Origin of the sequence: Acetobacter thailandicus, from assembly GCF_011516655.1 — a bacterium.
Taxonomy (GTDB): domain Bacteria; phylum Pseudomonadota; class Alphaproteobacteria; order Acetobacterales; family Acetobacteraceae; genus Acetobacter; species Acetobacter thailandicus.
The window spans coordinates 113,666-164,480 of record NZ_WOSV01000006.1; the positions used below are offsets into that span (position 1 = coordinate 113,666).

41 protein-coding genes (1 of these 41 only partly in view) are annotated in these 50,815 nt (G+C 52.4%); 32 read left to right on the forward strand and 9 right to left on the reverse strand.

From position 1 onward, the window contains the following. From GOB58_RS09345 to GOB58_RS09430, 18 genes are all read left to right on the forward strand, one after another. Positions 1-16, forward strand: the 3' end of a protein-coding gene (locus GOB58_RS09345; protein ID WP_173560007.1) for a phage baseplate plug family protein. It extends 335 nt beyond the left edge of the window; the window shows 16 of its 351 coding nt (coding positions 336-351); its start codon lies beyond the left edge, outside the window; it ends in the stop codon at positions 14-16. Then, on the forward strand, positions 13-972 hold the full coding sequence (locus GOB58_RS09350) for a hypothetical protein (RefSeq protein WP_242005292.1): 960 nt from the start codon (positions 13-15) through the stop codon (positions 970-972). The genes GOB58_RS09345 and GOB58_RS09350 overlap by 4 nt, the downstream gene beginning before the upstream one ends. 48 nt (positions 973-1,020) lie before the next feature. Then, positions 1,021-1,680, forward strand: coding sequence for a phage baseplate assembly protein (locus GOB58_RS09355; RefSeq protein ID WP_173560008.1), 660 nt, complete (start codon positions 1,021-1,023; stop codon positions 1,678-1,680). Positions 1,681-1,740: 60 nt separating this feature from the next. Continuing rightward, positions 1,741-2,112, forward strand: a complete 372-nt coding sequence (locus GOB58_RS09360; RefSeq protein ID WP_086554766.1) for a hypothetical protein — start codon at positions 1,741-1,743, stop codon at positions 2,110-2,112. Between the two features lie 34 nt (positions 2,113-2,146). Next, positions 2,147-3,340, forward strand: a complete 1,194-nt coding sequence (locus tag GOB58_RS09365) for a baseplate J/gp47 family protein (protein ID WP_322973220.1) — start codon at positions 2,147-2,149, stop codon at positions 3,338-3,340. Beyond that, on the forward strand, positions 3,340-3,924 hold the full coding sequence (locus GOB58_RS09370; RefSeq protein WP_086554768.1) for a DUF2612 domain-containing protein: 585 nt from the start codon (positions 3,340-3,342) through the stop codon (positions 3,922-3,924). The genes GOB58_RS09365 and GOB58_RS09370 overlap by 1 nt, the downstream gene beginning before the upstream one ends. Continuing rightward, on the forward strand, positions 3,921-4,865 hold the full coding sequence (locus GOB58_RS09375) for a hypothetical protein (protein WP_173560010.1): 945 nt from the start codon (positions 3,921-3,923) through the stop codon (positions 4,863-4,865). The genes GOB58_RS09370 and GOB58_RS09375 overlap by 4 nt, the downstream gene beginning before the upstream one ends. Further along, positions 4,862-5,389: a phage fiber-tail adaptor protein gene (locus GOB58_RS09380; protein WP_173560011.1), complete on the forward strand. Its 528-nt coding sequence runs from the start codon at positions 4,862-4,864 to the stop codon at positions 5,387-5,389. Before GOB58_RS09375 ends, GOB58_RS09380 begins: the two co-directional genes overlap by 4 nt. A gap of 16 nt (positions 5,390-5,405) precedes the next feature. Beyond that, positions 5,406-5,942 (forward strand): hypothetical protein, encoded by a 537-nt coding sequence (locus GOB58_RS09385; RefSeq protein ID WP_086635031.1) that lies wholly within the window; start codon positions 5,406-5,408, stop codon positions 5,940-5,942. A gap of 5 nt (positions 5,943-5,947) precedes the next feature. Then, positions 5,948-8,224, forward strand: coding sequence for a hypothetical protein (locus tag GOB58_RS09390; protein ID WP_173560012.1), 2,277 nt, complete (start codon positions 5,948-5,950; stop codon positions 8,222-8,224). A 513-nt stretch (positions 8,225-8,737) separates the two neighbouring features. Beyond that, positions 8,738-9,976, forward strand: coding sequence for a cation:proton antiporter (locus GOB58_RS09395; protein WP_086554773.1), 1,239 nt, complete (start codon positions 8,738-8,740; stop codon positions 9,974-9,976). A gap of 26 nt (positions 9,977-10,002) precedes the next feature. Then, positions 10,003-12,360 (forward strand): TonB-dependent receptor, encoded by a 2,358-nt coding sequence (locus GOB58_RS09400; RefSeq protein WP_173560036.1) that lies wholly within the window; start codon positions 10,003-10,005, stop codon positions 12,358-12,360. Positions 12,361-12,365: 5 nt separating this feature from the next. Beyond that, positions 12,366-13,502 (forward strand): phosphotransferase enzyme family protein, encoded by a 1,137-nt coding sequence (locus tag GOB58_RS09405; protein ID WP_265792450.1) that lies wholly within the window; start codon positions 12,366-12,368, stop codon positions 13,500-13,502. Next, positions 13,499-14,053, forward strand: coding sequence for a nicotinamide riboside transporter PnuC (gene pnuC / locus GOB58_RS09410; protein WP_173560013.1), 555 nt, complete (start codon positions 13,499-13,501; stop codon positions 14,051-14,053). Before GOB58_RS09405 ends, pnuC begins: the two co-directional genes overlap by 4 nt. A gap of 612 nt (positions 14,054-14,665) precedes the next feature. Beyond that, positions 14,666-16,966 carry a TonB-dependent siderophore receptor gene (locus tag GOB58_RS09415; protein WP_173560014.1) on the forward strand — a complete coding sequence of 767 codons (2,301 nt, stop codon included), beginning with the start codon at positions 14,666-14,668 and terminating at the stop codon, positions 16,964-16,966. A 4-nt stretch (positions 16,967-16,970) separates the two neighbouring features. After that, positions 16,971-17,240, forward strand: coding sequence for a hypothetical protein (locus tag GOB58_RS09420; RefSeq protein WP_143216363.1), 270 nt, complete (start codon positions 16,971-16,973; stop codon positions 17,238-17,240). Further along, a complete protein-coding gene (locus GOB58_RS09425) occupies positions 17,240-17,533 on the forward strand; it encodes a hypothetical protein (protein ID WP_086554777.1) in 294 nt (97 codons plus the stop codon). The genes GOB58_RS09420 and GOB58_RS09425 overlap by 1 nt, the downstream gene beginning before the upstream one ends. Continuing rightward, positions 17,530-19,056: a PepSY-associated TM helix domain-containing protein gene (locus GOB58_RS09430; RefSeq protein ID WP_173560015.1), complete on the forward strand. Its 1,527-nt coding sequence runs from the start codon at positions 17,530-17,532 to the stop codon at positions 19,054-19,056. Before GOB58_RS09425 ends, GOB58_RS09430 begins: the two co-directional genes overlap by 4 nt. Positions 19,057-19,088: 32 nt before the next feature. On the opposite strand, the gene GOB58_RS09435 is transcribed toward GOB58_RS09430, so the two are convergent. Beyond that, on the reverse strand, positions 19,089-19,454 hold the full coding sequence (locus GOB58_RS09435; protein WP_173560016.1) for a hypothetical protein: 366 nt from the start codon (positions 19,452-19,454) through the stop codon (positions 19,089-19,091). Then, complete coding sequence (locus GOB58_RS09440) at positions 19,454-20,029, reverse strand: hypothetical protein (protein WP_173560017.1); 576 nt, start codon at positions 20,027-20,029, stop codon at positions 19,454-19,456. Before GOB58_RS09440 ends, GOB58_RS09435 begins: the two co-directional genes overlap by 1 nt. A 159-nt stretch (positions 20,030-20,188) precedes the next feature. Here GOB58_RS09440 and GOB58_RS09445 point away from each other — a divergent pair, with 159 nt between their 5' ends. The 3 genes from GOB58_RS09445 to GOB58_RS09455 all read left to right on the forward strand — a co-directional run bounded on the left by GOB58_RS09445 (position 20,189) and on the right by GOB58_RS09455 (position 22,698). Then, positions 20,189-20,830, forward strand: a complete 642-nt coding sequence (locus tag GOB58_RS09445; RefSeq protein ID WP_194299686.1) for a LysE family transporter — start codon at positions 20,189-20,191, stop codon at positions 20,828-20,830. 126 nt (positions 20,831-20,956) lie between these two features. Further along, entirely contained in the window at positions 20,957-21,580 is a 624-nt protein-coding gene (locus GOB58_RS09450) for a TetR/AcrR family transcriptional regulator (protein WP_242005294.1), read from the forward strand. A gap of 62 nt (positions 21,581-21,642) precedes the next feature. Further along, on the forward strand, positions 21,643-22,698 hold the full coding sequence (locus tag GOB58_RS09455; RefSeq protein WP_173560018.1) for an alkene reductase: 1,056 nt from the start codon (positions 21,643-21,645) through the stop codon (positions 22,696-22,698). Between the two features lie 50 nt (positions 22,699-22,748). On the opposite strand, the gene hmpA is transcribed toward GOB58_RS09455, so the two are convergent. After that, on the reverse strand, positions 22,749-23,969 hold the full coding sequence (hmpA, locus tag GOB58_RS09460; RefSeq protein ID WP_173560019.1) for an NO-inducible flavohemoprotein: 1,221 nt from the start codon (positions 23,967-23,969) through the stop codon (positions 22,749-22,751). An 85-nt stretch (positions 23,970-24,054) separates the two neighbouring features. On the opposite strand from hmpA, the gene GOB58_RS09465 reads away from it, so the two are divergent. The 7 genes from GOB58_RS09465 (at position 24,055) to GOB58_RS09495 (ending at position 37,760) form a co-directional block, all read left to right on the forward strand. After that, positions 24,055-24,531, forward strand: coding sequence for an RrF2 family transcriptional regulator (locus GOB58_RS09465; RefSeq protein WP_086554781.1), 477 nt, complete (start codon positions 24,055-24,057; stop codon positions 24,529-24,531). 249 nt (positions 24,532-24,780) lie between these two features. Next, the gene (locus tag GOB58_RS09470; protein WP_086554782.1) at positions 24,781-26,163 is read left to right on the forward strand and encodes an inorganic phosphate transporter; all 1,383 of its coding nucleotides are present in this window, start codon (positions 24,781-24,783) and stop codon (positions 26,161-26,163) included. 118 nt (positions 26,164-26,281) lie between these two features. Further along, positions 26,282-27,061 (forward strand): SDR family NAD(P)-dependent oxidoreductase, encoded by a 780-nt coding sequence (locus GOB58_RS09475; protein ID WP_173560020.1) that lies wholly within the window; start codon positions 26,282-26,284, stop codon positions 27,059-27,061. Positions 27,062-27,343: 282 nt separating this feature from the next. Beyond that, positions 27,344-27,751 (forward strand): fluoride efflux transporter FluC, encoded by a 408-nt coding sequence (locus tag GOB58_RS09480; RefSeq protein ID WP_086554809.1) that lies wholly within the window; start codon positions 27,344-27,346, stop codon positions 27,749-27,751. A 174-nt stretch (positions 27,752-27,925) separates the two neighbouring features. Further along, positions 27,926-34,291: a type I polyketide synthase gene (locus GOB58_RS09485; RefSeq protein WP_173560021.1), complete on the forward strand. Its 6,366-nt coding sequence runs from the start codon at positions 27,926-27,928 to the stop codon at positions 34,289-34,291. An 86-nt stretch (positions 34,292-34,377) separates the two neighbouring features. After that, positions 34,378-35,838 carry an AMP-binding protein gene (locus tag GOB58_RS09490; protein ID WP_173560022.1) on the forward strand — a complete coding sequence of 487 codons (1,461 nt, stop codon included), beginning with the start codon at positions 34,378-34,380 and terminating at the stop codon, positions 35,836-35,838. Positions 35,839-35,954: 116 nt separating this feature from the next. Continuing rightward, the gene (locus GOB58_RS09495) at positions 35,955-37,760 is read left to right on the forward strand and encodes an AMP-binding protein (RefSeq protein ID WP_173560023.1); all 1,806 of its coding nucleotides are present in this window, start codon (positions 35,955-35,957) and stop codon (positions 37,758-37,760) included. A 105-nt stretch (positions 37,761-37,865) separates the two neighbouring features. On the opposite strand, the gene GOB58_RS09500 is transcribed toward GOB58_RS09495, so the two are convergent. The 4 genes from GOB58_RS09500 to GOB58_RS09515 all read right to left on the reverse strand — a co-directional run bounded on the left by GOB58_RS09500 (position 37,866) and on the right by GOB58_RS09515 (position 40,217). Beyond that, positions 37,866-38,249, reverse strand: coding sequence for a VOC family protein (locus GOB58_RS09500; protein WP_086554787.1), 384 nt, complete (start codon positions 38,247-38,249; stop codon positions 37,866-37,868). Between the two features lie 34 nt (positions 38,250-38,283). Continuing rightward, positions 38,284-38,664, reverse strand: coding sequence for a VOC family protein (locus tag GOB58_RS09505; protein WP_086554788.1), 381 nt, complete (start codon positions 38,662-38,664; stop codon positions 38,284-38,286). Between the two features lie 51 nt (positions 38,665-38,715). Then, a complete protein-coding gene (locus tag GOB58_RS09510; protein ID WP_086554789.1) occupies positions 38,716-39,546 on the reverse strand; it encodes a ferritin-like domain-containing protein in 831 nt (276 codons plus the stop codon). 230 nt (positions 39,547-39,776) lie between these two features. Next, complete coding sequence (locus GOB58_RS09515) at positions 39,777-40,217, reverse strand: acyl-CoA thioesterase (RefSeq protein ID WP_086554790.1); 441 nt, start codon at positions 40,215-40,217, stop codon at positions 39,777-39,779. A gap of 245 nt (positions 40,218-40,462) precedes the next feature. Here GOB58_RS09515 and GOB58_RS09520 point away from each other — a divergent pair, with 245 nt between their 5' ends. Then, a complete protein-coding gene (locus tag GOB58_RS09520; protein ID WP_173560024.1) occupies positions 40,463-41,986 on the forward strand; it encodes a UvrD-helicase domain-containing protein in 1,524 nt (507 codons plus the stop codon). Between the two features lie 129 nt (positions 41,987-42,115). On the opposite strand, the gene GOB58_RS09525 is transcribed toward GOB58_RS09520, so the two are convergent. Further along, complete coding sequence (locus tag GOB58_RS09525) at positions 42,116-43,255, reverse strand: energy transducer TonB (protein WP_173560025.1); 1,140 nt, start codon at positions 43,253-43,255, stop codon at positions 42,116-42,118. Beyond that, positions 43,252-43,578: a hypothetical protein gene (locus tag GOB58_RS09530; RefSeq protein WP_173560026.1), complete on the reverse strand. Its 327-nt coding sequence runs from the start codon at positions 43,576-43,578 to the stop codon at positions 43,252-43,254. The genes GOB58_RS09525 and GOB58_RS09530 overlap by 4 nt, the downstream gene beginning before the upstream one ends. 610 nt (positions 43,579-44,188) lie before the next feature. On the opposite strand from GOB58_RS09530, the gene GOB58_RS09535 reads away from it, so the two are divergent. From GOB58_RS09535 to GOB58_RS09545, 3 genes are read left to right on the forward strand one after another with little or no spacing between them, the layout of a single operon-like run. Further along, a complete protein-coding gene (locus tag GOB58_RS09535; protein ID WP_086635827.1) occupies positions 44,189-47,392 on the forward strand; it encodes an efflux RND transporter permease subunit in 3,204 nt (1,067 codons plus the stop codon). After that, positions 47,392-48,600 carry an efflux RND transporter periplasmic adaptor subunit gene (locus GOB58_RS09540; RefSeq protein ID WP_086554795.1) on the forward strand — a complete coding sequence of 403 codons (1,209 nt, stop codon included), beginning with the start codon at positions 47,392-47,394 and terminating at the stop codon, positions 48,598-48,600. Before GOB58_RS09535 ends, GOB58_RS09540 begins: the two co-directional genes overlap by 1 nt. Then, a complete protein-coding gene (locus tag GOB58_RS09545) occupies positions 48,597-50,165 on the forward strand; it encodes an efflux transporter outer membrane subunit (RefSeq protein ID WP_173560027.1) in 1,569 nt (522 codons plus the stop codon). The genes GOB58_RS09540 and GOB58_RS09545 overlap by 4 nt, the downstream gene beginning before the upstream one ends. Positions 50,166-50,815: the final 650 nt, after the last annotated feature.

Consider the following 50,815-nt stretch of genomic DNA (forward strand, 5'->3'; position numbering starts at 1 on the left):
ACGGTGGCCGTCATGACCGCTCTGGCTATGCTCAGCGCCGGGCAGAAAACAACCTTTGTGTCACGCGGGCTGGTGGTGACCTTTCGCATGGGTGGCAACGGGTTCGGGGCTGCGGGGCAGGATGTGGTCACACTTACCGGGCTGCGTGTCACGGCAGATATTGTGCAGGCCCGCTTTCCCGCCGCAGAAATCGCCACACTGCGACTTGAGGGTGTGAATGCTGACCTGATGAACCGTCTGAGCCTGATGGTCCCTGATATTTTTTATCAGAGCATCAGCGAAGTTCTGATCGAGGTGCAGGAGGGGCAGAGCGTGCCGGTGCTGGTTTTTCGTGGCGGGGTAACCCTCGCTTACGCTGACTACCGCCAGGCGCCTGAGAGCGCTTTTATGGTGCAGGCTCTCTCAACGGCTTTGCCCAATGCTATGCCTGCCACACCAACGGCGTTTAAGGGGGCTGTGCAGGCGGCCACTTTATTGCAGACAATTGCACAAAAAGCCGGGCTGACATTTGTTAATCATGGTGTTGAAGCCACATTTTATAATCCGTACCTTGATGGCAGCCCGGGCCAGCAGATTGCCCGCTGCCTTGAGGCTGTGCCTGTGCGTGCCGGGCTGGGGCGGGGGCAGCTTTCTGTCTGGCCTTCTGAGGTTACAGGTACCGGTACATCTGCGGCCTCTGCCGGGCAGCAGAGTGATGCAGCTGTAGCGGTTTCGGCCGCAACCGGGCTGGTGGGTTATCCCTCCTGGTCAGCGGGGGGGCTGTCAGCCCGTATGCTGTTTAGCGCACAAATCGGTTTTAACACGCTTATTGCGCTGCAAAGCCGGTATCAGCCAGCAGGCCAGGGCAATGTGTCAGAGGCAGAGAATGGCCCCGTTGGTTTGTGGCGCGTGATTAAAGCTCATCATTTTTTGCAAAGCGAAGTGCCCGGTGGTGGCTGGTTTACCGACATTATCGCGCAGGCGGTGCGTTAACGCAGTCATACCCTGCCTTTGCCTCCTTTTTCAGGATGGATGCTTTTTATGAGTTCTTCTTTCTCCTCCTCACTTTATCCGGTTTTTCATCGTGCTGATGCTGCGGCATCTGACTTTAATGCGCTTAATGCTGTTGTGGCACGTCTGCTCTCGACACGGCGCACCGTTATGCTGGTGCAGGTTTGTGCCGTGTCAGGCACAGGGCTGGAGCCGGTTGGTTTTGTTGATGTGCAGCCTATGGTGCACCAGCAAAATGCAGCAGGGCAGGTGACCCCTCATGGTGTGGTGTTTCAGGTGCCCTATTTTCGCCTGCAGGGCGGCATACGCGCGGTGATCACTGACCCGGTGGTGGGGGATATCGGCCTGGCACTGGTGGCAGACCGTGACAGTTTTAATGTTAAAACCGCACGGGCGGCGGCGGCACCGGGCTCTTTCAGGCAGCATAATATAGCCGATGCACTTTACCTGGGGGGTTTTCTCAATGCGGCCCCCCGGGAATATATCTGGATGAACGAAAGCGGTATCAGCATCAAAACAGAAGGCACGTTTTCGGTAAATGCACAGAATGTCGAGATTACCGGCGGGGTGTCTGTCAAAGGTGACCTCAGTGTCTCGGGCGATGTGACCGGCCGGGGTATTTCTTTATCGCAGCATACGCATCCAGGTGTGCAGCCCGGGGCAGGGCAGACCGGCACACCGGTTGGTTAACCGTGTGCAGTATTATCTGCTGTTTTTATAAAATATCAGAGCATGACAGGAACTCATGACATGGATGAGGAAAGCACAACCGGTGCACTGTTGCTTGATGCAGCCACCTGGGACCTTGTGATTGATGCACAGGGCAACATTGCCCAGGCAGCGGCCCCTTATGCCATCGTGCAGAATGTGGCGTGTGCTGTCAGGGTTTTTCTGGGGGAGTGCTGGTACAACACGGCACTGGGCCTGCCCTATCTTGAGCATGTTCTGGGGCGCAGTCAGTCTGTTGCTCTTTTTCGTTCAGATGTCGAGCAGGTGGCCCGCACGGTGCAGGGTGTCTCGCGCGCGGTGTGCGTGCTGACTGACATAAGCCCGCAGCGCCGCCTCTCTGGCATTATTCAGCTCGCTCTTGAAGATGGAACCCGGACCAGTGTCAGCTTCTAGCACCACACAACAGACCAGTTATGGCACGACTTCGGTGCCAGCCCCCCGCCTGAGCAGCTCTGGCTTTGTTATGCCTCAGGAGGCAGAAGTGCTCGCCGGAGTTTTAGCTGATATTAATGCAGCTTTTGGTAACCAGCTCAGCCTGAGCCTTTCAACCCCGCAGGGGCAGCTTGCTGTGTCTATGACCGCCATTCTGGGCGATGCATATGACCAGTTCCTGGCTGTGGCCAATGGCGTTGACCCCGCGCGTGCCACAGGCCGTATGCAGGATGCTATCGGGCGGCTGTATTTTATGACCCGTCAGCCCGCAACAGCCACTGTTGTGGCGTGTGTATGTACGGGCACATCGGGCACGGTTATACCGCAGGGCAGCCTTGTCCAGGATACCTCTGGCAACAGCTATGCCGCGAGTGCGGCTATTACACTTGATGAAACAGGCACTGCCACCGGTAATTTTGTCTGCACTGTAGCGGGCGAAACGGCCTGCCCGGCGCAGAGTATTCGCCTCAGCCAGGCGCTAAACGGCTGGGCAACGGTTACTAACCCTGTGGCAGGGGTTACGGGGCGCAACACAGAGGGGCGTATTGCTTTTGAGCGCCGCCGCCAGGTGTCTGTCTCGCTTAATTCAGTGGGGGTTAATAATGCTATTCAGGCCAGTGTGCAGGCTGTACCTGGCGTGCTTGACGCATATGTAACAGACAACAGCACCGGCAGTGCTGTAACGATAAAAGGGGTCACTCTGGCGGCGCATAGTGTTTATGTGTGTGTCAGTGGCGGCAGTGACGATGCTGTGGCCCGCGCTATTCTGAGCAAAAAGCCACCAGGTTGTGCTTATACCGGTACAACGCAGGTGCAGGTAAGCGATACAGATACAGCTTATAGCAAAGCGCCTGTTTATAACGTCAGTTTTCAGCGCGCAAAGCCGGTCGCTGTGTATGTAAATGTGAAACTTTCCTCCTCCCTTCAGGTGCCCGCTGATGTGCAGACCCAGGTGCGCAAGGCTGTTCTGGCTTCATTTCTGGGGCTTGATGGCGGCGCACGCGCAGGGATAGGCAGCGTCATTTATGCCAGTCGTTTTTACAGTTCTGTTGCGGCTCTGGGCAGCTGGGCACAGATTATCGATATTACAGCCGGCCCGACTGCTGACCCGACAGCTATCAGCATGGCACTCAGCATTGATCAGATCCCGGTGCTGGAAGCAAAAAATATCAGTGTGGAGCTGGCCTGATGCAACATTATGAACAGACCATTTTGTCGCAGTATGCGTGTTCTCCCTCACTGACCACGCTGATTGACGCTTGGAACCAGATGACAGACCCGCAGGCACTGGTGAACAGATGGTTTGATAATATCTGGAACATCGAAACCGCCCAGGGTTATGGCCTTGATGTCTGGGGGCGTATTGTGGGTGTCAGCCGGGTGCTGCGGGTGGCAACCGGCACGTTTTTAGGCTTTCTTGAAGCAAATGACCTGACGGAAGAACCTTTTAACACCGCCCCCTGGTATCAGGACTATGCTGCCACTGATAACCACCGTCTTTCTGACAGCGGATATCGCCAGCTTATTTATGCCAAAGCACTTGCGAATATCACCGATTGTTCGGTTTTCTCGCTCAATAAAATCCTCATGATGCTGTTTGCCGGCCAGGGTGATGCCTGGGTGGAGGAAAGCGGCATTATGGCCATGCGGTATGTTTTTAATTTTACCCCCACACCTCTGCAGATTTCTGTCATTCAGAATGCAGGTGTTCTGCCCCGCCCGGCTGGTGTGACGGTTTCTTATGCGATCAGAGAAGCAGGAGACGGAGCATGAAAAGTTTAGATGACAGGGCGCTCTTCAGTGAGCTGATTGCTGCCGGCGCGCAGGATGGTAACGTGGCTGATATTCCCGCCAGCCAGGCTGTGGCGGGGGATGGCACAGCATCAGTTGCGCTGGGGTTTCCGCCTGAAACATTTGTTGCCCGCTCTGCCGGTGGTGTGCCGCCGCGCGGGCAGGATATGAACGGGTTTTTAAAATATATCTCTCAGGCCATACAGTTTTTACAGGCAACATCAGTCAGTGCGTTTGATAGTGGATTTGCTGCTAAAATCGGTGGTTACCCCATGGGGGCGGTGGTGGCGGGTATTACACCAGGTGGTGTGTGGCGGTCGGTGGCAGATAATAATGTCAGCATACCAGGAACGATGGGTGCCGCCTGGGTGAATTTCTTTGGTGACTATGTTCAGAAAGCAGGGGACACCATAAGTGGTGCGCTGACAGTTACAGGCACCCTGCGCTCGGACAGTAATGTGATCGTGGCAAACAGCCAGAACAAAAGTGTGGTCAATATACGGGTAACCAATGAAGGCTATCTGTCTTTTGACCTGAACTCAGCTGATCAGACAAACCTTGCCTCTCTGCGGGTCTATCCCAGTGGTGAAATAACCAGCAGAAAAGGCATACTTGCCCTGACCTCACAACTGCCTGACGAGGGGTCAACCGGCTCAGGCCGGTGGTATCAGATCGGGAATACCCTGGTGCAGAACTTCAGGGTGCCGGCTGTATATCGTGCAACGGGTGGCACGTATGTGGCCTTTCCCAAAGCGTTTTCAGACACGGATGATATTACTATACAGCTTACGACAGCGGCGGATAATAATATGGATGTCTGGGCGTTTAACCCCACGAGCGCAGGGTTTTATATTAACATCCCTTCTAATTCGGCTTCATCAGGGCTGCCTGTGAGTGTCACAGCAACGGGGGTAGCCCGGTGACAGCACCTCTTCTCTCTCCGGGCTGGCGGCCTTCGCCTGCACGTATGATCAAGCTTGCCGCTGTGCCGGATTTGCGCCTGCGCGGGCTGGTGGCCTGTCAGGCGCAGTTATCATGGGCGCCAAAATCAGGTGCTGATAACCTTGATTTCTCGCTTGATGCATCGGGCTGGCTTAAAGGCACAGAGGACTATCTGGCCTGTGTTTCAGCCTGCGTGCCCACAGCCACCGGGCTGGAAACTGACCTCAGAGTGTTATGGGCAACGGTGATGAGCGGTCTGGCCTGTTTTTTTCTGGGGGGCGGCATACCCGGAACAGTGCAGACTGTTCAGCTCACGCTGGTCACACAGCAGGGGCGCAGGCTGACGCTGCCTGTGTCTGTTGCCATACGCACTGACAGTGCGGCGGCACCGCCTGTCTGTGTGCCTCATCTTGCTGATGGCACACCACTGCCACCCAATACGCTTTCGCTTCAGAACGATGTCGCGCTGACAACCAATGATGGAAAGCCCTACCTTATAGCCTGAAGGACACATAGTGCTCATGTCCGGGTCATCCTGCACGGTCGCCATCAAAAGTGGTGTGCCGCTTTCGTCGTTATCGGTTTATCCTCAGCCTGCCCCGACCGATCTCGTTTTTGGTATTTTTAACGGGCAGGGGCAGTTTGTTCCGCAAAGTCAGATATGGTCGGGGGCTGTTGCCACAACCGGTGGCAGGTTAAGCGGGGCTCTTCTCTCTGACCTCGTGCCCGCGCAGCCTGATGAGCTGGTTAATAAAGCCTATGTTGACCGGGTTACAAAGCAGGTGAATGCTGATGTTTCAGACCTGGTGTCACAGGCACAGGCGGCGGCAGATAAAGCAACTGAAGCCGCCGATGCTGCTGTTGAAAAACAAAAAGGCGCAGCAGGCGGGCTTGCTGCCTTATCAGGTGCGGGCAACCTGCTTTTGGGGGGTGTTGAGTGTTTTGGTGTCGCCCATGGCAACCTGCTGCTGCTGACTGACCTGCCAGGTGAAGACCCGGGAGTGCAAAATGCATTGTGGAACAATGGTGGCTATCTCTGTATTTCCCGGGGGGCATAACGCAGATGAGACAATTTAAATGGCCTGAAAGCCTTTATATCTGCCTGGCTGCTGCGGCTCTGGGCGGGGCAGCCAGTGCAGCACAGGCTCAGCCAGTTGCAACGGGGGCTTACACACCCACGCTGCCACCCGGAGGGCTTGACAGCCGCACCACACTGCCTGGCCTGTGGCAGAATGCGACTATTGCGCAGGTTGCGGGTATGGCAGCTGGCAGCGTGCAGAAAACTGAGAAAAACCAGGCTGATGGCGTTGCCGGGCTTGATGCCTCAGGTGCTGTCACGGTGCCTGTTACGGGCAATATTTCGCAGGCTTTTGTAAAGACAGCGCTGGAGGGTGCGTTAAGTCGTGCTTTGTCAGCTTATCTGACAGAAAACCCGGGTGCGAAAGATTTTGGTATCGCTCTTGATGGCACAACAGATGATGTGCCTGCGCTTAAAGCCGCGGCAGCGGCTGTCTCAGCAGGGAGTATCATACGTGTGCCGGCGGGTAAGCTGCATATGGGCCAGGCGTTCACTGACGATCATTCTGTATTATGGCAGCTGAACGGCACAATGATGGATGATGGCGCGCCGGTGACGCAGATTGGTAATGACGTGATTGAGAGCACCCTGGAAGGTGGTAAATATTTTGCCCGCGGGCAGAGCCATGCTGATATGTCGCCTGTTATTCGCAAAGATATGGATATTACGCATACAGGCGGTACCCGGGGCTTTGTTATGAGCCTTGATAAAGATAACTGCACCCTTAAAAGCACAGGTGCTGACCTTGATGATTACATCTGGTGTCACTCTGTCGTGCTGACAAGTTCAGCCGCCGGGCTGGGGGAGCACGTGGCATCGGCTGCCTTTGCCCATCGCCCGTCAGATGCGTTGTCAGACAAGAAAGGCCGCCGTGCGCAGATATGGGCCGGATATGATGAAACCCGTGACGATACGGGTCAGTCGTCAGATGTTGCAGGCAGCCTTGTCGGCCGCGAGATAGATGTGTTTGCTAATGGTGACGATCCAAATGGCTGGCGCATTGGTTTGCAGCTTCAGGTTGCGGGGTCAGACCCCGCGGGCACACCGGGTAAAATTGGCAAAGGTATTGCCCTGGGCAATAATGACGGCACCAGCACATATGGTATTATGTTTGATGCTGCCGGGCGCTTTGACACAGCCGGGATTGACCTTTCGGCAAGTACACCGGTTAATGATGCCCCTGTGCTCAATATCGGGGCGAACCGTAATCTGTCATTTGCGGCCGACCATAAGCCGCACCTCCGTTTTGACTCTGCTTCTTACAGTCTGCAATATTTTTATGACACCAGTCGCCTGTTATCTGTTGGTCTGAGTGGTGATATCACAACAGCCATCAGTAATGGGGCAGATGGTATTGCATTCAGCCTTACAGGCGATGCGCTGATTGGCCTTAGTCTGGTTAATCTTAACGTGCCGGAGGCCCTGCGTTTTGGCAGTGGGCAGCAACTTTCGTGGGAGCCCACGGCAACTGTCAGCACCCGCTATCAGGATGGAAAACTGACAGATAAGATGAGTGAAACTGTCAGTCGCACACTTGATGATTCCGGTAATGAGCGCATAACCGGCAGTAACCTGAACAGTGGTATGATCACAACCCTGACAAACGCAGATGCCAGTGCTGTTACCCTTAACGGGCAGGCACTGATTGGTGTAAACCTGACAGGGCTGAACACGACAGAGGCCCTGCGTCTTGGCAGTGGGCAGCAACTCTCGTGGGAGCCCACGGCAACTGTCAGCACCCGCTATCAGGATGGAAAACTGACAGATAAGATGAGTGAAACTGTCAGTCGTACACTTGATGATTCCGGTAACGAGAGCATAACCGGCAGTAACCTGAACAGCGGTATGACCACAACCCTGACAAACGCAGATGCCAGTGCCGTTACCCTTAACGGGCAGGCGCTGATTGGTGTAAACCTGACAGGTCTGAACACGACAGAGGCCCTGCGTCTTGGCAGTGGGCAGCAACTCTCGTGGGAGCCGACATCGGTTATTCAGACAGGGTATAACGTGTCATCAGGTCTGACAGACAGTAAAGCAGGGGCATCGCTGCGTATGCTTGACACACAGGGTAATGAAACTTTGCATGGTACTGTCACGCCTGAGGGAGGGCTGCATCTGCCTGCTCTGAGCCGCGAGCAGATCAGAAGCTGGAAAGAGCCTGCCATTGGCCTTGTTGTGCTGGATGCAGATGATGATGCCCCGGTTGTGTATACCTCAGGCGGGTGGAAACTGATGGTGCTGCAGGCTCTGCCGGAATAATCAGACCGACAAAATATTTGAGCAGCACTCACACAGGCGGGTGCTGTTCTTTTTTTGTTTTTATACGGAACAGATGAGCTGATTATTCGTAGCAGCATATACCGTTTTTTTAAGCGGTGTTTTTTGCTGTCGTTTTACTTGTATCTCATTACGTCCCGATAGCGCTGAGATGATTAATCAGAGTAAAATATAATTTTCATGAATATTTTGAATTATAAAAAATATAAACAACTATATTTACTGTATAAAGTTCATTTGTTATGCATAAAAAGTATTTTATATATTTATATAAGACAATGATAAAATGCATGTCATTTCTTTGAAAAAACAAAGCGCGACATGAAAGAGACAGTATTATATTCTTTTTTCTCTGAAGGCAGGGTTCTTCTTGCTCCCCTTGTATTAACCGGGGCATGCTCTCAAAAAAACAATTTCAATCCAGCTGGTTGTGTCGTGCCTGATCTGTGTCGGGTTTTTTATGTCACACCCTCTGGACCATCAGAGAGGCACAGCATGACATCCCTCGGCCTGTTTGCGCTGGTTATTACCATTTCTGCCATTTTTGGCATTGTTAATTCCAAAACATTACGCCTGCCTTTTACTATTGGCATACTTTCTATTTCCATAATTTTTTCTGCTGCTCTCGTCCTGGCAGATAAGTTCGTGCCCTGGCCGGTGCTGCAATGGGTGAAAGAAACTCTTGAACGTATTGATATGGGGCGTGTGCTGCTTGACGGCGCCCTGTCGTTCCTGCTTTTTGCCGGTGCGCAGTCCGTTGACCTGCGGGCAATGTCTGAGCGTAAATTTTCGGTGCTGGCGCTTGCTCTGTTTGGCACAGTGTTTGCAGTTATACTGTTCGCCCTGGGTATTGGCATTGCGTTTGCTCTGGCCGGTCTGGTCGTTGCGCCTGTCTGGTGTGTGGTGCTGGGGGCTATTCTTGCACCGACTGACCCGGTCTCTGTTGTGGGTATGCTGCGCAGGCTCGGACTACCCCCGCAGCTTCAGGCTCTGTTTGCCGGTGAAAGCCTCTTTAATGACGGTGTTGCTGTTGCTGTTTTTACCGTCGCTCTCGACATGGCAGTGCAGTCACACATGCCTACAATGTTTGACCTTGGACATATTTTTCTGCTCGAGGTCGGCGGCGGTATTCTGACAGGTCTGGCCGGTGGCTGGGTTGCCCAGAAAGCGATTGGTATCGTTGATGACGCCCACCTCGAACTGCTCATTACGCTGGCGCTGTGCACCGGGGTTTACAGCCTGTGTGGTGCATGGGGTATGTCAGGCCCGATTGCTGCCGTAACAGCCGGACTGTTCATTGCCGCCCCGCGCACGCAGAGTAAGATTACAGAAACCGGGCGTAAAACGCTGCACATCTTCTGGGAGCTGGCAGACGAAATCCTTAATGCTCTGCTGTTTGTGCTGATGGGTTTTGCCATTCTTGAGGTCACATTTTCGACATCGCTGCTTGTGGCGTCTCTTATTGCACTGCCGCTTTCGCTGCTGGTTCGTGCAGCCAGTGTGTTTCTCGCCACCCTGCCGGTTTACCTGCGCGGGCAGGGGCGGGCGAGTGTGCTCACTGTGCTGACATGGGGCGGTTTGCGTGGTGGTATTTCGGTGTCTCTGGCCCTTGGTCTGCCCCCCGGGCCAGAGCATGATATTCTTCTCGGAGTCTGCTATAGTGTGGTTGTGTTTACCATTCTTGTGCAGGGGCTTACGATGGAAGCAGTGGTTAAAAGATTTTCGTTTTCATGAAGCAGGGCCGGTATTCCTGGCCTGTTATGGGGGTACTGACGGCGTCAGTGCTGGTGCCTGTGTTTTCTGCCCTGGCTGGTGAGGCCCGGGCGGAGAATAATCTGCCCGCACGTAAAACAGCCCCGTCTGCGGTCAGGGCGGCAGCGGGGGCTGAGGTTGTCGAGGTCCTTTCCTCTGACGCGGGAGAAGGCGGTGGAGGCCTCATCTGCCCGCAAAGTGCGCCACAGGCTGCCAGTGTTGTCAGTCAGAGTTATATTGCGCATCAGGCACCTTCGGCCTCAGCTTTTGACCTGGTGGCTCTGCTGCCGGGGGCTAATGTGGCCTCCTCTGACCCGCTGGGCTTTTCCCCTCAGACGAATATTTCCGTGCGCGGCCTGAACGGAGATGCCATCGGCTATGTGCTTGAGGGCATGCCGCTTAACGATATTGCCTATTACACCGGCTACCCCAGTCAGTTTGCTGACAGCGAGAATTATAAAACCATTACTCTGGCGCAGGGGGCAGCCGGGCTTGAAAGCCCTGTGCTTAACGCGGCAGGCGGGCTTATGACGCTGCGCTTTCGCGACCCGGCACAGAAGGCGGGTGGCCAGGCTGACTTTTCATATGGCTCCTATAATACCAGCCGCGAATTTATTCGTGCCGATACGGGTGAGATCGGAAAAAGCGGGGTGAGAGGCTTTGTCTCTTACTCGCATGGGGAGACAGATAACTGGCGTGGCCCCGGGCGTGATGAGCGCCAGCATGTTGACTTTAAACTGCTTAAAACCTGGGGGGCTGCTAACCGTGCTGCACTGCTTGGCTCATGGAACCAGGCGACAGACAGTTACTACCCTCAGCCCACACTGTCACAATGGCACCAGGATGGCATTCATGGTGGCAATAATCTGGCCCGGCATTATGACGCCTCGAACGAGGCCGCAGGCACAGATTACTGGCGTTTATACCGTCAGCCCGAGCGCACGCTTTACCTGGGGGCACCAGTCAGTGTGCAGCTTGCACAGGGGCTGACATTACACACCACACCCTATGCACAGGGGGCTTATGGCAATGCTCCGGGTGGCTCGACCCTGCCTGTTACGGGCGCATGGCAGGGCAACCAGCAGGTGCCCGGCAGCCTGAACCTGCCTGATGCAACGGATGGGGTCGCGACTGTGCGTGGTGACTACACACAGCGCAGCTATCGTTCTGGTTTTACGGCCTCTCTTGAGTGGCATACCCGCCATAATACGCTGGTCGCCGGTTACTGGTATGACTATTCTGACGATGCACAGAGCCAGACCTACGTGCCTGTTGCGGCTGATGGCTCAGCCCCTGATATATGGGGCGGCAGCCGGCGTGCCTCTGTTAAACTGGCTGATGGCAGCCTGCTTTATGGTGCGCATAACCATACCATCACACAGGTCAATGCCCTGTTTGTGGGTGATACGCTTTCTTTCCTGCATGACCGGCTGCAGTTCTCTGCCGGTTTTAAAGAGGTGATGTTTGCCCGCACCGGCACGAACAGCCTGCCCGGCGGGCCTTATCGCGTGGGTATGAACACCGCCGTGCCCTTGCCCCGGCTGGCAATAAAATATCAGATCACCCCGCAGCATCAGGTATTTTTCAACACCACGACTAATTTTCGCACCCCGGCTGAAAGTGCCCTTTACACGGCTTATGACCCCGGCTCGGGCGATGTGCTGACCCGTGGCACAAACAACGTGAAGAATGAGTATTCTATCGCTGAGGAGCTGGGTTACCGATATACCGGCACCTGGGTGACAGGCAGCATGACTTTGTTCAATTACAATTTTACCAACCGGCAGGTTGAAACTGTTGTGCCGGTTAATGGGTCTTTTATTTCCTCAACCATCAATGCCGGCGGGCAGACCTCGCGCGGGGTTGATATCGAGGCAGGGCTGCGCCCCTGGCATCATTTCAGCCCTTATGTCTCGGCTGAATATCTGCACGCCACTATTGATAACGACATCGCCTCAAACGGAGATCTGCTCCCCACACGTGGCAAAACAGCGGTGCGCAGCCCAAAAGTGCAGGCTGCTGTGGGCCTGACATATGATGACGGGCATGTGTTTGGTGTGTTCAGTGCAAAATATATGGGGCGGCAATACGCAACTTTTATGAATGATGAGCGTATGCCCTCTTATGTCACGGCCAGTATGGCGCTGGGGTATCGTTTTTCTAAGATCTTTTTTCTTAATGCCCCTGAACTGCGCATGAATTTTATAAATATCACTAATCAGCATTATCTCTCAGGCCTTGCCAGCCCCACCCTTAACGCCCGCACGACAACAGGCCGGCGGGGCAGCAGCATTGCGGGCGAGGACCCCACTTATTACATCGGTGGCGGGTTTGCGGCCCTGTTTACCGCTTCAGGCCGGTTCTGAACGTGGTGAGTGCGGCAGAGCCCGGGCAGTTTGGCGTGCTTGGTGTACAGACCGGGCGTGACTGGCCCTGCCTGACTGCGGAGGAAATCCGGGCTGTACTGGCACATTACCCCGGTGTGGTACCAGGCGGCACGTGTGCCTGGCACAGCATGCGTCCGTTTTCAGCTGCAGCACTGGTGACAGGGGCAGGGGAGGCCTGCCTGATTAAACGTCACCACAGCAGCCTTCGTAATGTCGCGGCCCTGTCAGAGGAGCACGCTTTTATGCAGCATCTGGCACGTGAGGGCGTGCCGGTGTGTCTGCCCTGCGTCACGGCAGAGGGCACCACTGCGCTGGCCCATAATGACTGGACGTATGAGGTTTTCCCCCGTGCCCCGGGTGAAGATATGTATCGTGATGTCATGTCATGGCAGCCTTATCTCTGCCCTGAGCATGCTTATGCGGCAGGTCAGGCACTGGCCAGACTGCACCATGCAGCCGCGTCTTATAGCGCACCCGACCGGGCAGCCGGACGAGCGCTTATTTCCTCCATGGCCGTTATCGGCCAGGCTGACCTTATGGCGGCATTACAGGCATGGGTGCCTGCACAGCCCGGCCTTGCACAGGCATTACGCTCACGCTCCTGGCAGGAAGATGTGCAGCGTGTCCTCTCTCCCTGGCATGACAGGCTTGTGCCTTTGCTGCCAGAAATCGTGCCCTGTGGCGGGCATGGTGACTGGCATGGTTCTAACCTGTTATGGACCCCGCAGGGCGATATAGCCTGCGTGCTTGATTTTGGTATGGCCGGGCGCACCTGTGCGATGTTCGATCTGGCCACAGCTCTTGAGCGCAGCATGGTTGACTGGCTTGCACCTGCGCAGGAGCGGCATGTTGCCGGGCAGGATATGGCTGCTTTTTTGCGTGGTTATGCCACCATCAGCCCGCCTGATGACACAGCGCGGGCGCTGCTCAGGGCTTTTTTGCCTCTGGTGCATGTGGAATTTGCCCTCTCCGAAGTCGCTTATTTTGAAACCCTGCTGCATGATCCGTCTTCTGCTTCTGTGGCATATGATGATTATCTGCTGGGGCATGCTCAGTGGTTTAACAGTGCAGAGGGGCAGGCTATGCTCGATGTTTGCTCCCGCCGGGGCACCGGGGCATGAGCCCGACTGAGCTGGTGGCAGTTTTTGTCAGTGCGCTGAGTGTGTGGCTCACCGGTTGCCGCGTGGTGTGGTGCTGGCCAGTGACACTGGTTGCCTGCCTGCTTTATGGCATCGTGTTTCACGAGGCGCGTTTATATGCCGATATGGCGTTGCAGGCGGTGTTTGCTGCTCTTGCCTGTTATGGCTGGTGGCGGTGGCAAAGCGCAGAGCATCATGATGGCTCGGTGCAGGTCAGGCCGCTTGAGGCACGCAGTCTCTGGTTTGGTGTGGTGCTGAGCACAGCATGCGGAGCGGGCGCCGGCTATGCGCTATCGCGCCTGACGGATGATGCCGCCCCGTTTTCTGACGCGATGCTGAGTGCCTACAGTATTCTGGGGCAGGTGTGGATGGCCCGCCAGCATATAGCCTGCTGGTGGGTATGGATTGTGGTTGATCTGTTTTACACCGGATTGTTTGCTGTGCGGGGTCTTTACCCTAGTGCTGTGCTTTATGCTGTTTTTGTCGGGCTGGCTGTTACCGGCCTGCGGCTGTGGCGCAAAGAAGCGATATAACACCACAAAGACAGAATAAAGCCCGTGCGGTATTATCCTTTCTGCCGCTGACCTGAAAAAGAAGTCATTTACTGACGGGTGAATACCATAAAAGCCAGGGGGTTTTTCTGGTACAGACGGGCTTTTACTGGTGCGAATGCAGCAGAGGTCATGCAGGCAGGGGCAGATGTGGATGATTCGACAGAATCCACACCGCCTTAAAGGCCCTGTAGTCAAGTGCTTTTAAGGATTGACATAAAGAAAAAGATATTTGCGGCAGAAAACAGCCATTTTTTATAAGTAACGCCCCTGTGAGTTCTGTCATTTTATCCACAGAAAGCGGGGAAAGGCCTCTGGATAACTTTGTGCATAACCTGTTTTCAGGCGCGGCTGGCGGCCTGTTTTGTCATAATTCGTGCTTTGTTCCCCTCTCCTGGTGCAGGGCTGCTCTGAGCACATTTATTTTATGTAAGGCGTAAAGGTTATTCTGCTTCAGCCCTGGTCAGAGCCTGAAAGCCATGTGTCTGATTTTTTCGGGCCTGAGGTCTTTTTATAAATTGCAATTGACAATCATTATCATTCTCAGTTAGAGCCGGCATCCCAATCTATCTGAATAAATATGGCGAGCACAGAATGTCGTTTTCACATGCGGTCGCTGGTCTGCTCCCTGTCGTAGCACTTTTTGGCGGGGATATGGCAGATGCTCTGGCGGACACACCCGAAACAGCGTCTTCACGCTCACACTATGCCCGGTCACATGCCGGGGGCAGCAGTGGTGCAACACCTCCGAAACAGCCTGTCGTCATTGGCAAAAAAGAAGAGCTGGTAGTGACGGCCACAGGCCTGTCACGCGCTTCATCTGCTACCAAAACCCGCACTCCTATTATTGAATCGCCTCAGACAATTTCTATCGTGAACCGTGAGGAAATTGAACTGCGTGCTTCTCCCACTATTGCTGATGCCCTCTCTTACACAGCAGGGGTGCAGGCCGAGCCCTCTGGTATCGACAGCCGTGTTGATGAGGTTTCGGTGCGTGGCTTTGGGGCAGGGGGTTTTTCTTCCAATAATAACTTTGTTGACGGGTTGCGTCTGCCCTCAGGCGGGCAGTGGACCCGCACCTCTTTTGATCCCTTTGCCCTGCAGCAGATCGAGGTACTTAAAGGCCCGTCAGGCGCACTCTACGGGCAGACTGCGCCAGGCGGGGTGGTAAACCTGGTGACCAAACGCCCCACCGCTAAAAGCGAGGGTGAGTTCTTTTTGCAGGGTACAGGTTTTACTGACCTTTCAAACTGGCAGGGCCAGGCCTCGGGCGACCTGTCCGGCCGTCTTAATAAAAGTGGTTCACTGCTCGGGCGGGCGGTGGCTATGGCCAAATATGGTGATACGCAGGTTAACGGGGTGCAGCTGGGGCGGTATTATTTCTCACCCAGTATGACCTGGCGATATGCACCAAAGTCGAGCTGGACAGTTCTCGCGCAATATCAGCGTGACCAGGGGGGCTCGACCTATCAGTTTCTGCCTGCAACCGGCACGCTTTATGCGTCAAAGGGGCGGCATATCAAAAATAATGCGAACCTGGGTGAGCCACACTGGAACACATTTGACCGTAACCAGGCACTTGTTGGCTCGTTTCTTGAGCATCATTTCAATCGTTTTTTCACCCTGCGTAACAACACGCGTTATACTTATATTGATACGCTCTACCGGGCGACGGTGCTGTCGGGTGATACCCTGTCAAAATGCCCGGCAACAATAGCAGGCTGTATACCGGGTGAGACCATTGCCCGCCGTGCGGTAGAGGGGCGGGGCCGTTCGCAGGGTGTTACAACCGACCTTCAGCTCGAAGGGCACATGACCACCGGTCCGGTGCGTCATTTACTGCTGGCCGGCACTGATTATTTTTATACAAACTGGAATCACTCGCGTGACCTCGTGCAGTCCTCGCTGGTGTTGCCTGTGCTCAATATTTTTGACCCGTCTTCGCGTGGTTCATCAGGGTTTGCCGGGGCGCTGTCCCCGCAGGTTTATACGTCAACAGTCAGCCAGCAGAACGGTATTTACTTTCAGGACCAGCTTAAAGCAGGTCGCCTGCGTGTGACCGTTGGCGGCCGCCAGGACTGGGCACGTGATAACACCCTGAATGTGCTGAAGCAGACCCGCTATATAACAAATTCCTCTGCTTTTACCTGGCGTGCCGGGGGTGTGTATCTGTTTGATAATGGTCTGGTGCCGTATTTCAGTTATGCGCAGTCTTTCCAGCCGCAGGTGTCTGACCCGTCCACCTCTCTGACCGGCGAGCCGTTTAAACCCACAACCGGCGACCAGTATGAGGCCGGGCTGCGCTACCAGTATGGCAAAAGTATTTATATTACTTTTGGCGGTTATCAGATCACGCAGAAAAATACGACCACTCCCAACGCTGCCGGGGTCATGTGTGGCACCAGCACATGTCTTGTGCAAACAGGCAAGGCCCGGGTGCGCGGCCTTGAGCTTGAAGGGCGGGCAAACCTGCCGTGGGATATGGCGGTTATTTTCACCGGCACCCGCAGTGATGCACGGATAAGGAAGTCGAACACAGCAAGCGAGATCGGTAATTATATGCCTCAGGGGCCAAAATGGATGGCCTCGTTATTTGTTGACCAGCGCGTGCGCCACGGCCTGCTTAAAGGAACAGGCCTGGGCGGAGGGGTGCGCTACACCGGCCACAGCTATGGTGATACAGCGAATAAGCTTTCTATCCCGGGTTATACGCTGTTTGATATGTTCCTGCGTTATGATTTTGGTGAAGCACACCCGCGCTATCAGGGGCTGACCTTTTCGCTCAATATGCGCAACATTGCGAACAAACGCTTTGTCGCGACCTGCACCGCCGTTGCGGCATGTTATTACGGGCAGGGCCGCAGCCTGACAGCCCGTCTTGAATATCGCTGGTGAGAGCATGCTTTTTTTAATCATGGCAAGCCTGCTGGCCTTTGCCGGCAGTGTGCTCGTTTATCTGGCCTCGTCACAGCAGCGTTTGCTGTGCCGCCCGTTGCCAGGCCGTGCGGCACGATGGGCTGGTGCCGCCCTTGAGGGGGCGGCACTGCTGCTGCTGCTACAGTGCCGCAGCCCGGCAACAGCAGTTTTTATGCTGGTTACATTTCTTATGGCAGCGTGGTCTTTTACACCGCTGTTTATTGCTCTGATTTTCAGCCGCAGGACACCATAATGACGACGACACTCAGCAGCCGTGGCTGGCTGCCTAAAGTTTCTGCTGCAAGCCTGGCCGGTGCGGTGCTGACCATGGGGCTTACAGGTGTTGTGGGTTGTCTGTCTGGCAGTGACAGCATGCCCCGCAGCATGTCGGCACAGTTTTTAATGTGGCTGGCAGTGCTGGTCTGGGTTGCTCTGCTTGGCAGTTGTTTTTTGTTTCGTTCAGGGCGGCAGGCCTGGCTGGTGCTGACGGGCGCTAATATCCTTGTGTGGGGCGTGTATGTTCTGGCACGGGCGGCAGTGTTATGAAGATACGTCAGGACATTGTCAGCACGTACCGCGATGTACATAGCTGGGTTGGTATTATCAGTGCTTTGTTTTTGTTCGTGGCTTTTTATGCCGGGGCGATAAGCATGTTTGAGGAAAGCCTGCAAAACTGGCTTTCTCCGCCCGTTACTTTGCCTGCTCCCCCCTCTCTTGAGCAAACGCCTGACCTGCTGAACAGGGTATTTGAAGCCCACCCTGAAGCCCGCGAGAATTATACCATCGTGCTGAATGACGAGGCCGCTGCCCGGCAGGGGCGTGTGCGCTGGTCACCCCCGGGGCGGCCTCATGCCCGGGTGCCGGTTACGGTCGCGGCACTTGATGAACAGGGTGAACTGGTGAGCGGGCAGCTGCCACTTTCTGAGGCCGCGCGTTTTGTTGACGAGCTGCACCAGCAGGTGGGGCTGCCTTTGCCGCATGAACCCGCCAGGCTGGTGATGGGGCTGGTGGCTTTGTTGTACTCTGTTGCGCTGATTTCGGGTGTTATTGCCTTTCTGCCCGGGTTGACCCGTATGCTGTTTGCGGTGCGCGCCGATGGCGGAGCACGTAAAAAATGGCTTGATTTTCACAATCTTCTGGGTGTGTTTTCGCTGCCGTTTCATATTGTCATGGCACTGACGTCAGTGGCGTTTGCGTTTCATGATCAGATTTTTACTATGGAACATTTTCTGCTTTCAAAAAGAGGGGCCGCCATTGTGCACCCGCAGGGGCGGGCGCACGGTCAGCCTCATATGCAGCAGGTTCTGCTGCCGCCCGTCGCTGTGCGTGATGCGGTGCAAAAGCAGGTTCCTGGTTTTGTGCCTGAAACACTGACCTACACTCTGATGCATGGCCAGGTCGCGTTGCGTGTGGCAGGTCATGATGACCGCTATAGCCTGCGTGGCCCGACAGCAGGGTTTGCAACCCTTAACCCCATAACCGGGCATATCGTCTCAGCCGATTATCTGCCGGGCCATCAGTCCACAGGTTTTGCTGTGCTTACCACGTTCTTTGCGCTGCATTTCGGCAGCTTTGGTGGCACGCTGGTGCGCTGGGGGTATGTTGTGCTTGGTCTGGGCGGGGCTTTTTTATTTTATACCGGCAACCGGTTGTGGATAGCCTCGCGCCGCCGCCGCGAACGCAGCACTGGCCTGATGCAGGAAACACGCGGCACATGGTTTTTGCAGGCACTGACAGCAGGCTGCCCCCTGGGGTGCATTGCGGGTATTTCGGCTGTGTTCTGTGCGGCTCCCTTTTTGTCGTATGGGGGAGGCTATGTCACGGTTTCTGCAATATATTATAGTATATTTGCAGTTTTTATGATTTCAGGCTTTATTATGCCACCCTCATTTGCGCTGAGACTTCAGCTGAGTGTTGCAGGGTTTATAACGCTGTATATCCCGTTTGCCGCAGCACTCGCCACCCGGCCGGTGCTGATGTCACCCACGGGAGGGAGCCTGAGCCTGTGTGCTGTGCTGGTGGGTGCAGCGTTAGTTTATGCCGGCCTGCGACGGGGGAGGGAGTCGTAAGGGGCGTCAGAAAGTATTTCGTCCTGGTTGTTTTATAACAAATCACTGAGTGCATTATTAGAGTAAGCGCAGCTATTTTGTGCAATATCAAAAAGAGATTCGATAAGATTCATTGATGGAGCCTGAGCAATCTGAGATAAATCAGAGAAATTATTCTGATATACTGAGAGATTATATGCTCTTTTCCATGAAAAATTATCTTCGTCGTAATAATATTTATATTTTGACTGTGATACGACGTATATTTTTTCTTTCTGTTCAGCCTGGAGGGCGTTCTCTATTACCTCATCAGGGGATGCGTTATTAATATCACTGTTTCTCCATTTTAACTCTCCGTTAACTGTCATTTGTATGAGTTTTGAAATTGCGGTTTGCCAGTCTCTGGTGCTGTACAGCATTACAATGCTCCAAGGTGCTGATTATATTCTCTTATTTCGTCCAGCATTGTGGATATACCTCCAAAAAAGTCCCAGTAATTGTTCAGGTCGTTCATTATAGTTGAATTATTGGCTTTGTTTAACTGTTCATTAATCGTATTAAATAGTGTATTGAGATCCTCTGCTTTTTTTGTGAGTGCTTTATTGTCGAAGCGCTTTATTGATATGAGAATTGTAGGAATTTTTGTGATTATAAGAGGTCTTTCACATTCAGAGATTTTGAGGTGATGCATAAGATTCATTTTGTTAATCACATCGTCTAATTCTCTGCATATCTCGGGAGCGCGTATTTTATAATATGCTCTTTTGGAAATTATTCTTAGTTCATAAACAGCGTAAGAAGAAAAAATAAGACCACAATAGCTAAGAAATGTGCCGGCTAAAGACCAGAAAAAAGGTGCGTTAAGGCCCTGATCTCCGGCTATAAAGTGGGGGCTGGAGAACATAAGAATAATCACAGCTACTGATGGTATTGATATTATTAATAATACTGATGATGTAAATATATTTTCTTTTATTTTTTCCTTAAATACCATTATATCCTCTTTTATTAATTCAATAATAAAAGAGGATATAATTACGAATAAAGTGGCTTTGTAAACCCTTATATACGATAAATTCTTGTGTTATAAGGTGACGGACAGATATTGCATTTGTTTATATTGTAACCTGATCTGTGCAGGAATAAAGCCCCTATGAATCTGATCAGTGAACTTTCAGTTGTGGCTACGGTATCAGCCTTCTGGCTGGTGGCGATGATTGTGCCCGGGCTTGATTTTCTGCTTGTGACACGGCTGGCTGTGATGCGCGGTAAAGCTGCGGCTCTCAGGGCAACTTTTGGCGTGGCTGTGGGGGTTGGCATATGGGGGCTTGCAGGGTTTTTTGGTGTCAGAACACTGTTTATTGCTGCGCCCTGGCTTTACATGCTGCTTAAAATTGTCGGTGGACTTTATCTTTTCCTGACCGGTTTCAGACTTTTCATGAGCAGCTGGCAAAAGAAAACAGCGCAGAGCGGGCACACAGAGCTGGTTTCTGGCACAACACGTGCGTTCAGGGCCGGGTTACTGACAAACCTTGCAAACCCGAAAGCCCCGGTTTTTGTGTCGGGTCTTTTTGCTGCGGCATTACCACAGCATGCTTCAGTTCAGCTGGGGCTGACATGTGTGGCTGCCATGTTTGTTATTGCTATGGCATGGTTTGCGCTGGTTGCAACACTTCTCAGTCTTGAAAGTGTTTCTCGTATTTTCATGAGTTTTCAGAAATGGATCGACCGTTGCGCTGGTCTGGCTTTTATGGCGCTGGGGCTGCGCTTTGTTACTGAGCGCTCGCCTGGCTGACATGTGCAGGGGCGGGGTGAGATAACGCCTCCACATTCCGCGCTGACAGAGTATGATGGTGTTTCATATCAGGAGACCTCTTGCTTTCTTTCTGGAAAGAAAGTTATAAGCGGGGGATGAATCGTCATGTCGGAAACAGGAATGAAAATCGGACGCCCGAAAGAAATCTCAGACGAATACATCCTTGCTGTGGCCCGCCGCTGCTTTCTCGAGCGCGGAGGCGGTATCGCAGCAGCGGACATCGCACGCGAGATCGGTGTCAGCCATACAACGCTCTTTAACCGTTTTGGTTCAAAGCAGGGGCTTATGCTGGCAGCGCTGGGGGCGCCGAAAGATATTCACTGGATCGGCACACTCGAGGCCGGGCCGGATAACCGGCCTGTTAAGGAGCAGCTTGTTGAAATTTCCTGTACAATAGCCGTGTTTTTTGAAAATCTTAATGCGGGTTTTTCAGTTCTTCAGGCCAGTGGCATTGATACTGATGCGCTGTGCACGGGTGATAACCCCGAGACCTCAGCACCCGCACGGGCTTTTCGTGCGCTGACTGAGTGGATCGGCCGTGCACAGCAGCAGGAAAAACTGGCTTACTGTGATGCACAGGTACTGGCCTCAACATTGCTCGGTGTGCTGCATAACCGTGCTTTTTCAAACCGCGTGTGCGGAGAAGGCGGCTCTGACAGGGCAACAGACAAAAGTCATGTTGCTGACGTGATCACCCTGTTATGGGACGGAATAAAACCGTCATCATAGCGGGCCTTTCTCTAGGGCATGCTCGCACATCATGTGTCATGCCCTTTAAGGAGCTGATGAGTATGCCGGATATTTGGCAGCCTGTTACCCTTGGCAAAATGACTCTGCCAAACCGCTTTGTTATGGCACCTATGACCCGCAGCCGTGCACAGTATGATGGCACACCTGGCCCCCTGGCCGCGGAGTATTATGCACAGCGTGCCAGTGTCGGGCTGATTGTGGCCGAGGGCACACAACCTTCAGCTGACGGGCAGGGTTATATGATGACCCCCGGCATCTACACTCAGGCACATATTGACGGCTGGCAGAAAGTGACCTCAGCCGTTCATGCCGCAAACGGGCATATCTATATTCAGCTTATGCATGCCGGGCGTATGTCACACCCTGATAACACCCCTCATCATCGTCAGGCCGTGGCGCCCTCTGCCATTGCACCGGGCACAGGTATGTTTACGGCAAAAGGCATGCAGGATATTCCGCCCCCGCGTGCGCTGAGCACGGCGGAGGTCCGTCAGACAGTGCAGGACTTCCGTCATGCTGCAAAAAGCGCGGCTGAAGCCGGTGCAGATGGTGTCGAAATTCATGGTGCCAATGCGTATCTTATTCAGCAGTTTTTCGCACCTGGCGCAAACACCCGCACGGATGAGTATGGCGGTTCGATCGAAAACCGCGCACGTTTTGCCCTTGAAGTTGCACAGGCTATTGCTGAAGAAATTGGTGCTGAGCGCACAGCCATTCGCTTCTCACCTGGCACAACCCTGTGGGGCATTGACGAGGGGGCAGACTACCCAGAACTTTATCGCTACCTGATGACCGAGCTGAATAAGCTCGGCCTGTCTTATGTGCACATTATGCATCAGGGAAATGACGCACTGCTGGCCGATATACGCCGCATCTGGTCGGGTAAACTGATTATTAACCGTCCGGGCCGCCCCCGTGAGGAGATCGGGCATGACGTGGCCAGTGGTCTGGCTGACCTTGAGGTCTATGGTCAGATGATTCTGGCTAACCCTGATTTTCTGGCCCGGCTGAAGGCTGATGCCCCGCTGAATGATGCTGACCGTATGACCTTCTTTGGTGGTGATGAAAAGGGATATACCGACTACCCCACATTGTGAGCCTGTTTACACTCTGCCCCGCACTGTGATGGTGCGGGGCAGGGCAGAAATTATGCGGCGTGCAGGGCATCCTCCGGGGTGGTGGCTGAGCCAAACACTTCGTGCTTGATGCGGCTTTCCGGCACGCCTTCGGCTTTCAGCCCGGCAATGACTGACTGCATAAAGGCGTCAGGCCCGCACAGATAATACAGGGCATCAGCCGGTGTATGGGCTTTCAGCCATGCGGCAGAAATATGCCCCTCATGTGTCTGCACATTCTGCCCGGCTGCGGCGGTGTCGTTTTTGCGGGTATAGAAAATGTCAGCCTGCACTGTTCCGTCTTTTGCCAGCTCACGCACGCGCGGCCCAAAGGCTTCGCTCTGCGGGGTGTGGGTGCCGTGCACATAATGCAGCGGTGCTTTCCGTCCGGCCTTATGTGCGGCCTCGGCCATCGCAATAAAGGGGGTCAGCCCCACGCCGGCACTCAGCAGCACAACCGGGTGGTTTGCGGTTTCTTCTGGCAGGGTGAAGGTGCCAGCAGGTGCTGACACGAGCAGTTCGGTGCCTTCTTTTGCGTGGTCATGCAGCCAGCCTGACACCAGCCCGCCCGCTGCACGTTTAACACTGATGCGGTAGCCCCTGGAGTCGGGGGCTGATGAAATGCTGTAATTACGTCGCTGTGAGCCTGCGCCCGGCACGGTGATGTTGAAGGTAAGATACTGCCCGGGTTTATGCAGCACAACGGGTTTGCCGTCTGTGGGCTCAAGCCGGAAGGAGGTGACATCGCCACTTTCTGCCACGCGCTGACGAATGGTGAAAGCACGCCAGCCGCGCCAGCCACCGGGGGCCTCTTCTGTTTCTTTATAAAGCTGGCTTTCGCGGTTCATCAGCACGTCGGCGAGAAACTGATAGGCATTGCCCCAGGCCTGCATGATTTCAGGTGTGGCGGCGTCACCCAGTACATGGGCAATAGCCCCCAGCAGGGCCTGACCGACATGCGGGTAGTGCTCGGGCAGAATGTTCAGCCCTACATGTTTTTCAGCAATGCGTTCGATCATGCCGGTCAGTGTGCCCAGGTCATTAATATGACGGGCATAGGCCAGCACGGCCATGGCCAGGGCAGTGGGCTGCTCGCCGCTTTTCTGGTGTGAGCGGTTAAACAGTTCGGCAATGGCCGGGTCAGCCAGCAGGCGTGAATACATTTCGCGGGTGATATCGAGACCGTGTGCTTCCAGCGCGGGAATGCAGGCAGTAACGATAGCGCGGGTCTGGTCGTCGAGTAATGCGGTCACGGACTCTCTCCTTTAAAGATGTAAACTTTATACATCTTTAAATAGCATCTGGTAAACAAGATGTCAATTTGTTAATGTTTAGTTTATGCGCCTTACTCTTCATACCGACTACGCTTTGCGTACTCTTCTCTATCTCGGGGTTCACACTGATCGCCGTGTGTCCATTCACGAGATCGCCCGAGTCTATAAGATTTCGGAAAACCACCTCGTGAAGGTGATCCATCATCTTGGCAAAGGCGGGTTTCTCAGCACGTTTCGTGGTCGTCACGGCGGGCTTGAGCTGGCCAGACCTGCCGATAAGATTCGGATCGGTGATGTTGTGCGCTACACGGAGGAGGAGATGGTTTTGCTGGCCTGCATGGCCCCGCCTGAGGCAGAGCAGGAAGAAATTGTTACAGAGTGTATTTTATCAGGAGGGTGTGTTTTACGTTCAGGGCTGGCAAAAGCGATGGATGCATTTATGGCCGTGCTCGATGACTACACCCTGGATGATATGCTGACCCCCTATGAGCGCCTGGTGCTGAGCAATAAGGCAGGGCTGGCTTCAGGGGCGGAGGATTAGTGTTTTTTGTACTAAAAAATCATGACATTACAGTTAATAATTAACTTAATGGCCAGTAAATGAATTTTATATAATGGCAGAGCTATGGCATGCAAATCTTTGTAGTACCGCTGCTTAGCGTTCAGTTTGTGTCATAAATCTGAACATAAAATGCCCTGAGTGAGAAAATTTACAAAATAACGGATTAAAAGCTGGCGCGTCTTCCTGTATGCGACAGGTAGCGAAACAAAAGGTCAGCTTCTTTATCTCATGCTGCATTTTATGCCTGACACTCCTCTGTCCCTTGTTATACTTATTATATGCAGCGTTCTTGTCTGCGTATTTGAGTTTGTAAACGGGTTCCATGACACAGCAAATGCTGTGGCAACCGTGATCTACACCCGCTCCCTGAAGCCTGTTCAGGCTGTTGTGCTCTCGGGAGTGATGAATTTTGCCGGTGTTCTGGCTGGTGGTCTGAGCGTGGCTTACGCTCTGGTTGAGCTTTTGCCGCCTGATGTGCTGACCCCGCCAAATGGTGCGCCGGCAGTGCCTATGCTGTTTTCTCTCTTCGGGGCAGCCCTGTCCTGGAACCTGCTGACATGGCGTGCCGGCATTCCTAACTCCAGTTCTCACTGCATTATCGGCTCTATCATTGGGGTCGCCGTGGGTGATGCCCTTGTTCACGGCCGTCATTATCGTGAGGGTATCGACTGGCCTCAGGTTTTAAAGGTGCTTGAGGCTCTGGCAGTCTCGCCGATTCTGGGTCTGGTCGGGGCGGGGCTCTTTTACTGCGTGCTGAAGATGTTTGTGAAAGACAAAGCTCTTTTTGAGCCGCCTCAGGGGCACCAGCCCCCGCGTGGCTGGGTGCGTTGGCTGCTGATCGGCTCGTGCACCGGGGTCAGTTTTTCGCACGGCAGTAATGACGGTCAGAAAAGTATTGGCCTGATTATGCTGACAGTTGCCGGGCTCTGGCCGGCGTTATACGCGCTCAACCCGCAGCATCAGCACACGCTGCCGGTAACTGTGAGCGAAGCACACGAGATCCGTTCTGTGCTGGATATGTATGACCATGATGTGCTGCGCTCTGATGCGATGATAGCAGCACAGCACCTGCAGACAGAGAACTCCCTGCTCGATAAACCAATTCTTAACGGCCCGCTGCCGCCGCTCGTGACTGTGCGTTCTGATGTGTTTCAGATTGTGGCAGCGCTTAAAAAAATCTCCCTTGATAAAGCTGTGCCGTCTCAGGTGCGCCATCAGGCTGCTCATTTGCGTATGAAACTGCGCCCGGTTGTTGAGTTCGCCCCCTGGTGGGTCAGGCTGCTGAGCGCTCTTTGCCTCAGCCTTGGTACCATGGTGGGCTATAAGCGTATTGTCAGCACCCTGGGGGAGAAAATAGGCCGCACGCATCTGACCCCTGCCCAGGGAGCCTCTTCAGAGCTGGTCGGGGCGGGTCTTATTCTTACAGCGGGCTATACCGGTCTGCCTGTCAGTACCACGCATATTGTGACGGCCGGTATCGCAGGCAGTATGCTGGGGGCTGGCTCTGGCCTGCAATGGGGCACCATGCGCCGTATTATGCTGGCCTGGGTTGCGACCCTGCCGGTCACTATCGTTCTGTCAGCGGGGTTATTTTACCTGCTCAGCCATTAAGGCACGGTTGTTTGTGTTGCCTGCGGGCAGCATGAATGACAGACTCATACTGTCATTTACTGGCGTTTAAGGGTGCTTCGTTTCCGGGCATCTCCATGATTTGTGTGAGGATCTTTTTATGACATCTTCCCGGGCTACTGTTCTGGTAACAGGTGCAACAGCAGGTTTTGGTCATGCTATTGCACTGCGACTGGTTAAAGACGGCTACCGTGTAATTGCCACAGGCCGCCGTAAAGACCGTCTTGATGCTCTGGCGCAGGAGGCCGGGCCGGCACTTTTGCCTTTTGTGCTTGATGTGACAGATGCTGAAGCGGTTGAGAAACTGCCTGCCTCTTTGCCTGCCGGCTGGCAGGAGGTCGATGTGCTGGTGAATAATGCGGGTCTGGCCCTGGGGCTTGAAAAAGCCTGGAAGGCAACCGCCCTCGACTGGGAGCGGATGATCGCCACGAATGTCACGGGGCTGACCGCTATGACCCGTGTGCTTCTGCCCGGCATGGTTGCGCGCAACAGGGGGCACATTATTGCTCTTGGCAGCACAGCAGGTATTTATCCTTACCCTGGTGCTAATGTTTACGGGGCCAGTAAAGCATTTGTGTCGCAGTTTATGCGCAATCTGCGCAGTGACCTGCTGGGTGTGCGTGTCAGAGTGACCAATATCGCCCCCGGGCTGTGTGGCGGCAGTGAGTTCAGCGAAGTGCGCCTTGGTGATAAATCAAAGGCTGCAGCTGTGTATGACGGCACAGAGCCGCTTTTGCCTGAGGATATTGCAGAGACGATCTCCTGGGTTCTGGGTTTGCCGGCGCATGTGAATATTAACCAGATTGAGATGATGCCTGTTTGTCAGGCTTCGGCGGGTCTTGCTGTCGACCGGAGCATGGGCCAGGCGTCAGATGTATAACTTTTTGAAACTATTTTTCTTTTTTAGTTAATTTTTTGTATACTAATGACGAATTTTATAATATTTAACTATCTTGCAACGATGTGGGAGGCATTTTACATTCCCCTCATAATCTGAGGGGCTCCTGCTCATTAAAAGAGCAGGGTGGTGGCATGAGGCTGCCGGGTGGCTGAGTGCGCTGCCCTCCCTTTCGTTTCAGTACAAAGCAGTAATGTTCTGTCAGGACTATTCACCTGGACGGAGAGTGGTGTGTCATTATCTTTTTATACCTGTCTTCTTGTCATGTTTGGTGGAGCACTCGGGTCGCTTCTGCGTCATGTTGTCAGCGTTCTGACAGCACCTTACAGCCGCATAATGCCCTGGGGCACTATTTTTGCTGTTAATACCGTTGGTTCGTTTGTTATTGCCTTTTTTGCGACACTGACTATGGCAGACGGGCGCTACCCTATGTCTGATAATATGCGCCTGCTGGTGATGACGGGTATATGTGGCGGTTATACGACCTTTTCCACATTCAGCTGGCAAACATTTGAGTTTCTGCGCACGGGGGCGGTCGGCCGTGCCTTACTGACAGTCATATTGTCAGTTGTTATGTGCATTGGTGCGGCTTCTGCCGGTTATATTACGGCTGTCTGTTTTAATTTTCAGACCATGCAGGCAGTTGAAGTTGAGAAACATAAAGATATATAATTTCTTAATAAAGTATTGATTAAGTAGTTTATTTTTCAGTTTTTTTGTTCTTGAAATAAAAGAAATGGCACATATTAGTATGTGCCATTTTAATTTTTATTAAAAAAATGTTATTTAAATAATACCATCCTCCCGTCAGAGGAGGAATCTCTGTAAAACAGGAGGTTAGGTTTCGTGAATACTGATCAGGATATTGCTGTCATCGGGATAGGATGTCGGCTGCCCGCATCTGTAGAGACGCCGGAGCAGTTCTGGACATTTCTTTGCCAGCAGGGTGATGCATCTTCCGGTGTTCCGGCTGATCGCTGGAGCGTAAAGCGGTTTTATGCGCCTGATTATGACACGCCAGGTAAAACCTATATGCAGCGCGGGTCGTTCCTTGATCAGAAACTCGCGGATATGGAACCGCTGTTTTTTGGTATTTCCCCGCGTGAAGCCGTTATTATTGACACACAGCAGCGCGTTTTACTTGAAGTCGCGTGGGAGGCGTTAGAAAACGCCGGCATTCTGCCAGGTTCGCTCGCCGGGTCGCAGACCGGTGTTTATATGGGGTCATTCTCGCTCGACAGGCTTGTGGTCAGCGGCTCATCTGACAGCCGCCCGCTTATCCGCGATCATTACGCCGCAACAGCGGCCTCTGCCACCATGCTTGCCGCACGCCTTTCTTACAATTTTGATCTTCATGGGCCATCAATGTCGATCGACACGGCGTGTTCCTCGTCTCTTGTGGCGGTTCATCAGGCCTGCGTCAGTCTGCGTCATGGCGAAACCTCTCTGGCGCTGGCTGGCGGGGTGAACATTATGGGCGCGCCTTCAGCATCGATCACGATGTCAAAAGGCCATTTTATCTCGAAGGATGGCCGCTGCAAAAGTTTCTCTGATGATGCTGACGGATATGGCCGCGGAGAGGGGTGTGGCATAGTTGTGCTTAAACGCTTGGCAGATGCTGTGCGTGATGGCGATATTCTCCATGGTGTAATCGCTGCTTCGGGTGTGAACCAGGACGGGCATACTTTCTCACTCACAATGCCCGATGAAGAAGCGCAGGCAGACCTGATTGAGCGCGTGGCTGAACGTGCAGACATCGACCTTGCCGCGGTAGGCTATGCGGAGGCCCACGGTACAGGCACCCCGGTCGGTGACCCGATTGAGGCCCGTGCTCTGGGGCGTGCTGTAGGGCAGGCCCGTAAAGCGACAGGCAGGCCGCTGCTTGTGGGGTCTATGAAGGCGAATTTTGGGCATCTTGAAGGGGCCGCAGGCGTTGCGGGGCTGATTAAAGCCGTGCTGTGCCTGAAAAATGCACAGGTGCCCCCGCAGGCGAATCTGACAGTTCTGAATAAAAATATTCCGTTTGATGAGCTGAATCTGCGTGTTCCTGTTAAGGATATGGTCACGCTTGATACGGCAAAAGATATCTATTCTGTTGTTAATTCCTTTGGTTATGGCGGCACAAATGCTGTTGCTGTTTTGCGGGCCTGCCCTGAAAAAACAAAAACCGTTACGGCACAGCATGACGAGGCAGAGCGCCCTGAGGGGCATTACCTGCTGCCTGTTACGGCATTTACCGAAAGCTCACTGAAAAAAATTGCAGCCAGTTATGCGACTCTGCTGTCTGACAGCTCTGTCGATCTGGCGGATATGTGCTTCTCTGCGGCAACAACGCGAACACCCCTTGAGTATTATGCAACGGTGCTCGCTAAAACCCGTGATGAAGCTGCTGCTGCTCTGAACGCGCTCGCCGCCGGTGCTGAGAGTGCCGCTGTTGTCAGGGGCAGAAAACAGGCCGAAAACCCCATGGGTGGCCCGGTTTTTGTGTTCTCTGGTATGGGTTCACAGGTTGAGGGCATGATGGCTCTGCTGTCGCATGACCTGCCGGCACCGGCCCGTGCAATGGCTGAGAAGTGCGATGCCCTGTTTGCTAAGTTGCTTGGCTTCTCTCTGACAGAGTTCCTCTCCTTACCTGAGAATGCTGCCGAAGTGCATAAAACGCAGCTCGCCCAGCCTGCTATTTTCCTTGTGCAGATGACATTGTTCGAAGCTCTGCGTTTTTATGGTGTGACCCCGGCTGCGGTTACAGGTCATAGCGTGGGTGAGGTTGCGGCAGCCTGTGCGGCAGGCGTGCTGACCCTCGAAGATGCGGTGACGATTGCTTATTATCGCAGCCAGCATCAGAGCACACTGGCTGGCACGGGTACGATGCTGGCCGTGGGGCTGAATCAGGAGGAGGCAGAGGAGCGCTTTGTTTCTCGTTTTGGTCAGGGTGTCTGCACAGCTGTAGTAAACAGCAGCCGCCTGACCGTGCTGTCAGGGCCGCAAGAAACTCTTAGTATTATTGCTGATATCTGTAAGAAGAATAAAATCTTCAGTAAATTCCTGCCGGTTGAGCTGCCATATCATAACCCTGCAATGGAGAAGATTGAGGCCGGGTTTAAGAAAGATATTGCCGCTATCCCCTTCAGCCGGCCGGTATATCCGCTCTATTCTACGGTTACGGCCAGCCGGTGTGATGATGCTTTTTGTCATGATGCAGCCTACTGGTATGACAATACCCGTCTGCCTGTGCGTTTTAGTGACACGGTCGAAGCTCTGGCTGAAGATGGAGCCCGTGTTTTTATCGAAATTGCCGCGCAGCCGGTTCTTAGCAGTTCGCTGCGTGATGTGGCCAGAACTGTTACCGGCAATGCGACCATTCTGAGCTGCGTTGATACAAAAAAATATGACGAGCCCTTTATCGCCCGCACCCTGGCGCATCTGTTCATGGCGGGGGTCTCTCCCGACTGGGCGCGTGTAAGCGGTGGTGAGCGTATTGTGCTGCCACATTACGCCTGGACGCGTGAAAGCTTCTGGGTGGAGACACGTCTCTCCCGTCAGGACAGGCTGGACGAGACTGTCTACCCGGTTTTAGGCATGCAGGCCCCTGCGTCTCTGCCGACCTGGCTTGCCAGTGTAAACACAAACTATATGCCCTGGCTGCCTGACCATCAGATTGATGATCTGTGCCTCTTCCCGGCAGCAGGATATATTGAAGGTGCTGTTGCACTTCATGCTGTGCGCGAGAAGACTGACGAGGTTATTCTCGAAGATATTGCGATTAATAAAGCCCTGCTGCTCGATGACAGGCTGGCAGATGTGCAGATGAGCTGGGTTTTTAACCCGGCAGATCACAGTCTGACCGTGGCTTCGCGTGATATAAATGATGATGACAGTGCCTGGGTGCCGCACGCGACGATGAAAATTCTGAGCAGCGCGCCCTGGCCTGTTGCTGCCCCTGAGGTGACATTGCCTTATGCAGAGGGCAGCGTGCTGCATGCGGTCATGCCTCAGAAATTTTATGAAGAAATTAAAGAGTATGGTTTTGCTTATGGTCCGTCTTTTCAGACGATCATAAGTCTTGATATCGGGGATAAAATCTCACGCTCTGCGCTGAAGCTGGCTGACGAGCATGCGGGAGCAGCTGATGAATATTTTCTGCACCCCACTTTGTGGGACGGCGCATTTCAGACGCTGATTGCCGCAGGTTATGGCACGGCAAAAGGTACGCTGTTTGTGCCAACAGGCATTCGTCAGGTCAGGCTGTATCACAAGGGCCTGTCAGCGGTGCGTGTGCATTGTGTGCTGACAAAGAAAACGGCCTCTGACATTCAGGGTAATATTCTGATTGTCACAGAAAGCGGTGAGCTGGTTGCCGAGATTAAAGATTTCACAGCCAGAGCGATCAGAACAGCAGCCCGAAGCAATGATGACCTGCGGCGTAAAATTTATCGTAATGCGTGGGTAAAAACAGAGGATAAAAACATCCTTCTTGAAGAGAAGAAGGTGATTATCTGTGGTGCCCCCTCAGAACTTGCAAAGCGTGTGGCCGCAGAGCTTGCGCTTTATGCGGTTGAGGCTGAGCAGATCAGTGAGCCGGCACCGGGCAGTATTGACCCTGAGCTTTATAACAGCATCATTTATGTTGCTGACAAAAATGAAGAAGATCTTGGTATTGCCGAGCTGTGGAAGGTTAAAACCTTCTTTGATGCCGTTATTGAAAAAACAGAGCGTGAGCGCAGCTGTGTTGTGCATGTTCTCACCTCAGGGGCTGTAACGCCTTACCCGCTTGAAAAAGGGAAAACACTGGCCCCTGACCAGGCTGCTGTCAGAGGTTTTGTGCGTGGGATACAGGCTGAAAAAAGTAATCTGTCGATTAAGCTGGTAGATATTGGCACTACCCCGGATGAGGATGTTATGCGCGCGCTGTGTGCAGAAATTCTCAATGGTGAAGACCCTGAGGAGATGGAGGACGACGTTCTTCTCACCCCGCAGGCGCGTTTTGCAGGCCGCCTGCAGCGCAGTGAGGAGCCTCCTGCGCCGCAGCTTCTCCCCTTTTCGGCTGATGAGAGGGATGAAAATGGTGCTCTTGTTGCCGTGCGCCTGGAAACAGTTAAGGGGGCTGCCTTTGATGCACTGCATTATGAGCGGTTTGTCTGCCCGAAACTGAAAAAAGACGAGGTTCTGTTTCGTATTCTGGCAACAGCTCTTAATTTTAAAGATATTCTTAAAGCAACAGGTCTTTTGCCTGACAGCATTATGGATGGCACCTTCCATGGTCATGAAATGGGCTCTGAAGCGACGGCTGAAGTTGTTGCTGTGGGTGAGGGTGTTACCGGTTATGAAACTGGTAAACGCTATGTTATTTCATGGCCCGGCGGTTTTGCGACCCATCTGGTAGCCCTTGCCAGTGAGATGATCAGCTACCCGCTCGATGCGCTCGATGTTGATTATCTGCAGGCATCAACCCTGCCGATTGCCTCAGCCACAGCCTATTGCTCGCTGGTTAAACTGGCCCGCCTGCAAAAAGGTGAGACTGTGCTTATTCATGCCGGTACAGGTGGCGTGGGTATGACAGCCATTTATATTGCGCAGCATATTGGTGCCCGTATTTTTGCAACGGCTGGCAGTGAAGCCAAACGCGCTTACCTTAAAGAGCTTGGGTGTGAGCAGGTCTGGAGTTCAAGAACGCTGGAGTTTGCGGAGGGCATTCGTGACGTGACGCAGGGGCGTGGCGTTGATGTTGTACTCAATTCTCTGCCAGGTGATGCGCTGTCGCATAGTGTGGCTGTTGTTGCCCCTTATGGCCGCTTTGTTGAAATTGGCAAAAAAGACATTATCGAAAATAATGGTCTTCCGCTTATGCCATTTAATCAGAACATGGCGTTCTTCTCCTTCGACCTTGACCGGATGATGCTGGAGCAGAAGGAGGATGTGCGTGAGCTGATGAAAGAAATGGCGCAGCTGCACAGGCAGGGCGTTATTAAACTGCCGGCTGTTACGGGCTATCCGGCGGCTAAGGTGGCTGATGCGTTCCGTTTCCTTGCATCATCCTCTCACATTGGTAAAGTTGTTGTTGATTACACAAAACTTGAGGATGTTACAGCTTATCCTCTGCCACGCAGGCAGCCGTTTGTCAGGTCTGATGTGACCTATCTGGTCACGGGCGGCGCTGGTGGCTTTGGTTTTGCGACTGTTAAGTGGCTGCTCGACCAGGGGGCTAAACATTTTGTGCTTGTCGGCCGCCGCCCTGAAACGGATGAGGATGTGACAGAGAAGCTGGCTTTCCTCAGAGAGTGTGATGCCAGTGTGCTGTATTTCTCAGCTGATTGTGCCAGTGAAAAAGACCTTGATATGGTTTTTGCTCAGGCACAGAAAAAACTACCTCCCATTAAAGGGGTTTTCCATTGTGCGGCTGTGCTTGATGATGCGCTTGTCGTTAATATGACGCAGGAAAAAATTGCAAAGGTTATGACCACAAAAGCGAAAACTGCGGTTTTTCTTGATAAAAAAACGCAGAATATGACGCTTGATTATTTTGTAATGTATGCATCAGCCACGACCATGCTGGGTAATATCGGGCAGAGTAATTATATGGCGGCCAACACTGTGCTGAATGCATTGTCGTGGAACCGTTTTAACCGTGGCCTGCCTTCTCTGACTGTTGACTGGGGTGGCATTGCTGATGTGGGTATGCTGAGCCGCAATGATGTTGCGGCCAGAACGCTCGAAATGGTGGGGCTGCGCAGCATTACAGCGCGCCAGGCGCTTGATGCCCTGCCGGTGATGCTGTCGTTTGACCTGCCCGACCTGGGTTATATGGATATTGACTGGGAAAAATGGAGTAAGTCTGCGCGCACCAGCACACGTTTGCTGCGTTTTTCACAGGTTATTCTGAACAGTCTTGGTAATGCCGTTACCAGTGAGCGGCTCGCAAGGCTTGTCAGGCTGCCTGATAAAGAACGTCTGCCCTATGTCATTGAGCAGATGAAAGCACTTATTTCAGAGACAACGCATGTCAAACCTGAAGATATTGCTTCGACTGCGCGCCTGTCTGAGCTGGGTATTGATTCTCTTGCCGCAGTTGAGTTGCAGACCTCAGTGAAAAATGAGCTTGGTGTTGAAATTTCTGTTCTGCACCTGGCAAAAGATAACACTATTGAGAATATGTCGAAATTTATTCTCGATCGTATCAATGTAAAAAATATAACGTCTTCTGAGAGTGAATAAACTTAAGTCAAAAAAGACTTAAAATGTTATTATTTTCTTTTTTATTTTTTTATTTATTTATTTATTTATTATAAAAGGTAATTTCAATGCTTGTGGATATTATACACGATAAACTTAAAAATACCTCTGGTGAGATTATCTTCAGAGATATCTCGCGTGAGTGGAGTTATGGCGAATTTCATCAGAATATCGTCCATGTTGCTCATGCTCTGGGAAAAATTAAAGAGGCAGGCTGTGCACTGGTTGGTGTGAAATGTGCCAGCCAGTACAATCATCTCGTTATTATTTTTGCACTTGATATGCTTGGTGTGGCGTCGGTCTCTTTGCCAGAGGGATTTGGTTCGATGTTCAGAAGTTATGTTGAGCTGACAAAACCTGATCTGATTTTAACAGATGATTCGTATGAAGGTGATATTCCCTCTGTTAAGTTCTCTGGCCTGAGTTTTCCGTCAACACTGCATATGGAGACAATTGCCAGCGACGAACGCTCTCCTGACGAAATCTGTCGTGTGTCAGTTGCTGCGGGAACTGATGTCACCGCGCGCAAAATTTATATCGATGCCACGAACTTTCATCAGAATATTCATCGTCTGATACAGAGCGTTAACGAAATGAGAAGTGCAGATAAATACGATGTTTTTTGCTTTCTCGGTATTGATCTGCTCAGTGGTTTTCAGATCCGTCTTGCCGCTATCTTATCCGGCGGGTGCCTGAACTTCTTTAACCGTTCAAATATACATTATCTTTTCAGGCGGGAACGGCCTTCGGTTTTTATTCTCTCTCCGCTGCATCTCGAAATTCTGGTCTCAGCGCTGCCGCCACTCAGCAGGCCTGATGACACGGTGGAAATTATCGTTATTGGTGGCGCGCTGCCACCGGAACTTGAGAAGAAAACCAGAGCAGGCCTGAGTACCAGAATTCATGTTATTTACGGGACGGAAGAAACCGGGGCTGTTGCTGTCAGGAGTGTGCGCGACGGACTGGCGCCTGAAAGTGCTGGTTTTATTGTACCGTGGATGACCGTTGAGGCTGTCGATCAGGATAATAAAAAAATTAAAGAGGGGAATGTCGCCGGTCTTTTACGGATACAGGGCGATACACTGAATAAAGGCTATCTTGAAGAATATTTCAGTGACCGTTTTGTTGGTGGCTGGTTTTATCCCGGTGATATAGGGCGTATTTATAATCAAAAAGAACTGTTTATTGTGAGCCGTGCTGATAACCTTATTTCTTTTGGGGGGGATAAGTTCTCAGTTGCACGCCTTGATGAGGTTTGTAAGGCTTACCCGGGTATTCAGGACGGATGTATTTTTGCTGTGCCCGATGCCAGTGGTGTGCATATGCCCTATGTTGCTATTATATGCCATGAGCAGATTGATATTTCTGAACTCTCCAGAAAAATGCATGATATTTATGAAAATATGCCAACGCTTACGGTTATCTGGGTTGATCAGATTCCCCTTGATGACGCCGGTAATCCTGACAGAGTACTGCTGACCGAAATGGTGCTGAACGAGAGGAAGCAACGGTCAGCGCGTATGCATTAAATGTTGAATATGCAGAATATAAAGTGATGTTATACATTTTGAAATCTATGGTTACTTGTATGATGTCATGAAAGTATTAAAGTGTACTTTTATGAAGTAGCTGCAAGGCAGTGATTATGGTTAAAAAATTTATTTGTTCAGAAAATAATGGAAAATATTATATTGACTGGGGCGAAAATACACTCGTTGATGCATTAGCTTATCATCGTCACAGAACACCCGATCATGAAGTGTATAAATTTCTTGGGGATGGTGAAAATGAGACTGACAGCACGACATTTTCACAATTACAGGACTTTTCATTCCGGCTTGGTGCCTGGCTGAAAAGAGTGCTCAGAAGTGGTTCGCGGGTTATTTTACTGTATGACAGCAGCCTCGATTATATTCGTGGCATTATGGGGTGTATGACAGCGGGTATGGTGCCGGTGTCGGGGGTTTATCCCAGGTCCTATAATGTGCTTGAGCGTTTTGCACATGTGCAGAAAGATTCTCAGGCTGTGGCCGTTATCGGGCCTAAAGTTATTCTGAGCGAATTTCAGAAGCATTTTACAGGTAAGATGCTTGGTGCAGGTTTTTTATGGATCCCTACAGACGTTATACCTGCCACTTATACACTGGTAACACCTGACCGGAAAAAAGATGATATTGCCCTGATACAATATACTTCAGGGTCAACCAGTAAGCCTAAAGGTGTGGTGCTTACGCATCGTAATCTGTCTCATAATATTGCGTTACAGGTTATGGCATTCAGCTTTACGCGGGCCGACCTTTGCGGGGTAAACTGGCTGCCTCTGACGCATGATATGGGGCTTATTGGTGGTGCCCTGATTATTCTGGCGGTCGGAGCTCAGTGTGTTTTACTCCCGCCGGAGAAAGTGCTCGAAAAACCTGTAAGGTGGCTCAGTGCAATCAGTAAGTATCAGGCCAGCATTTCAGGCGGGCCGAACTTTATTTATGACGCCTGTATAAGCCGTATCTCAGCAGAGGAGGCCGCTGGTCTGTCTTTATCCCGCTGGCAGCTGGCCTCTAATGGTGCTGAATATATCTCGCGCAGCACGATGGATAAATTTGCACAGCATTTTACTGCTGCCGGTTTTAAAAAGACTGCATTTTCGTCCTGCTATGGTCTGGCTGAAGCCACGCTGATGGCGACTGCGGGTGAGCGCGGGCAGGGTATTACATTCGGGTCTTTTTCGCGCAGCAATCTGTCGCTCGGTGTGGTTGCTCCCCCTCAAAATACGCTCGATGAACGGCTTATTGCGTCATGTGGCCGGGTGGCTGAGGCTGGCAGCGTGGCTATTACCCGCCCCGAAAGCGGTGAGATGCTTCCGCCAGGCCAGGTGGGAGAAATCTGCCTGCATAGTCAGAGTGTCTCCCCTGGTTATGTTTCACAGTTTCCGGCTGGTGTCATAAATACCGGCAAAGGTGACAGGGGGCATTACCTGCAAACCGGAGACAGAGGATTTTTGTTCGAAGACCAGCTTTATGTTGTCGGACGGTTTGATAACCGTATTGAGATCAGTCAGCAGGTTTTTGATGTGGAGGATATTATTTCAGCCCTTGGGCTGGCAGACCCTGACGTAACGCTTTCCAATACTATTGTATTTGATCAGATTGTGCATGGCGGTGACCAGGAGCTGTTTGTTATTGTCGAAAATACAGCTGATGATAATGACGCATTGCGCGCCAGAGCTGATGCCCTGGCACAAATCATTTTCAGAACCTGGCGTATCAATTTATGCGCGGTTGCATTTGTCAGGAAAGGAAACCTGATGAAAACATCAAGCGGTAAAATCAGAATGCGTCTCTCGCAGGAGATGTTTCTCGAAAAGAAATTTACGATCCTTTTCGAAAAGAAATTCGATAAAGCCTCGTTCAGGACAGTTTCTATCTTAAAAGAAGAAACAGCTTCTCATCATTAGTTATAAAAATATCTGGCTGAGACGGCCCGGACTGATAACCGGGCCAGGTTTTAAACATGAACGAAAGATGCTGCCATGTTCAGGCCCGGCAGCATCTTTTTTACTTCAGGGCATTTTATAAAAAGCGCACAGCTTATTGCCGTCAGGGTCACGCAGATAAGCGAGATACATGTCACCCATGGGGGAGTGACGCACACCCGGCGGGTCTTCAGCAGTCACCCCTCCGTGCTCAGTGCCGGCTTTGTGCCAGGCATCGACCTGTTCAGGGCTGGTCATGGCCAGGCCCAGGGTTTCACCATTGGCGCAGGTGGCAGGCTGGCCGTTAATCGGGGTGATCAGAATAATGCGCTGACCATTATGGATATACATCAGCCGGTCTGGCTTTTTTGACGTATCCATCACTTCAGCACCCTGAACGGCCATAATCGCATCATAGAAAATTTTTGTGCGGGCCAGGTCGTTACTGCCCAGAGCAATGTGACTGAACATATTCTTTTCCTTGTTGGCTATACGAGCCTGCTGCTCAGGGCACGTTATAAATGGCGCAGAGTTTGTTGCCATCCGGGTCGCGCAGGTAAGCGAGATACATGTCACCCATGGGGGTGTGTCGTATGCCAGGCGGGTTCTCAGCCGTAACACCACCATTTATCACCCCGGCCCTGTGCCAGGCGTCAACCTGGTCAGCACTGGTCATACGCAGGCCAATTGTGCCGCCGTTAGCATAAGTGGCAGGCTGCCCGTTAATGGGGGTGGTAATGATCAGCATCTGGCCATCAAGAGCGTAGACAAGAATACCCGGTTTAGGAGCAGGCAAAGCCTGCGCGCCCTGTGCGGCCATGATCGCATCATAAAAAACTTTAGACCGGGGAATATCATTACTTCCCAGGGTAACATGACTAAACATGAGACCATCCTTTGATCAGCGATTGAAAGACCCGAACGCAGGGCATGCGGGTCAGTTTCTTTGCAGTCCGGCCATACGGGCAAATTTTGCCTGACGGCTGAAAAACAGTTTTTCGGTAATCCAGAACGCAACGCTCTGAATTTTGCTGTGCGGTGTCAGGCCAATGGTTTTAAACACCATGTTGGTGACACGCTTAAGGTGCTGCGGTTTATATGACTTCATGCTGCGTGCCATATAATTGGCAATGCAGCGTTTATGATCATAGGGCATATTTTCAGGCTCGTTCGTGGTGTGATAGGCCGATGCCAGCTCATCATCTTCACTTTCGGTAATCCGCCCCAGGGCAATGCGTGCGCGCTGCCATGTGCTGATGTTCTCCCGCCTGAGATAGCGGTGCATATGGTCATAAAACAGCTTGAAATGTCTGAACTCGTCTGCGGCAATCTGGCGGCACAGGGCTTTCAGGGCGGGTTCATCAGTGGCATCAGCCAGGGCTGAGTAAAAAGATGAGGTGCCGGTTTCCACCATGCAGCGGGCAATCAGCTCCCCGGTGCGTGAGCCACGGATAGAGGTATCGACCTCAAGGTTGATGTGATAAAAGTCGCGGTAACGCTGAAAGGCAGCCTGATAGTCCCATTCTGGGTCGGCCAGCATAGCCCAGCGGCCCAGCGCATCACCATGCTGAATTTCTTCAACAGCCCATTCATCAGCCGCCTGTTTAAAGTCCGGGTCATCAGAGAAGACGTTGTTGAGATAAATGGCATAATCGACACTGTTACGCTCTACAACCGAGGCAGCTTTTACCGCCTTGAGCAACTCAGGGTCAACTTTTGCGGGGTCAAACTGATCCCAGGGTAGCTGATCAATCTGCCAGTGTTTCATCTCTGTTGTGCCTCTTTGCGCTGACTATATCTGTCGGGGCTGCATGCGGTTTGTGCCGGCATACGCCCTTACCGGTCAGAATAGCCTGCCGGTTCCTGTCGTTAGCTCATAGCCTGTTTTTGATATGAAGTGCCAGAGCAGGATAATGCGTATTTTGAAGTCAGCCATGCACGCACCACAGATGCTCCGGCCGGTCATCTGTGGTTTTGTTGCTGTATCTTGTTTTTTTATCAGTCTTTTTTGCGTATGCCGACAGGGCCGGCAGATGGGTCAATTTTGTCCATATCAGGCAGCGGGCGCGGGCGGCGGTTTTCATCCAGGGCAACAAAGGTAAAGTCGCCTTCTGTGACCTTGCTTGTTTTGTGGGTGTGGCGTGCGCGGCGCCATGTCTGCACATGAATGGTCAGTGAGGTATGCCCCTCACGGGTGATCTCAGTATAAATGCTCACTTCATCCCCGACCGCTACAGGTTCGAGAAAGGTCAGTTTATCAATGGCAACCGTTGTGGCACGACCATTGGAGCGAAAGGCTGCCACTGTGCCGGCGGCAAGATCCATCTGAGAGACAATCCACCCGCCAAAAATATCACCGGCAGGGTTAGTATTGCTGGGCATGGCAACCACGCGGATGGTGGGGATGCCAGCAGGAAGGGCGGGGGATGTTTCAGGCATAAGGACGAATGCTCCTGAGTGTGTGACGGCCATAACAGGGCAGCAGGGACAATGCTCTGACCAGACAGCCACCTGAAATGACGCAGGGCAGGTGCACGACCTGCGGGATATACTGCCTTTTTGTAAAGGTCAGAGACGTTTTTTGTAAAGCTGGTTTGTTTTTGAAAACAGGAATGTTATCTGAAGGGCGTTTTGCTGCGCGTAGCCTGTGGCGGCCTTTGGTTTATACGACAAGCGGAAGAGTAATGATAACATGCACGCCTGAGCAGACTGCGGTGATAGCCCGCAGCCCGACCGAAAGTTTTAAGGTTGTGGCCGGTGCCGGGTGCGGCAAAACCAGTACGCTGGTCATGTTCAGCACGCAGTGGGCCCGCTACCGGGGGCTTTATCTGGCATTTAATGCCTCGATTGCGCGCGAGGCCAGGGGGCGTTTTGGCCGGCATGTTGAGGCCCGCACAGCCCATGCTTATGCATTTGCCGCGCTGAATATCGGCTTGCTTGAGCGCTCACGGCTCACAGGCCGTTACACGACCCGCCATGTGCGCCAGCTTGAAAAAGAGCTTGGTATTAAAGCTCCGCCTGGCAGTGCCGGCATTGCCCTGCAAACCCTGTCAGCCTTTCTGGTCTCGGCAGGTACAAAGCTGACACAGGCCCACTGCCCTGAGCAGGATATGGCCCGTAACCGTGATATCCGCACATTTGTGGCTGAGGCTTTTCGCTACATTATGCGTTATGAACGTCATGATTTTCCCATCACTCATGATGTGTATCTCAAACGTTTCGAGATGGAGGGGCAGATAACCGGCTATGATTACATCATGGTGGATGAGGCCCAGGACCTGAACCCGGTTTTATTTTCTATTCTCGAAAAATCAGGTCTGCCGGTGGTAGCGGCGGGTGACCCGCACCAGTCTATTTTTGCGTTTCGTGGCGCGGTAGATGCCATGTCGGCCCTGCATGTGCCAGCTTTGCCTCTCAGCCGCAGCTGGCGCTTTGGTGAGCCCGTGGCGCAGCTCGCGTCGCGCGTGCTGTCCTGCCACTCTGTGCCGCCGCGTTACCCGCTGCATGGTAACCCGGCCGTTAAAAGCGCCATTCATCTTTATCAGGGTAAAATCCGCCCCTCGCACGAGACACTGGTGATGGCCCGCACCAATATCAGGTTGTTTGAGAGCCTGGCCCTGATTGACCGCCCGTTTCATGTTCTGGGAGGCATACAGGATATGGTGCAGGATATTCGGGCAGCTTTATCGCTGTATCGTCAGAGTATCGGTGCACCGCCATCGCAGGCCGGGCAGGGGCGTTTGCCATTTTCATCATGGGCTGAACTGCTCGCCGCGCGTGAGGGTGACACGGCCGACCCCATGGCCCGCAAGCTGGTCACGATTATTGAAAAGCATGGCAGCGACCTTGATACAAAAATCGGGGTTATTCAGTCTCTGCACCGTGATGACCCTGAAGAGGTCAGCCTGATCTGCTCAACGGCGCATAAGGCAAAAGGGCGCGAGTTTGAGACAGTGATGATGCTGGATGATTTCCTCTCTCCGGCAGAGTGGGCACAGCGGCGTGAGAAGCTGCTTGCCCGCCGGTTTAAGCTGGAGGAGGAGACAACCGGCTCAGCCCGTGCCCGTGCCCGCAAAGCGCGCGATCTGACCCGCCGGATGGAAGAGTGTGACCAGGAGATTAACCTGCTTTACGTGGCCTGCACCCGTGCGCGTCAGACCCTTTACCTGCCGGAGGCGCTTTATACCTTCTGGCGGGCAAACAGCTGAGAGTGAGCAGAGTTTGCCGCGTCTGCACAGGCCGGGTCGGGTAATGTCATACTAAAATATATGAAAATATGAGTACTAATCACATATTTTAGTAACATTATCAGTCAGGAAAGATCCTCCTCCCGTCTGTTAGCGCCGGATGAGGAAGTAGTTCATCGTCATATCAATATCAAAATGGTTGCCCTTCATGTCAGGCGGTACCGGAGGGAGCTGCGCCCCGCGGAACATTCCTGTCGTGGCAGCATCAAGATAGTATGAACCCGACGAGCTGGTCTGGTACACCGCGCGCACCCGGCCTGTTCTGTCCAGGATAACATGCACGGAGGAGGGGCCTTCTTCACCATTGCTGGCGGCCTCAGGCGGGTAGTATTTGTGGCGTTCGATCCAGGAGCTGATCTGCTCAGCATAATCATCGCTGACCCCTTTGATCGAGGCGCGTGAGGCATATTGTCCGCTGATCTGCCCATGGTCCACCATTGGCCCGATAGAAAGGTCGATAGGCCCGCGTGACCCGCCCGGCCGCCCCGTGGTTCTGCGCCTTGGTGCAGGGGCTTCATCAAACGAGAGGTCTTTCGGGTTCGCAAAGGGTGATTTCTGCTGGTGATGTGTGGGGCGTCTGTGTGATGGCGAGGCAGATGGCGTTTTGCCTGTTGCTTTAGGTGTTTTGCCGGCCGGCGTAAAAGCAGGCCTTACCGGCTGCTTTTCTTCCGGAGTGGGCTGAGGCAGGCCGTCATCAGACGGGGGCAGGGGCGGGGTTGAAGGTGTTTCAGGTTGTGTGACAGCCGGAGCAGGAGGGGCGGCATCAGGCTCTGGTTCAGCTGTGCCGGCAGTGCTGGCGGTTTTTCCGTTATTGCCACTGCCCATGTCAGGCGAAGGTTCACCGGTCATGCCCGAGCTGCCCTGAGGTTTGCTGAACACCATTTCAACGGAGGGCTGATCAATGCCCTCTTTGCTGCCGGAGTGGTTATGGTGAGCGCTTTTCCATAGCAGGGCCGTGAACAGAACAACATGAGCGATGAGTGAGGCAGTCAGTACAGGGCCCAGGGTGGTGTCGGCATAGCGCTCTTTGCGCATAAGCCCGGTAATAACCCCAGGCACCTGTACATTGGCAGGGCGTGGCAAAGCCGTGCCTGTTGTGTGCAGGCCTTCACGTGTTGCAAAATCGGTAAATGCCGCATCGGCGAGGGTTGAAGACGCAGCTCTGCCTGTGTTCAGGCGCGGCTCGCGCTGCTCCTGGTCTGATGACGGACCTCTGAGTGTAGAGTTCATGAAGCGCCTGGTCTCTCCTCAGCGGGGGTAACGTCTTTCATACGATAAGTCTCCCCCTGACGCCAGCGCCAGCCATCTGCTGGTGTATGATAACAGATAATCATAAAAACTATTGTACTGAATATAGCAGTCACGGTGCAGGCCGGCCAGAACATCCGCATCTGTTCAGCCTGCGCCCTGATAAAGAACATAGCCTGAAGAGTGGCAGAAACAATGGTCAGCCATGAGAGGGTTAAAACCCGGCTCTGCCATGCAACGGGGGTGCCGGCACCAGGACCATATGGCTCTGGCCTGAAGCAGCAGGCTTTTTGTGTTGTTGCCATTGCCTGTTCTCTTTGTGCCAGAGAAAACAAAAAACACCTGCCGTGCTCGGCAGGGGGTGAGCGTTTACTATACCTGTGCGGCCAGTGGCTGTGCAATGCAAACCCGTTGCGCGGGTCATGAAAATTATACCGGGCTCATAGTGCGCGATGAGAAAGCAATACCTGCAGGGGGTACGATTCGGCTTTTTTAAACGTGCCGCTCTGCCTTGCCGGCTGTCAGGAAGGGGTGGTGTATGAAAATATTAAAATACAGACATTTTTCATATACCTTATAGTGGATTGTGGCGGAATATGGCCCGACTTAAAATGATTTTATGAATATGTTCTAAAAGTAACGTTTTTATAATATTACATAATATGAATGAATTTAATTAATATCTTAATGTAATTTTTAAGAATAATATGGCACTTTCTTTATAATTTTGTGGCGAAAAAGTGTCTTTTTTGCCGCAACAATAAGTATACCCTTCACATATTTGCCTCATATTACTAATCTGTATTTTTTTTAATTTGCCCGTAATTTTTTTCGGCATATGTGATAGCACTTCACAATTACGTTTTTGCTCTTGAATTTGCGCTGCACCGAGTAATTTCGCATGAAAGGAACCGCATGAATGCCATTGTTGTAACGGCGCTTAAGCGACCTTATACTTTTGTTGTTCTGTCTATACTTATTCTGGCCTTTGGTATTTTATCTCTGCTTAAGGCCCCGACAGACGTTTTCCCCAATATCCGTATTCCGGTTGTGTCGGTTGTATGGACCTATGGCGGGATGCTGCCAGAGGAATTTGCCGGCCGTATTACCTATAACTACGAGCTGAATGTCACCTCAACTGTTGAGGGCATTGAGCACATGGAGAGTAATACGTACTACGGCCGTAGCATTGTTAATATCTACTTCCAGCCCGGAACAGATATTGGGGAAGCAGAAGCTGAGGTGACCGCCATCTCGCAGACTGTGATCAAGCAGCTGCCAGAAAATATTCCTGCCCCGATGGTGATGAAGCTTGAGGCCTCTTCAGTGCCTGTTCTTGCGCTTCAGGTTACCTCACAGAAGCAGACCCCTTCTGATCTGTTTAAAATTGCCATGACACGTATCCGTCCTATTCTTGTGACGGTGCCTGGTGCGGTTCTGCCTCAGGCTTATGGTGGTATGGACAGCTTCATCATGGTTGCGCTGAACCAGAAACAGCTTCAGGCGCATCATCTGTCAGCCATGGATGTGCAGAACGCTCTGCGTTCGCAGAACATCGTGCTGCCGGCCGGTGACCAGAAAATTCACAGAACTGACTGGATGGTGCAGACCAACGCGACACCGCGCTCAATGAAAGAGCTGGGTGATATTCCGGTTAAGCGTGTTGGTAATGCTGTTATCTACGTTCATGACGTGGCTAACGTGTATCGTGGTGGCCACCCGCAGACCAACCTGGTGCTTGTCCAGGGGCGTCAGGGCGTTGAAATTGTTGTCATGAAAAGTGGTGATGCTTCAACACTTGATGTTGTGGCACAGACCAAAGCCCTTCTTCCCCGTATTGAGAAAATTGTTCCGCCTGACGTGCACATTTCTGTGCTGAGTGATGCTTCAGTCTTCGTGAAAGAAGCGATTACAGACGTTGTGCGTGAGATGGTGACAGCTGCGATCCTCACAGGTCTTGTCGTGTTGCTGTTTCTTGGGTCATGGCGTTCAACAGTTATTATTGCAACGTCGATCCCGCTGGCTATTCTCAGTGCGATTATCTGCCTGCTTCTGTCAGGTCAGACTATCAACGTGATGACACTGGGTGGTCTTGCTCTGGCCGTTGGTATTCTCGTCGATGATGCGACCGTGATGATTGAAAACATCGACACGCATCTTGAAGAAGGAAAAGACCTCGAGCCTGCCATTATTGATGCTGCAAACCAGATCGTTATTCCAACCCTGGTTTCAACTCTGTGTATCTGTATTGTGTGGACCCCGCTCTTCCGTCTGAGTGGTGTTGCCGGCTGGCTGTTTATGCCAATGGCTGAAGCCATTGTGTATGCGATGCTTGCCTCGTTTATTCTGTCACGAACCCTCGTGCCGACAATGGCCAAATATCTGCTCGCCGGTCAGGTACATCCCGGTGCACATGGTGATGAGCATCAGGCACTGCCTAAAGGGTTCTTTGGTAAGTTTCAGAACAAATTTGAGCATGCGTTCCATGTGTTCCGTCTGGCTTACGGGCGTTTCCTTGAGCGTATTCTCGTGCGTCGTAAACTGTTTGTATCGTGCTTCCTGGGGGCTTCGGTTCTGTCTCTGGGGCTGTTTCTTATTGCCGGTCAGGACTTCTTCCCTGAAGTAAAGTCTGGCACGATTCAGATGCACATGCGTGCCCCTCTTGGCACACGTATCGAAACAACAGGGCGTATCGTCTCTCTGGTTGATAACCGTATCGATGCTCTGCTGCCTGGCAAAGTGTCTGGCATTATCAATAACTGTGGTCTGCCCGAAGGGCCGCATAACCAGGCCTTTATTCCGACACCAACTATCGGAACCCAGGACTGTGACCTGACGATTTCTCTTAAAGACGGCGAATCTCCGGTATGGGATTATCGTGCCCTGCTGCGTGACAAACTTTCTGCTAACTTTCCGGGCAGTGTTTTCACCTTCCAGCCTGCTGACCTGACCGAGAAAATCCTGAACTTCGGTTCACCAGCTCCGATTGATATCCAGGTATCAGGACCAGAGCTGAGAGCAAACTATGACTATGCCCGTATTCTGGTCAATAAACTCCGCGGTGTGCCCGGGGCTGCTGATGTTGTTATTCAGCAAACCATGAAAACACCAACGCTGTTTGTTAAGGGCAACCGTACTTTCAGTCAGGCTACCGGCATGACCGAAGCTGATATTGCTAACAACCAGCTGATGACCCTTTCAGGCAGTCAGACGGTTGATCCGCAATACTGGCTCGACCCTAAAACCGGCATTACCTTCCCGCTCAACGTCTATGTCTCTCAGGACCAGCTGACTCATTATAATGACCTGCTGACTATTCCGGTTGATAAAGGCGATGGTGACCCGGGCGGTAAAGATATGCAGCTTCTGGGTGCTATCAGTGATGTGTCAGCAATTGGCACGCCAGGGCAGGTGTCTCACTTTAACTCCATGCCTGACATTGACATTTATGTCTCTGCTGAGGGCACAGATCTGGGTTCAGTTCTGGCCGGCGTTAATAAGGTTATTGCTCAGACGAAAGGTGATGTGCCCCGCAGTGCCGTGGTTGACATTCATGGTCAGGCCACAACCATGCACGGGGCATATAACGAGCTGATCTTCGGTCTGATTGTGTCGGTTGTGCTGATCTACATGCTGATCGTGGTGAACTTCCAGTCATGGGTTGATCCGTTCATTATCATCTCCGCACTGCCAGGTGCTCTTGCCGGTATCGCCTGGAGCCTCTTCCTGACACAGACGCGCCTTTCAGTGCCTGCACTGACCGGGGCTATTATGTGCATGGGAACGGCAACAGCGAACTCCATTCTGGTGGTTGCCTTTGCAAAGGAACGGTTTGCTATTCATGGCAGAGCGATCACAGCTGCGGCTGAAGCCGGCTTTGGTCGTATCCGTCCGGTTATCATGACAGCGTCTGCCATGATTATCGGTATGGTGCCTATGGCAACCAGTAACTCGCAGAATGCACCACTGGGTAAAGCTGTTATCGGCGGGCTGATTGTTGCAACGATCTCCACCCTGCTGTTCGTACCCTGCGTTTACGCCATTTTTCACAAAAACTCTGATACGCCACACGGTCATGAGACTGGTGAGGCTTCCGAAAACGGGAAGGAGGCTGTCTGATGCCCGCTTTCACAAAAACACAGCTTTTCGCTGGCTCCGTGTTCTGTGCATTTCTTGTCTATGGTGGCTACCTGGTGGCGCATCGTATGCACAACCAGCACGAACTTGATGTGGCTGCAACGACAGCAAACATTCCTGATGTTGCTGTGGTTAAGCCCAAACCGGCCCCTGATACGGTCTCTCTGACCCTGCCTGGTAATATTAATGCCTGGTATCAGGCACCGATGATTGCCCAGGTCTCCGGTTATGTAAAAATGTGGTATAAGGACTATGGTTCGACGGTAAAGGCTGGCGATATTCTGGCCGAAATCAACGCACCAAGTCTTGATGCCCAGTACGCGCAGGCCAAAGCTGACCTGCAGGTGCAGATGGCCAAATATAACCTGGCTGAAGTGACAGCAACCCGCTGGCGGAACATGGGTAAGTCTCAGGCTGTTTCAGGGCAGTCAGTCACGGTGCAGAATGCTAACGAGCGGGCGGCACAGTCTGCTCTGGCAGCGGCACAGTCAAACGTTGACCACTTTGCTGCACTTGAGAAGTTTAAAACCATTGTTGCACCATTTGATGGTGTCGTAACGGCGCGTAACGTCAACGTGGGTGACTATGTTGGCGCGGGCAGCGGCATTGGTGATAATGGCGGTGCAAGCGAACTCTTTACGGTGGCTGATACGCACGAGATGCGTCTGTTCGTATCTGTGCCTGAGGTGTTCTCTTACATGCTCAAGCCTGGCCTGACTGCACAAGTGACAGTGCCGCAGTATCCTAATCAGGTGTTTACGGCAAAGTTTCTGACTATTGCTAAAGGTTATGACCCCAACACCCGTACTGCCGTAACGGAGTTCACGATTGATAATAATGACCAGAAGCTCTGGCCCGGGTCATTTGCTACTGTTGCGCTGACAGCACCGTCAGAGCCCGGGGTTTATACGATCCCGACAGGGGCACTGGTGTTCCAGGAAAACGGAATGCAGGTTGCTATTGTTGATGCGCAGGATATTGCACACTTCAGAAACATTAAAGTCGGACGTATGTCTGACTCCTACACTGAGGTTGACGGAGGGCTGCAGCCAGGTGATCAGGTGATTGATAACCCGCCGGCTGACCTGCTCGAAGGCCAGAAGGTGCATCTGAGTGTGCCTGAAAAAGGCTACCTGACAACAGGTGGCAATGCTAAGGCCGAAGCCAGTGCGGGAGATGATGACGAATGAGCTTATCTTCTTTACGTCGTAACAAAAAACGTGCCGCCCTGAGAGGGGTGGCACTATCCTCAGCGCTGATGCTGGGGGCCTGTAACCTGGCCCCCACGTATAAAGACCCTAAATTTGTTGTTCCTGCCGCATGGCGCGGGCAGGGGCTGTTTCATGTCGCGCAGCCACAGGACAGCGCTCTGCGTTCTGACTGGTGGGCGTTGTTTAACGACCCCACGCTTAACACGCTGGAGACACAGGCCCAGACCAGTAACGGTGACCTGCAGGCTGCGGCTGAACGGTTTGCCCAGGCCCGTACCATCGTGATGGAAGCGCGCTCTGACCTGCTGCCGCATTTTGGTCTTTCCTTTGGTGGCAGTGATAATAAAAGCTCTGCTGACAGGCTGTTTCGTTATAAGGGGCCGATCACAGCGACTGATGAGTTCTATGGGGGTATTGCGAGCTGGGAGCCTGATCTCTGGTCTTCTATTCGTAACCGTGTCCGCTCACAGAAATACTATGCACAGCAGCTTGCTGCACAATATGCTTCTGCCCGGTTAAGCCTTCAGGCTGACCTCGCAACAGATTATTTTGCACTGCGCGGCCTTGATGCACAGAACGCCATCTACACACAGTCGATTGCATTTTATAAGCAGGCGCTGAAGATGACCGAGGTGCGTCTGCAAAATCAGAATGCCACTGGTATTGATGTCGCCCGTGCTCAAAATCAGCTTTACATGACAGAAGCACATCAGCTTGATGTGCAGGCACAGCGCGATGTGATGGAGCATGCGATTGCTGTGCTGGTGAATGTTTCACCCTCAGCATTCCATATCGTGCCGGTTGACCAGCTGAGCGATGCTGAGCCGGTTATTCCCACAGGTCTGCCTTCAGAAATTTTGCAGCGTCGTCCTGACGTGGCAGCCTCTGAGCGTGAAATGGCTCAGGCTAATGCCATGATCGGTATTGCCCGTGCAGCGTTCTATCCGCATGTGTCGTTTAACGCGCAGGGTGGTTTTGACGCGAACGGTTTTGACCTTGCTAAACTTGCCAACAGTTTCTGGACCTATGGTGCCTCGGTCACCATGCCGATCTTTGAGGGCGGGCTGCGCCGTGCGCAGCTGCAGCGCACCTGGTCGAGCTACCGTGAAACGCGTGATAACTACCGTATGACCGTTCTGAACGCCTTTAAGGATGTTGAAAACGGTATGTCAGTAACAGCACGTCTGCGCAGTGAAAATGACCGTCTGAAAAAGGCTGTGCAGGCTGCGATGCAGACACAGAAACTTACAATGGTGCTGTATAAAGGTGGCGCTGATAACTACCTTGAGGCTCTTATTGCGCAGGTCAGCACGCTTGATGCCCGTATCAATCAGGCGCAGGTACAAAGCCAGGCTTTACAGTCTACTGTCAGGCTGGTGCGTGCACTGGGTGGTGGCTGGCAGGATAAGATGCTGCCAACACCAGATCAGACTATGACGTTTGATGTGTTGCAGTATGATAATCTGCATCATCCTGCAGCAGCAGGCGGCATTGCGACAGTGAAGCCTGAGAACTTTGAAAATCTTACGGGTCAGACGAAATAAAGATAAGAAAAATCTTTCGTATATGACTTAACCGGCGGCCATTATCTGTTTGTTCAGGTAGTGGCCGTTTTTTTATTTCATGACAAAAAATTTTAGCTGATATGAGCTTTTGGGCGCTGATCGGCACAGGCTGTGTAGTGGCCTCAGACAGCAGCCCGCAGCAATAGCGTAAAGCTGCTTTAATTATACCGTCTCATTGCTTCTGTTTTTCTTATAGTGATGATATAATTTTCCTTATACCTTTAGTATAAATAAATATTATATTAAGTATAAGGTGATTTTCAAAAAACTATTAAAATACAAAACAAAAAATTAATGTTTTGGAATCGAAATATATTATTCACAACGCGCCGCTTTACGCTAAGGTTAGTATCGAGATCGAAACGACATGATGCGGCCTGACATAGCATTTTTTTAAAGTGCTCATGTGGGGCATTACAAAATGCAGGAAGAGTATGAAAAAGAACGTGATAAACACCGAACTTTTCTCTTCGTTTAATCAGTCACCTCTGCGCCTGCCATCATAACTTTTTGCATTTTCTGGTATTATTTTCCCAAGGGGTCTGGATATGCGTATCCAGGAGCAGATCAGGACAATAAGCGTGATCAACAGTATTATCGGACAAAAAGCCTCCTCTCTGTTTCATGCG

Coding starts and splice junctions, on each gene's coding strand:
- GOB58_RS09350 (WP_242005292.1), top strand. CDS start 13: ATGACCGCTCTGGCTATGCTCAGCGCCGGGCAGAAAACAACCTTTGTG.
- GOB58_RS09355 (WP_173560008.1), top strand. CDS start 1,021: ATGAGTTCTTCTTTCTCCTCCTCACTTTATCCGGTTTTTCATCGTGCT.
- GOB58_RS09360 (WP_086554766.1), top strand. CDS start 1,741: ATGGATGAGGAAAGCACAACCGGTGCACTGTTGCTTGATGCAGCCACC.
- GOB58_RS09370 (WP_086554768.1), top strand. CDS start 3,340: ATGCAACATTATGAACAGACCATTTTGTCGCAGTATGCGTGTTCTCCC.
- GOB58_RS09375 (WP_173560010.1), top strand. CDS start 3,921: ATGAAAAGTTTAGATGACAGGGCGCTCTTCAGTGAGCTGATTGCTGCC.
- GOB58_RS09385 (WP_086635031.1), top strand. CDS start 5,406: ATGTCCGGGTCATCCTGCACGGTCGCCATCAAAAGTGGTGTGCCGCTT.
- GOB58_RS09390 (WP_173560012.1), top strand. CDS start 5,948: ATGAGACAATTTAAATGGCCTGAAAGCCTTTATATCTGCCTGGCTGCT.
- GOB58_RS09395 (WP_086554773.1), top strand. CDS start 8,738: ATGACATCCCTCGGCCTGTTTGCGCTGGTTATTACCATTTCTGCCATT.
- GOB58_RS09400 (WP_173560036.1), top strand. CDS start 10,003: ATGGGGGTACTGACGGCGTCAGTGCTGGTGCCTGTGTTTTCTGCCCTG.
- pnuC (WP_173560013.1), top strand. CDS start 13,499: ATGAGCCCGACTGAGCTGGTGGCAGTTTTTGTCAGTGCGCTGAGTGTG.
- GOB58_RS09415 (WP_173560014.1), top strand. CDS start 14,666: ATGTCGTTTTCACATGCGGTCGCTGGTCTGCTCCCTGTCGTAGCACTT.
- GOB58_RS09420 (WP_143216363.1), top strand. CDS start 16,971: ATGCTTTTTTTAATCATGGCAAGCCTGCTGGCCTTTGCCGGCAGTGTG.
- GOB58_RS09425 (WP_086554777.1), top strand. CDS start 17,240: ATGACGACGACACTCAGCAGCCGTGGCTGGCTGCCTAAAGTTTCTGCT.
- GOB58_RS09430 (WP_173560015.1), top strand. CDS start 17,530: ATGAAGATACGTCAGGACATTGTCAGCACGTACCGCGATGTACATAGC.
- GOB58_RS09435 (WP_173560016.1), bottom strand. CDS start 19,454: ATGCTGTACAGCACCAGAGACTGGCAAACCGCAATTTCAAAACTCATA.
- GOB58_RS09440 (WP_173560017.1), bottom strand. CDS start 20,029: ATGGTATTTAAGGAAAAAATAAAAGAAAATATATTTACATCATCAGTA.
- GOB58_RS09445 (WP_194299686.1), top strand. CDS start 20,189: ATGAATCTGATCAGTGAACTTTCAGTTGTGGCTACGGTATCAGCCTTC.
- GOB58_RS09450 (WP_242005294.1), top strand. CDS start 20,957: ATGTCGGAAACAGGAATGAAAATCGGACGCCCGAAAGAAATCTCAGAC.
- GOB58_RS09455 (WP_173560018.1), top strand. CDS start 21,643: ATGCCGGATATTTGGCAGCCTGTTACCCTTGGCAAAATGACTCTGCCA.
- GOB58_RS09465 (WP_086554781.1), top strand. CDS start 24,055: ATGCGCCTTACTCTTCATACCGACTACGCTTTGCGTACTCTTCTCTAT.
- GOB58_RS09470 (WP_086554782.1), top strand. CDS start 24,781: ATGCTGCATTTTATGCCTGACACTCCTCTGTCCCTTGTTATACTTATT.
- GOB58_RS09475 (WP_173560020.1), top strand. CDS start 26,282: ATGACATCTTCCCGGGCTACTGTTCTGGTAACAGGTGCAACAGCAGGT.
- GOB58_RS09480 (WP_086554809.1), top strand. CDS start 27,344: ATGTTTGGTGGAGCACTCGGGTCGCTTCTGCGTCATGTTGTCAGCGTT.
- GOB58_RS09490 (WP_173560022.1), top strand. CDS start 34,378: ATGCTTGTGGATATTATACACGATAAACTTAAAAATACCTCTGGTGAG.
- GOB58_RS09495 (WP_173560023.1), top strand. CDS start 35,955: ATGGTTAAAAAATTTATTTGTTCAGAAAATAATGGAAAATATTATATT.
- GOB58_RS09500 (WP_086554787.1), bottom strand. CDS start 38,249: ATGTTCAGTCACATTGCTCTGGGCAGTAACGACCTGGCCCGCACAAAA.
- GOB58_RS09505 (WP_086554788.1), bottom strand. CDS start 38,664: ATGTTTAGTCATGTTACCCTGGGAAGTAATGATATTCCCCGGTCTAAA.
- GOB58_RS09510 (WP_086554789.1), bottom strand. CDS start 39,546: ATGAAACACTGGCAGATTGATCAGCTACCCTGGGATCAGTTTGACCCC.
- GOB58_RS09515 (WP_086554790.1), bottom strand. CDS start 40,217: ATGCCTGAAACATCCCCCGCCCTTCCTGCTGGCATCCCCACCATCCGC.
- GOB58_RS09520 (WP_173560024.1), top strand. CDS start 40,463: ATGATAACATGCACGCCTGAGCAGACTGCGGTGATAGCCCGCAGCCCG.
- GOB58_RS09525 (WP_173560025.1), bottom strand. CDS start 43,255: ATGAACTCTACACTCAGAGGTCCGTCATCAGACCAGGAGCAGCGCGAG.
- GOB58_RS09530 (WP_173560026.1), bottom strand. CDS start 43,578: ATGGCAACAACACAAAAAGCCTGCTGCTTCAGGCCAGAGCCATATGGT.
- GOB58_RS09535 (WP_086635827.1), top strand. CDS start 44,189: ATGAATGCCATTGTTGTAACGGCGCTTAAGCGACCTTATACTTTTGTT.
- GOB58_RS09540 (WP_086554795.1), top strand. CDS start 47,392: ATGCCCGCTTTCACAAAAACACAGCTTTTCGCTGGCTCCGTGTTCTGT.
- GOB58_RS09545 (WP_173560027.1), top strand. CDS start 48,597: ATGAGCTTATCTTCTTTACGTCGTAACAAAAAACGTGCCGCCCTGAGA.